Consider the following 45,611-nt stretch of genomic DNA (forward strand, 5'->3'; position numbering starts at 1 on the left):
GTCGGAGGATTCGTCTCCTTCTCCTCTTTGTCTGGAACCAAAAAATATGAGTTCGAATGGTTTTAGGGAGGAGACGCTGGATAGATTTTCTTTAATTCGTTCCATGGCTCGGTCGCTTTGGTCTCTACTCAGGGTATGTTTAGAAGAAGGTCACTATTCGAAAAACAAACGCATCCTGGAAAGGTTTTCCAAAATGGCTTTGTAAGCCCGATCCCTATCTTCCGGATCTCCGAAGGGTAATGATTTTACATGGTTGAAGTCATGGTAGGTAATCTCTATGGAGTTTGCCGCCATGTTCTTTTTAATGGAGGAGATATAGTCTAGATTAATGACCTCGGTATCCCCCAATTTCAACCACATTCTATCTTATCCCCGGGATATCTTCTCCCCGCCGGATAACATACTTTCCGGATCAAAATCGGTCAAGAAAATACACTTTTAAAAAGCTTTTATTCCCCGGCTTACGAATTCGTGGAATTCCTTTCCTAATTCAGCGGTGCTTAATCCCTTTTTGTTCTCCAGCTGGGTTTCAAATACGAATATGAAGGTCTCTTTTTGCCATTCCCAACGGACGTAACATTTTTCCGTTCCGGAACCTTTAAAGCAGCCTGAGAATACTGTGGCTCTGGAATTTTCCCCCATCGGGAAATATTGGAATTGTCTGGAATTGAATTTTGACTGGTCTGTTTCGGATACCAATTGTCTGAAATCGTTGGAATTATCCTCTGTATAAGAGGAGGCACGGAAACTTTCGAAGCTTGAATTTGTGTCGGATATTTTACATTCGTAGAATAAACCCCTGGCAAACAATCTTCCCGAATTCAGTAAAACGGAATGTCCGCCTGTATAATATACTACATCGTAATTGAGTCGAAGTGCCGACGGATTTTCAGCTACGACCGAGGTCGGATTTTCCTGGTGGCTTTTGCATTCTGAGAGGACAAGCGCGAATATGAGTACAATAGCAATTCTAAAAACCGATCTCATACAGATCTCCTTTATAATTCCGGAATACATAAGAAGAATTTTTGGTTTCTTCCAGATAGTTCGCAGGTAGGGGAACTTTTCCTCCTCCACCTGTCAGATCCACAACGTACAATGGCACACTTAGTCCGCTGATACTTCCTCGGATCTGTTTCATGAGTTCTACACCTTCTTCTATCGGGACCCTAAAATGAGAAGATCCGAATACCTCGTCGCATTGGTGCAAATAATAAGGTTTGATCCCGATTTTGGTCAGCCCGTAGAATAAATCTGTCAAAGCTCCTACGGAATTATTGATCCCTTTTAGCAGCACAGCCTGGTTCAAAACCGTTACCGCGCCTTCTTTCACTAACATTCCGATCCTTTCCTTCACTAGTTCCGTAAGTTCCTTGGAATGATTGAAATGTGTGACCAGATAGATCGGAAAATGTTTTTTGAGGACCTGGCAAAGTTCCGACGTAATCCTCATAGGAAGTGTAACTGGGTACCTTGTATGGATCCGCACCTGGTTGATATGTGGAATAGATTTTAATTCGCCCAGAAGAAAATCCAGTTTGGAATCTGAAAGATTCAAAGGGTCTCCTCCGGAAAGGATCACTTCTTTGATCTCGGTATGTTCTCTAAAATATGCTAACGCGTCTTTCCAGTCTTCCGCGCCTGGAGTTTCTGAAGATTGGGATACTTTTCTTTTTCGAGTGCAGAATCTACAATATACAGCGCATACATGAGATAAATACCAAAGCGCTCTGTCGGGGTAACGATGAGTCAGTCCTTTGACTGGCATATAGGATTCTTCTGCCAAAGGATCTCTTCTGTCCCAGGCTCTTGTATGCAATTCTTCTTTTCTTGGTAAAACTTGTAGTCGGATAGGACAGTTTGGATCTTCCGGATCCGCTAAGTTAAGATAATAAGGAGTAGCAGAGAAGCTGAACACTTCCGAGCAAGCGAGTAACGCTTCTTTTTCTTCCGAACTGATCCGGATATACTTTTCCAATTCGGATGTATCTTTGATCCGATTTTGGATTTGCCATTTCCAATCCAACCATTCGGGTTCGGATACAGCCTTTCTTTTTAAATGTGAGGAAACTAATTCCAAGAAGCCCTCTTACTGATGGATTCTCATGCCTACAATTCCAGTCAACCGAGTATCCGTATAAAAAAGAAGGAAACCAACATAGGTTTCCATTCGAGTCGTTTATTTATATAACCTCGAGGAGAATGCCCATCAGTTAAAGTTGGAGACTTAGGAGAAGGATGAGCAAGATTTCCCGTTTTCTGTTTTTGCCGAAGCGGAATTTTGCCCGAAACCGCATTCATGCTTTTTACGGGGAAAAAGTCCTCCCGAGGACTTACAGAATGAAAACCGGTCAGACCGGAGGGGGAAGGAAAAGATAACGATACGCTAGGGCGTGAAAATGAAAATTGCGACTTGAATCGTTTGGAATAAGACTACTATTTAATCCGGAAGCTATTTGGGAGAATTTAGCAAGAAACCCGACGACTGCGTCGTCTGCGCTTGCGGAGAATAAGGATGGGAGTCCTTGGTCATCACCATCTCTAAAGGATTGTGTTCTCGATTTTTTTTGGAAGGAGTAACTTTTAGCGGTACTATAATCTCTGGCCACGACCTCGCTGAATAGAGCGAGTACCATGAATAAGATCAGAGGTAAAAGCCAAAGCCGCTTCATATCTATCTAAACTTAGACGGAACAAAACGGCTTTCGCAACCTTTTTTCGGGGGGAAATCGGAATTTATGGTTTGATCGCTTCTACTTCCACAGTACTTAAAGTACTTCTTAAATAGCCGCTTTTTAGCACCATTGCTTGTCCTTCTTCCGAAGTGATATAAGTAATGAACTCATCAATTTTTTTACCTCTATCGGAGAGATAAAATAGGTACAATCCTCTAGAGAGTTTGTACTTTCTTTCGGAGACATTTTGGATGCTTGGCTCCACAAAAGGATCCTTTCCGGTTTTGGAATAAGGAACAGCTTTCACTTTTCCTTTGTTCTGGATCTGTGCACTTCCCATTCCCATAAACCCAACGGACGCTGTGTCCTTCTCGATCAGATCAGCCATCTCATCGTTATCTGCCACCACCTTGGAATCGTTAGTGAACTCTTTCTTTTTAGAAACTTGGTATTCTTTTTCTCCTAAGTCCCTTTGTCTTAAGATATGAGTCTCGAAATAAGAGGCAGTCCCACTCTTATCGTTTCGAAGGACAACATGGATCGGTCCGGGCTTTCCGCCAACTTGGGACCAATCTTTTATTTCTCCGGAGAATATTTTGGAGATCTGTTCCAAAGTAAGTTTAGAAACTGAGTTAGCGGGATTGACTACTACAGCAATTCCATCGTAACCGATCAGTACATTCTCGAATCTTCCTTTCCTTTCAAACTGGGTTTGTTCTTCCGGAGTCAGCGTTCTGGAAGAGGCAGCTATATCCGTTTTTCCTTCGAATAGTTTTTCAATCCCTTCAAAGGAACCTCCTCCTTGGACGGTCACTTCTACGTTCGGATTCTTCTTAGCGTATCCGGCCGCTACCACATTCAATAATGTATGCATGGTTTCGGAGCCTGTAATCAGTAAGGGTTCTTTTTTGCAATTGGCAACCGTTAGCACGGTAGACAGAAGGAGTAAGAGCGTTAATTTTTGTTTCATCGAGTCTTTGGTTCTCCGGAAATCTTTTCCAAAGGGGGATTCTCCTCTTGTAAGGGTAAAAGTCGAACGGATTTTGGCCCTGAAATATTACAATTAACGAAGGTAGCCGGAGTACATCGCTTGACACATGGCCTTCCCGCAAGGATATAGAAGTAGCGTAATCTTTATTTTAGGTCGTTTATGAACTTAGGTATCACTGAAGTTAGAAAAGGAATGGTTCTCAAGGTAGAAGGAGAACTTTATTCCGTTGTAAAAAGCGAATTCGTAAATCCGGGAAAAGGTTCTGCCTTTATCCGTACAAAATTAAAGAACCTGGTCCGTAACAGTTCCATCGAAAGGACCTTCAAGGCTGCGGAAAAATTAGAATCAGTCGAATTGGAAAAGAGACAGATGACCATCTGTTACTCCGAGGGTGACGATATCATCTTCATGGACACGAACGACTTCGAACAGATTCCCGTTTCTAAAGAATACTTAGAAGATATCCTTCCATTCTTAAAAGAAGAGACCGCTATGGAAGTTTCCTTCTACGAAGGTAAACCGATCGGAGTGACTCCTCCGAACTTTGCGATCCTGGAAGTTACTTATGCGGAAGAGGGTCTAAAAGGAGACACCTCCGGAACCGCTCTCAAAAGAGTGACTGTCGAGACCGGGGGAGAGATCAACGTACCTATTTTTATTAAACAAGGTGATTCTATCCGGATCGACTTGAGAGATCTTACCTACGTGGAGAGGGTCAATAAATAAGGTTTTATAAAGCGGCCTTCCAAACAAAAAGGGCCGCATCTACCGCTTGAGGGTGCGGAGCTAAAAAGGAACACCACCTAAAGGAGGGCGCAAATGGCGACTATTATCCAAAAACCGGGACTACCGGAAATCAAAGACAACACTGAAGTTAAATCTTTTCTGAATAAAAGAGGGATCGAGTACGATCATTGGCCGGTTCCTAGCGCCTCTAATTCTCTTACCGATAAATTGACTCTTGTGGATGATGAGAAGGAAGCTCTTCTTAAAAATTTGGACAATCGTTTTGAGACTTTAAAGGAAAAAGAAGGATATCAATCCAGAGACTTGATCGTTCTTCATCCACAAGTTCCCGGCTTGAACGAGATGTTAGCTAAATTCGATAAAGTGCATTATCATACCGATGACGAAGTTCGTTATATCGTGGACGGGTCGGGTATTTTCGGATTCTCTCTCTCCGGCGAAAAGTTTTTAGTGAAGGTGGAGAAGAACGACTTCATCTCCGTTCCTAAAAATACGAATCACTGGTTCACTCTAGACGAGAACAAAAGGATCAAAGCGGTCCGTTATTTTCAAGACATGAGCGGTTGGGTCCCTAATTACGTAGAAGAGACTACGGCTCTAGTCTAAAGAATGTCCCCAAAAAAGATCCTGACCCGCTTGGCGGAGTCGGGAGTTCTATATCATTCTAAAGGGTGGATGCCTGGAACTGCAGGTAATCTTTCCATCAAAGACGAAAAAGATCCTAACGTGTTCTGGGTCAGCGGAAGCGGTTTGGATAAGAACAAACTGACTCGAAAAGATTTTCTTCCTGTCGAGATCCAATCCGGAAAAGTATTAGAAGGTTGGAAAGGTAGAGAAGGTCTCAAACCTTCTGCGGAAACTTCTATTCACAGAGCGGTTTATAAAGCGTTTCCTGAAATGGGATGTTCTCTCCATGTTCACACTCCTGAATCCAATCTGATCGAGATAGGAGTTTCCAAAGAGGATCCTATCAAGGATCTTCCGCTTCTTCCTTTAGAGATCATCAAGGCATTCGGTATCTGGGATGAGAATCCGAATGTTTCCGTTCCGGTCCTATATAATTATCCAAAGGTCCAAGATATCTCAGATCATTTGGAACAACATCTGATCGAAACAAAACCCAGAGTCCCGTTTTGTATTATAGAAAAACATGGGATCACTGTTTGGGGAAAGGACCTGATCCAGGCGAATCGACATTTGGAAGCCGCGGATTTTTTACTAAAAGTGCGGGCGATGTCCAAATAAGAACATGGAACTGAAAAAAATCCTGGTAGTCGGGGCCGGATCCGGGATCGGCAGATCTTTATTAGAAAAACTGAATACGATTCCGGAATATTTCCCGATCGGCGTTTCCAGAAGAGGCAGGCCCTTGGAGGAAAGTTTCGAAAGAGGAAGGAATTACTACTGCGATCTGGGGGACCCGGAACAGATCCGTAAATTTTCCTCTTTTCTTTCGGAACGTTGGACCGAGATCCATGCAATCTACTTCGCTTCCGGAGACGGTCTATTCTTGAAAATAGAAGATCTAGAATGGGAAGATCTTCAAAAACATCTTACTCTCAACTTAAGCGCTCCCATTTTACTGACTTCTAAACTTCTGCCTTTTATGAAGAAGGGATCTCTTCTCTGTTATATTTCTTCCACAGCGGGCAGGCAGGGCTTTCCGGAATCTTCTCCTTATTGCGCATCTAAACATGGACTGGCCGGTTTTGCGAAGGCGATCCGAGAAGAAGTGAAGGGCCGCGGGATACGAGTGACTACTGTGTATGCAGGAGCGATCGACACTCCTATCTGGGACGGAAGAGAAGGTTTTAATAGAGAAGATATGATCCCGGCGTCGGACGCCGCGGTCTTTTTAGAAAGTTTATATTCTCTTCCTGCGAGCTTTAATCAGGACGAGATACTTTTTCTTCCGCCGAAAGGTGTGCTTTAAATTTCAGGTTTCCGCCCAACGTTCTCGGATCTCTAAAAGTTCAGGCATCAGATTTAAGAAGATAGGAACAAGCCCTGGATCAAAATGAGATCCGGCGCCCTTTCGGATATGGTTGACCGCGTCTTCTATACTCCAGGCTTTTTTATAAGGTCTTTCAGTAGTCAGAGCGTCGAATACGTCTGCAATCGTTACGATCCTTGCCTCGATAGGGATCGTATCTCCTTTGATCCCGTTCGGATAACCGCTCCCGTCCCATTTTTCGTGATGGTTCAATGCGATACTTTTCGCCATTTGTAACAGAGAAGAATCGTGATCTCCGATGATCTCCGCGCCTATGGTAGGATGTGTTTTCATGATCTCCCATTCTTCGGGGTCAAGTTTACCAGGTTTTTGTAATATACGATCCGGGATCCCTATTTTACCTATATCGTGCATGGGAGAAGCATGTAATATTTTTTCCGCAATTTCCTCCGAGTGACCCAAAGCTTTCGCCAAAGTTTGGGAATAATGGCTCATTCGGATAACGTGAAGGCCTGTTTCGTTATCCTTATATTCTGCTGCGAGTCCTAATCTTTGGATGATCTGGAGCCTTGTTTCTTTTAATTCGTCGTTCCTTACCAAGGAGAGATGAGTTTTTACTCTTGCTTTTACGATTGCAGGGCTTACCGGTTTTGTAATATAATCTACGGCTCCCGCTTCGAAACCGTCCGCTTCATCTTCTTCTTCCGCCATTGCGGTTACGAATATAACGGGTATTCTGGAAGTAGAGGGTTCACTTCTGAGCTTTTTACAAGTTTCATGTCCAGTTATTCCCGGCATCATTACATCCAAAAGGATAAGATTCGGTTTTTCAGAAATAGAGAGTTCTATTGCCTTGATCCCGTCCTTGGCGAAAAAGAGTCTATAATCTTCTTGTAATATTTCTTTGAGCACCTTTAAGTTGGCCGCTTCATCGTCTACGATTAATATTTTGGGTCTATAATCTAGGAGATGGCTCATTCTATTTTCCGAAGTCCGTTTATAATCCGAGTTGGATGATGAATTTTTTGAGAAGAGTATATGCCTCTTCGAATTCGAATTGTTCTATTTTAGAACGAAAAGATTTAAAATCGGAATTTTCCACTTTTGTTCGGATCAGATCCGAAAATTCTTCTAAGTATTCTTCTTCTATCGAGCCTCTTTGGAAAGAGTCGGATAGTTCTTTCGCTAGAACGGAAGCTTTTTCGGGATCCCATTCTACTTCTTTTTCGGAAGGATCAATTTCAGATATTGCGATCATCTCAGAATAACCTAATACTCTTGCGATCTCGGCTATCATTTGATCCAACTCCACAGGTTTGGATACAAATCCGTCCATCCCGGCAGCACTCGCCGCATTTTTATCCTCTTCAAAAACGCTGGCAGTCAACGCTAAAATAGGGGTCCTAGAAACATTCTCTTGGATCTCATGCATTCGGATAACCCTGGTTGCTTGGCGACCATCGAGTCCGGGCATTTGTATGTCCATTAGAACCAAATCGAAAGATCCGGTCGTGACTTTTTTTACTGCGTCTTCTCCATCGTATGACGATTCTACTTGGTGACCAAGATTTTGCAAAAGAAGGCTTACTAGTTCCGTATTTTTTTCCACATCATCCACTACTAGGATCTTTAAAGCCGGAAGCTTGATGCCTGTTTGTACTTTGTTTTCTTGTCTAGCTTTACCTTCTTCCAAAGGAAGAATTACATGGAATGTGCTTCCTTTTCCAAGAACACTCTCCGCCCAGATCTTTCCGCCCATCAACTCCGTTAATTGTTTGCATATAGTGGTTCCTAATCCTGTTCCACCAAAACGTCTTGTTGTGGAGATATCAGCTTGAGTGAATGGTTCGAAAATTTTATCCAATCGATCAGCATTTATACCGATCCCGGTATCTTGTACAGCGAAATGAAGTTTTCCTTCTTCCCTTATTACTTTTAAAATCACTTTTCCTTTATCGGTGAATTTAACCGCGTTACCGATCAGGTTCATTAAGATCTGTCTGATCCGTAAGGAATCTCCCTTATAAAATTCGGGAAGATCCGAATCTTGGATCACTTCGAATTCCAGATTTTTCTTTCTTGCACTGATCCCCAGAGTGGATTTTAATTCTGCGACCAATTTAAAAAGGGAGAAGTCGATTTCTTCCAATTCAACCGCACCTTTTTCCAACTTGGCGGTATTCAAAATATCATTCAAAAGTCTTAATAAGGATTTCGCGGAACTTTTGACGGTTTCCAGATGACTTCTATGATTTTTTTCCAATTCATCCGAAAGAAGAACTTCCGTAAATCCTAGGATAGCGTTCATCGGAGTTCGGATCTCGTGGCTCATATTCGCCAAAAAAGAAGTTTTAGTGATCGCTGCAAGTTCCGCCTTTTCTTTTTCCTTGCGTAATGCTTCTTCCATTCTTCTTCTTTCGGTGATATCTAAAATAACTCCGTCAATAAAGATCGCTTCTCCGTTTCCACCGTAAGCTCCGCGTCCATTTTCCCAAAGCCATTTGATCTCACCGTTTTGATGAACGATCCTATACTCTAAAGTGAACGCTCTTTTTCCGGCGACTGCAGCATCCACTTCGAATTCCACTCTTTCCAGATCTTCAGGATGGATGATGTCTTTGAAAGATCGGATCGAGTTCGCACTTACGAAATCTTGGATAGGATAACCGGTTATTAACTCGGAAGCGTCGCTCATAAATAACATCTTCCATTCGTTATTTGGAAGACATCTGTAAGTTATTCCCGGGATATTTTCGATCAAAGAACGCACTTGTTGCTCACTTTGTTTTAATGCGTTCTCTATCATTTTTCTTTCGCTGATATCCGTTACGAAACCGACGAATAGATCCTCTCCAGAAAGTTTTCCGTGGCCGATCGCCAAACGTACCGGAAAATCGGAGCCGTCCTTTCGAACTCCTATGACCTCTCTACTGCTACCTATAATTTTTGCGAAACCTGCGCTTAACATTGTCCCGGAATTTTTATCTTTAAGGGTATAGTAAGGATCAGGCATCAGTTCTCTTATATTTTTCCCGATTACTTCTTTGTTCTGATAACCGAAGATCAATTCCGCAGAACGATTGAATTCTCGAATGTTACCCTGAGCATCCATTGTGATCACACCGTCGACAGCAGTAGTGATGATCGTCCTAAGTCTGGATTCGCTGATCCTCAGATCGTTCACTAAGTCGCGATATCTTAAGAACCAGTTGACTGCAAATGCAAATAGAGTGAATAAGATCGTGATCAAGGAAACGGCAAGAGCTAAGAAGGTGGAATCCGCAGTTTGAGAAATCAGATTTTTATCTTCTTCTCCTATAAACCTTGCCGCAGCCATACCTGTATAATGCATCCCTGATATAGCGGATCCCATGGTAGCGGCAGAAATAAGGGAAGGCCAGAGAGTCCCTAATTTAAAATTTTCTAAACCGAATCTTACCCAAAGAGAGAGTATTGCGAGAACCACCGCTACTATGATGGACAATGCGAAAAACCAAGGATCATAACGTAAGTATGGACCTGTTTCTACTGCTGCCATGCCTGTATAATGCATAGCCCCGATTCCGGAACCTACAAGTATACCGCCTAACGCTAATTCTGCGCCTGAAATTTTCGGTTTTCTCACGAACGAGAGAGCGATTGTTGAAGCGAGGAGGCTTGGAAAAATGGATAAGATAGTCAGGCTCTTATCATACTGAACGGTAGTGCATAGTTGGAAAGAAAGCATCCCGATAAAATGCATGGACCAAACTCCACAACCCAACGCAATGCTTGCGGCGGAAGCAATTAAATATTTTGTAATGGGCGGAGAAGATTCCGGAACTTTCTGTCCAATGATCTGTAGAGCTATATAGGATGCGAATATCGCCATCATGACGGAAAGGATTACCAACCAGGGATTGTACGTGGCCGAAAGAAGTTTAGAAGAAGAATTATAAATGAAAAAATTATCTAGAAATGCGATCACAAAAACTCAGACCTCGAAAGGAAGCCCCACATAAAATATAGTATTTCCGGGAGAAGATTCGAACCATATCCTTCCCTGATGTTTTTCCACAATTCGCTTTGCTATATCCAATCCTAAGCCGGAACCTTCTCCCAAAGGTTTGGTGGTGAAGAATGCGTCAAATACTTGGTCTTTCGCTTCTGCAGGTATTCCTGGTCCCTTGTCCTGTATAGAAACCACTACCTCGTTTCCTTGTAACGATGCGCTGATCACGATCGAACCTTTATGAGACATCGCTTGGACGGAATTCATGATTAAATTCGTCCATAAATGCATTAAATCGTCCGGGAAGCCCAAAAAATCAGGAATTCCATCTAAGTTAGTCGAAACCTCTACCCCGTGCTTGAATAAATTCTGATACAGAGTTAAAACGGTATCTATATTCTCTTTTAAGGAAAACTTTCTTTTCTTGTGAGAAGATTCGAAATGTGCGAAACTTCTTAGTGCATATACAATTTTTGCGGAACGATCCACTGCGGTCTTGATAGTATCCACACATTGTTCCGGGCCCAAAAGATCCAAAAAGAAAGGGAGAAGTTCCCGTGTATTCTGATCTTTTAATATTCTTTCGAAATTTCTCCAAGAAGAAGCAAGCCCGAAGTCCACGAATAGTTCCGCTGTCTCTTCCGGAAAAAGAACGCCTACGGATTTCATTTCCGTTTTGACCTCTGCAAGTATTCTCCTTCTATCCAGTCCGATCAGGATTTCTTTGGAAGAAACTCCTAAAGATATCAGTTCTTTGTAGGAGTTCCAATCTTCATCGGATAAGGAAGAGAGAAGCGGAAGAATAGGACGTAATTCCGCTCTGATTTTCTCCAAGTAAGAAAGAATATTAAAACCTGCCGCTTGGATTGCCCCGATTGGATTATTGATCTCGTGCGCTATTCCTGCCGCTAATTGGCCTAGATCCGCTAACTTAGATGCTTGGATCAGTTTTGCCTGGGTCCTTTTCAGGTTTTGAAGCGCCTCTTCAAGATCGAATTTTTGGGATTCAATGATAGCTTTTTGTGCCAAAATTTCTTCATTCGCTCTTTGTAATGTTTCAATCCTGAATTCCGCTTCTTCTAAACCAGTGGCGTCGGTCCCGGTAGAGATTACATATTGTAAATGACCGTTTCGATCCCGAACTTCTTTATGCTCCCAGAGAGTTCTTCTGGACTTTCCTTCTTTAGTCCTCAGAAGTACGCTTGTATGTTTCGGAAATCTTTTTTTTGCGAAACGTTGTTCGAAAACTTTTGCGATAGTATGCTTTTCGTCCGCGAATAATTCCGTTTCCCAAAAAACTTTTCCTTCCAATTCCATGAGATCGAATCCCGTGGTTTGTAAGCAGGCTCTATTCAATAAAATTAATTTGCCTTCGCCATCCAAAACTAGAAATAGAATGCTAGTAGAGTCTAAAATGCTCTGAAGAACATCTCTTCTTTCCGAAAGTTTTCTTTCCGAAATCGCTCTTTGGGTCACATCTCTCAAAACTACGATTGCGAATTGAGAACCTTCCTCCCTTTCGGAGCGAACGGAAACGTCATAATACTTCCCGTTATTTGTTTTCCATTCCGTATTCGTTTTTCTGTGGGCATAACATTCTTCCACCAGAACATCCAGATCGGGAAGAAATTCGGAAAGTTTGGAATTATGCTTTAATCTAGCCGTTCCGAGTAGATTTAGAGCCGCAACATTGCAGTCCAAAAGGAATCCGGAAGAGTTCATTACAAAAACTGCATCTTGTATGTATTCAAAGACCTGGTTTCTCGCCAAAGGGATCAGATTTAAGATCCGGAAATAAAAAAGGCCGTACATCCAGACAATCAAAGCAAAACTTGAAGTTAAAGGAAAGATATCCAGTTTAGGATGGATGAAAGGAATAAAACCTCCCGCAGTCATTACCTGACTACCGAATGGAAGAGAGATCCCTACCATAAAAACCAGACATCTTATTCTGTGGAATGCTCTTTGGGACCAGGCTCCGTATATTAAAATAAGGATACATAGAGAGAATATCGCAATGGAATTGATCACATAGACTTGCATCCAAGGCCCATATTCGTAGATCAAAGCTAACCAAGGAGCTGAGTTGTCGAATCTGAAAGTAGGACGAATCCATTCTTCCTTTCCGAACCAAACCGCGAGTTCGGTGCAAATAGGAATGAGTGAGAAAAGAAGGATACTGATCGGATGAATGAATCTATTTAAATTAGCGACCCTTAAACAAAGGAAAAGGAGTGAAGTGATCATAAGATCCGGGCCTATAAATTGGAAATTATCCCAAAAGATAATGCTCTCAGGTCTTGTGCTGACTATCTCCCAAAAATACCCGAAGCTATAGAGGATAATCCCAAGGCATACTAAAATGAATTCAGGAGCTCCGGAGGTTTGTCTACTTTTGATCCCTAATCTAAGAGAGAGAACGGAAAGAAAGAGGCTGATTAAAGGAAGGATCGCGTAAGGAGTCCATTTGAACCAGGATAAAGATTGGACTTCCGTTCCCATGCAAACTAATATCGAACGCTACCCCTTCGGCTCAAGGAGAAAGTTTCTAAGCTTAAAATATAAGACGTATTAGTCGGCTCCCTCCAATCGCTGGAAGGTAAATTTATCTCTTAAGTAAAGAAATTATAGAGTTTAGAGTGGATTCAGTTATGCGAACCGACCGCGGTTCCGGCTTTTTCACCCAAGGTAAAGTAGAAGGAGGCGCCTTCTCCCGGTTTACCTTCTGCCCAAACCGAACCCTTGTATCGTGTCACGATCCTGTGCACGATTGCAAGGCCGACTCCTGTGCCGGAGAATTCGTCTTGTCTATGGAGTCTTTGGAAAACGCCGAAAAGTCGATTGTAATATTTCATATCAAAACCGGCGCCATTGTCTTTTACGAAGAACGTTTTTCCTTTTTCTGTATTCGTAACTCCTATCTCCACCTTAGGGTTTTCTTTTTTGGCGGAATATTTTACCGCGTTGGATATCAAATTTTGGAAAACGTAAGACATCATGTCTCTATCAGTCGTCACTTTTGAGAGGGGATGAACTATAATTTCAGCGTTATGTTCTGTTTGGTCTTTGATTTGACTTACTACGGTTTCGGCGACTTCCGTCAGGTCGAAAGTGGAGTCTTTCAGCTCTTTTTTCCCTACTTTAGAAAATTCTAATAAATTATCGATCAGAGTTTCCATTCTTTTCGTGGATTCGACGAGCACATTCAAGAATCGGATCCCTTCTGCATCCAGAACTGAACTATGATCTTCTATGATCATTTGAGTGTAACCTTGGATCGCCCGTAGTGGCGCTCTCAAATCATGCGAAACGGAATAGGAGAATGCTTCCAACTCCGCATTCGCGAATTCTAATTCGAAATTTTTTTGCTCTAATGTTTCTAAATACTTTTTTCTATCTTCTGCAATTGCAAGAAGGGACTTCATTCTTACGATCAATTCTTCCGGATGGAAGGGTTTGCATAAATATTCGTCCGCCTTCGCTTCCCAGCCTTTTAGCATTGCCTCTCTATGGGTTAACGCAGTGAGAAGTACCACGATCGTCTTGGAAATTTTAGGATCCGCTTTGATCTCTTTACAAAGTTGCACGCCGTCCATCTCTGGCATCATTACATCGGAAAGGACCAGGTCCGGCTCCCAAAAATATACTAATTTTAGTCCCTCTTTTCCGTTTTTAGCGGACTTGACTCGGTAGAATGGGGAGAGAAGTGAATATATATAACTAGCAAGGTCCTCATTATCTTCGCAGATCAAGACTTTTGGTTTGTCCGAAAGATCCGCATCTTCTTCATTAGATATTTCTAAACTAGAAAATTGGGGAGAATGAGAATGAATTTTAGGAATAGATTCCTTTTCCCCCGGATCCGCTTTTTGAGCCGGAATTTTGACGCTGAATTTGCTTCCTGTTCCCAGTTTGCTTGTAACTTCCACGGAACCGCCCAAAAGTTCAGAAAAATCTTTGACCATTGCAAGGCCAAGTCCTGTTCCTCCGTATCTTCTGGTGGAAGAACCTTCGGCTTGTTGGAACTTTTTGAAAATGATTCTTTGGTCCGAGTCGGAGATCCCAATCCCGGAATCCTGAACGGAAAGAAGAAGTTGGTCTCCGGAATAAGTTAGAATGACGGAAATATTCCCGTCTTTAGGAGTGAATTTTAAAGCATTGGAAAGAAGGTTGAAAAATATCCTTTCGAATAAATAACGATCGATCAGAACATTCAGGTCGGAGGAAGGGAGTTCCTTTTTGATTTGGATATTTTTTTCCAAAACGCTCGGCTCAAAATCTTTAAGAATTGCGCCGATTAGATTATTTATATTTGTGGATTCTAGTTCCACTTTCATCTTTCCGGCTTCAAATTTAGAAAAATCTAATAGACTATTCACCATTTGAAGAAGTCTGACCGAATTATTATGCACGGTTCCCAGCATCCGGATATTGCTGCTGGAAAGTCCGGACCCTTTGTCGGAGAGAATCGATTCTATTGGAGCGAGGATTAAACTAAGAGGAGTTCTAAGTTCGTGGGAAACATTTGCAAAAAATTCGTTTTTGATCCTTTCTGTTTCTCTTAAACTCTTATTTGCGGATTGTAATTCCTGAGAACGTCGTATGATCTCCGTTTCCATCTCTTCCGTTCTAGAACGAAGAGCTTCAGTCATCTCAATTTGTTGCTCTCCTCGTTGTTTTAAAAGAACAAACTCGGTGATATCTTCCGCTTTATGGATGATACACTCTACCTTTCCTTTTTTATTAAAAACGGGGGAGTTCATGGGGCTCCAATATTTAACTGTGAATCCTCCTCCTTCTTCTTTTGGGAGTTGGATATCGTACTTTTGGACCGCCATCGTGTCGGGAGCTTTGGTTTCCAAAACACGAAGAAGGGAACTGCGAAGATTACTTACACCTGTCGCTTCCGGATCATCGGGATTGTCCGGAAAGACTTCGAAAATCCCTCTACCTAAAATTTTATCTCTTTCGGTTCGAGTCGCTTTGAGATATCCATCACTGACTGCTATGATTTTAAGCTCCGGAGAAAGCACCAGATACAAGCCTGGAGCAGATTCGAAAAGAAGACGAAAATCAGGGATAGAAGAGGAAGAATGATCCATCTGGTTTGCCTAATATAGAAATGAAAGATCCGAAAATAAGAGAATTCATTTTAAAATTAAATAATGTGGAGAAATAAGAATATCTAATTTCCTAAAAAGTTCCATTAGAATCACACCGTTTTTAAAGCACCCTTCTAGTTTTGTCATTAAGGAATTGTCCTTTGAGTGATGGAGTTCCTTAAGTATACTTATAAAAAATCCCCTAAAAGAGATATAAGGCTTTTCCGGCGCAATGTTGGGCCTCCTGCAAAATATTTCCCTCCCTTAATCAATAAATTTGGCCTAAATAGGCGCATAACGGATAATTTTAGAGTAACATTCCTGGAATTTCGGAATTTGCTGGTAATAAGTCGAAACGCGAGTAAAAAAGGCAAAACTATACCGGAAACGTCAAATGAGGATCGACGATTTCTTTTCTATTCAATTTTTTTTGTTTCAGTGTGACTGAAGGGGCGGAGCTATAGTCTAAAATCTCAATAATTTACTATACAAATATTTAGTATTTTTTTATAGTCTCCTCATGCCCCAAAAGATCAAAATTTGGAAACATTGGGAGAATGGACACTGTTTCACTGCCATTTCGTTTTCTTACGATACCGAACTCGTTCAGAAATTTTTAAAAATGCCTCGGGCAGTTTGGAATCGCAAAGACAGGTTCTGGAAAATTCCTTATTCCGAATCTTTTCTCACTGAATTTGTCTCTACTCATCGAGAAAAGATAGAAGCGGATCCTGACATTCTTCTAATTCCGCTCAAAACGGAAGTATTAAGACGCAATTATAGTAAAAAAACCCTGAAGTCCTACTTTCTTTATAACAGAGCCTTCTTAAGATCGATCGAAAAAAGTCCGTATTCTGTGACCGAATCGGATCTAAAGATGTATTTGGACCAAATTTTATACGAAAAGAACCTTGCTGCTACTTCAATCAGATCAGCTCTGCAATCTTTTAGATTCTATTATAATATTGTAATAGGGCAAAAATTTTTAATCTCGTATTCACCTCCGAAAAGAGAGAACAAGATCCCTGAATCCTTATCTAGAAAAGAAGTTTCCAGGATCATTGAATCGAATTCCAATCCTAAGCATAGACTTCTATTAAAACTTTGTTATGGATCCGGATTAAGAGTAGGGGAACTCGTAAAACTAAAAGGCTACGACTTGGATTGGGACAAAAAATCTATTCGGATCCGACAAGGCAAGGGAAAGAAGGACCGTTTCAGTCTGCTCCCAAATAGCTGTATAAAAGATCTCTCCGAGTTACTACAGCGCCAAGGTAAAAGTTCCTGGATTTTCACAGGCCAAATCCCTGGCAAAAGCCTAAACGTTCGAACCGCAGAACAAATTTTCACTAACGCCAAGAATAAAGCCGGAGTCACAAAAGACGTTTCGATCCACGATCTCAGACACGCCTTCGCTATCCATTTGCTGGAGGCAGGCACTTCGATCAAAATGATCCAAAGATTGCTCGGCCATGTTTCAGTAAAAACCACGGAAATCTACGCTAGAATCGTTGACCCGATGGTTTCCAAGATCAAAAGTCCTCTGGACGACCTCTGACTTTACGAACATTCGCCCATGCGCCGTTTACAGGACATTTGGCTAAAGAGCGGAGACTCGGAGTTATGCGTAATTGTGGGCGATTAAATTATTACAAAAAATCTGCTAAGATCGTCTAAATTGTCAAATGACTACTCAGAATGAGGAAATATTAAGTTGGTTAAGATGTGCTGAGGAATATTTGGAAGCTTTTTTAACGCTACTTAAGTGCTCATTAGCAAATAATAGAGATAGATGCACGAGGCCTACTGTTCTTAATTTTGGATACTTTCTGGAGAATCTACTTAAAGCCGGAATAATAAGAAAGAATAACCTTGAGGAAAGTGAGATCTTTGGACATGTTTCTGCGAAATTACTAACTGAAGCTGGCTTAACTGATTTAACGAAGTCTGAAAGCGATATAATTGAGTTTCTTTCGGAAACGGTAAAATGGGGAAAATACCCCAAAAGAGGAAAAGGTGATAGTGGAGAAATGTTAAGATCTTCCTCAGACGATCATCTATTAGTTTTTGCAGATCAAACAGTTTTTTTTACAAATCTCAATAATCTAAAAGATTTACTAAAGTTTTCACTTCGGCTGTTTGAAAATATAAAATCAATCGTGACTAGTGATTTAGCAGAGAGCGATGAAATCTATTTTTCTGATACATTTGATAGACTATCGTTTTTATTGCTAACGAGTTTAAGAAGCTTGGAGCAAGGAAAATGATTCTCCGATATACGCTCACAACTACGCATAACTAACAGCTCTGGCGCAGCGCTTCGGGATTGCTTCGCAACCCTCGCTTGGCCTTCGGCACATTCCGCTTTGTCACTCGTCTTGCTTGGCAAGCCTCGTGCCAAGTCCTTTCGGACTCGCGGAACGTCGCCAAGCGTTGGACGTTATCTGCCATGCCGCGCCCCTTCATTTATAGCGCCTGCCGTCCGTGGCAGGCTTAAACCTAATCATCCTTTCAAAATTCGAATATTTAAAGCTGGTAAGTTATCTATGAAGATAGACATAAATAATGTTGCACCATTTTTTCAAGTTGTTGTATTTATAACTAACGCGAAAAAACCATTTCCAATCATACTATCAAAATTCGATTTACACATATCGGAAACGATTAAAAAAAACGGTCATATTATCGTACATAAAGAAATCGATTCAATAAGTGAAAATCTGCTTGTACGCACCTATGCTCATAAATGGCCTCCCACTTGGATGATAACAACTCCGCCATTGAGTGGTGGAGAAACCGCAAGGGAGCATGAAAATAAATTAAATGAAATTTTCATACTCTATAGAAAGAACGATTATATTTTCTTTCACACATCTAGTTCCTTTATTGAAAGTCATTTAAGAGATACGATCGAAAAGGGGATTGTTGATACAAGGCTACTTGATCTTGTAAAAATATATTCCTTCGCAAATAATGATTTTTTAGAATTTAGAACTCTCGGAATAAACAATATTTTTAATGCAGGAGGAACAGCTCCTGAAGCAAAGACCTTGTATGGAAGAAATGCTGAATACTCTTTAACATCATCATTTGACGCTGGTTTCGGCTTCAGCTATGGCTTAGGTGCAAGAAGAGAGAAAGGTAAAAAAGAAATCATCCCCTTTGGTTTGTCAGCAAAAAAGAGAAAACTCTGGGGAACATGGACTAAAAATATAGATGATTTTTGTAATATATGCGATAGGCTTTCCATTGAACTAAAAAAAGCTACTAAATCAAATAAGCTTCAGATTTTAGCCACTCCTCTGGAAATATCCAAAACAGAACAACTAAAACTATTACATTGTTATATTGATTATTCAATACCTAAGAAAGGACTTCTTCAGGTGAAGCTAAACAGTGGGGAATATATATTTAATTGGCATTCGCACCTTTCTGAAGGGAGCAAGCCCAAAATGATCATTTCTACTGATGATAGAAAAGAAAACTGTGAAATAGAATTAAGCAGATTAAAAAATGGTAAATGGGAATTCAATTACGCAAATTCATCTGATAAACTCCTATTTTTAATATCAGAAGAAGGGGCAGATATAGAAAAACGAAGAGGAACAGATGCTGTTCAATATCTTAATAAGCAAGAAGACTTTACGCTACTTTTTGCAAATGGAGTTGCATATCGCGATGGAATCTATTGGAAAGACAATAGATTCAGTAACATTTTTAAAAAAAGTGAAATCAGTATAACCTGGAGTAATGTCGATATAACTAAGGAGATTCGTGAGCCTGAGAACTCTCACAATATCTCTATTACAAAGCAAGTGAAGAAATATCTTGAATCCCTTAAAGGAAACGAAAAACCATTTTTCTTAATAGAAGATAATGGTGCAAATGAAGTCGGAGATATTGTAGCTTTTACTGACGAAAAATTCATTCTTACCCATATAAAATTTTCGACTGCTGCTATACCTGGTTTGAGAATCGAGGATCTTCATGTCGTATGCGCACAAGCTTTGAAGAATTTACGATTCTTTAACCCAACTTTTTTATTGGCCAGAATTGAAAGATTAAAGAAGAACGTCTTTTATCCTCAGAGGTCACTTGAAAATATAGAACAACAACTTATTAACAAAATTAATAATATTCAGGCACAAAAGGAATGCTGGATTGTTCAGCCAGGAATTTCAAAAAAACTGTTGGAAAAAGATAAAAAAAACAAAGCACACTCTCTATTGAATTACGTAGACGGGATTTGTAATAGCAACAATATTACTTTTCGATTTTTTTGTTCTCCATAATTCTTTTAACTAATTTGACTTAATGAAATTAAATATGCAAAATATATTAAATAGTAATCCGCCAGATGATTCAGGAGCCGATTCTTTTTCTAGATTTATATATCAAGCTGATATTGCCTTTCCGTATTGCATTAGATGCATAATAGACGAAAACATAGTATCCGTTACCATGGAACATTACGAGGATATCGTAATCCAAGAATCTGGTGATCGTTGGAGATTTATTCAAGTAAAAACAAGAAATCCTGAATTGGGTCCTTGGAAGTTGAGCGATGTACTGGGTGAAAGCGGTGCAATACATAGTCTCTACAGAACGTATAAGGAAATACAGAATTTCAATTTTTCATTAGAAATGATACTCGAGGGAGCTATCAAAAAAGATGATGACTTAAATTCTTTTAAGAATGGATCGTACAATAAGCTAATAGAAAAAAAAGTTCAAGATAAATTAGAGATCGATGAATCGGAGGTTAAAAAATTTCTCTCGAAAGTCACTCTGCTCCCATCTCCTTCAAGTCGAGATGACATTAAAGTTCGAAATCGTGATTTAGTTCATTCACAAAACCCAAGATTACAAAGAGATTCTATTCTTAGAATTGAAAATATTCTGTTAACCGAACTGTCAAAAGCAATGAGCTTGGATAGACTTAAAGAAGGATGGCCTAAGTATATTATTAATCCAGATTCAGAAATTGAAGAAAAGATCAAAGCAAAAACTCTGTCTCGCATTACCCTTTGCCAATTAATACCAGAATTGCAAGTTTCTCAATCTTTGAGCTATTTACTTACCCAGATTACTTCCGCTGATAAAAGCCCCTCGGTTGTTTCCACTTTGGAAAGGAAATTACGAAGAGGAGGAGGTACAGAAGAAATTATTTCAACAGCCAGAATGCTTCGAGCAAATACGCAAAAGTTCCTTATAGAAAAAAGGATTATTCAAGGTGCAATTAACGAGAGTATTTTAGATGATCTAGATATCAGGATCGAAACTCAGGCAAAATCTCGACTATCACTATATGTTAATGGAGATAACCCCGCTATCCACCTTTGGAATAAATTACTCGAAGACTTTACCTCTATCTCAGATAAAATCGACATGAATCAATTGCTTAATGCAGATCCAATGTTACTATTAGGCGAAGCCTGTCAAAGGGCTGAGGAATGCAAGATTAGTTTTGGTGGCGGATATGAAGATTGAGCTATTTCAACCATCAATTGAAAGCGAAGCTAGAATATTACTTATTATCGATATTTTTACCGGAACAAACAAATCCGTTGAAGGCAGAATGAAATTGGCGAAATTAGATTTCCTATTAAGGTACCCAGAGTATTTAGCTAGAATTTTATTAGAATATCGGAATATTAAATTTGAAGACCTTGCAAGTGAGATCATATTTGAGAGAACAATTGAAAGTCAAATGGTGAGGTATAAATACGGTCCCTGGGATCCTTCTCATTATGCAATTATAGGAAGATTAACTGGTAAAGGCCTTATTACCTTCTCAGAAAGTGGCTATCGCTCTACCTCGGAAGGACATAAAGTATCTGGTATGATTCAATCTGAAGAAATTTGGGAAGATACAGTTGTTATATTGAAGCTTTTAAAAAAACATTTGAATTTGAGTGGAAATAATCTTAAAGAATTAATTTACAAATATATTCCTGAAGTAACCCAGGCAAATTGGGGGGATAGCTTGTGAGATTAAGAATTACTGAATTAAACTTAATTGGAAGCAAGCGTATAATTTCATTTGAAAAAGGGCTGAATATTGTAGTTGGACCGATCGCGACTGGTAAAACAACACTTATAAAGCTTTTACGTGCCTGTCTTGGCGGATCATTAGAGAACCTTCCTCCTGAAGCGAAAGCTGTGACTGTCCTCGAAATGACTTTGACTATTGGCGAAACTCAATATTCGATTACTAGAAACGCAGTTTCCACTCCAACAAGTTTAGTAGATATTGCTGGCGGTAATGAATTTATAAGACTACCTTTTACCAAAAAGACTGATAGCGGTACAAAAAAAACTTATATAGAATGGCTTTTAGAAAAACTTGACCTTCCTAAACTCGAGGTCCCGTCAGCGCCGACAAAAATCGAAAGCGAAGCTTCCCCGGTAACAATTAACGATTATTTTCTATATTGTATCCTTCATCAAACTGAAATAGGATCAAGCATTTTTGGGCATCTTGATTATTTTAAAAATATAAAGAGGAAATATGTTTTCGAAATTTTATATGGGATTTACGATATAAAGATTGCCAATCTTCAAGAAAATTTGCGAGATATTAAAACAAAAATTAGAATATCAAGTAACCAGGATGAATTACTGAATGATATTCTTGCAAAGACTATATTAGAAAATAGAGATGAAATCGAGCATAAGCTCTTGGAAACAAAACAAAGGCTTGTCGAAATTGAGAAAGTTACTATCTCTACTGCAAATGACATTGATAAAGATTCGAAAGTTAGTGAGATAAAAAAAAGCATATTTGATTTACAAGACAAGATTCGCAGTATTGAAAAAAATATTGCTTTAGAAGAAGCATCAATTGAATCTTTAGATCTTTTATCTTCTCAATATCAGTCTCAATCAATCAAGATAGCTAAATCGATTTCGTCAAAAAAATACCTCGGTTCTATTGAGTTTATTTTATGCCCCAGATGTGGAAGCCATCTTGACAAAACACGAATTGATGAGTCTCATTGTTACCTTTGTCTTCAAGAGCCTGGCCAAGAGGTTACGAGAGAAGAATTGATTAAAGAACAAAGAAGGGTTGAGAGTGAATTTTCTGAAATTATCGCCTTAATTGAAGAACGAAAACGAAGGATATCAGATTTAAATAATGAATTGGTTTCGCTTCGAGAAAATGAAAAGGATTTAAATGAAGAGTTAAATTTTAGGACTTCAACATTCATTTCAGAAAAACTGGAAACCCTTTCTTCTGTCGGAGAAGAACGAGCGACCTTAAAGGAAAGAATTGAAAGATTGGAATCATATATTGTGATCTTTTCTAAAATTGATGATAATCGAAGCCAAATTGATAATCTTAAAGAAGTTGAGGCAGATTTGGAAGCTCAACTGGAAAGTCAAAAAACAATTTTAAATTTTTCTAGGCGTAATTTAAAAGATCTTTCCGAGACTTATAGCTCTATTTTAGAGAGTTATAACCCTCCAGCTTTTGGCGACTCGACATTAAGCAGCATTAATGAAGATACATATATACCTACTTTTAGAGGAAGAAAATTTGAAACTTTAAGTTCACCAGGTTTGGGTACATTAGTCAATGTTGCTCACGCCTTAGCCCATCAAATAGTCTCCATTGAAAAGCATTTAAGATTACCGAATATTCTGATTATTGATGGCTTAAGTGAGCATCTTGGACAGGAAGGTTTGGATCCGGAAAGACTTGAGGCAGTTTATAAATCTATTGTTAATATTTCAGAAAAGTATAAAGAAACGCTTCAAATTATTATTATGGATAATCATCATGTCCCTGATTTCGCTGAGAAGTATGTAAAATTACGATTAACTGAAGCAGAAAGACTAATTATATAATTCTCAATTATTATTTTTAACTGACCAACCCGAACGCTACGCGATCGGGATATCAAATCTACCTAACCCACTTCACTTCGATTGCCCTCGTTAAAACTGCTTTGCAGATTTTACTCGGGCTTAATCTGTTCAACAAGATCACTTTTGATAAAGGCTGAGTAGAAATAGATAGTTGGTTTTCCATAAAGCCTGTATAAAATCAAAAACTCATCCATAAATAGCCGCCTTTGCCCTAGCTCTATTTTAGAAATATGACTTCGACTTCGTTTTAACTTCTTAGCTACATCCGCTTGAGTAAGCCCAGCATCCTTTCGCGCGGATTTCAAAGCTTTGTAGAAGAATTCCTTATCCTTCTTTGAGACTTTCCATTGTGGAAGAACACTGGCAAACATTGTGACTTCGGAATTTGCTACCTTCTGGGCATCTGAAGGTCTTAGAATCGGTCTTTTTCTGCTTTTCGTATGAGGTGATGCCATAGAAACTAATTCTGCGCCCGTGTATCGGTAAATACATTAATACACCATAAGTGAATTAATGTCAACAAAAAATAAATTATTAGTGTATTTTTAATGACCTCAAAGAAAACTGAAAAACTAATTGGAAAGAAGGTACAAGCAGTTATAGAAGATCATGGTGAAAGCCAGAAAGAAGCAGCTCCTGAGCTAAATATTTCTCCAGCAGGATTGAACAATATTATCCAAGGTAGAGTAGAATCGCTCTCTCAAGCATTTCTTACTACTTTTAAGGAAAGATATAAGGTAAACCTCGACTGGCTTTTAGATGATTCCAAACCTATTAAACCTGTTCTGTATTCTTCTTCCGATGAAGGACAGGTTTTTCAGATGGATGAGGATAAAGTTTTATTCAGTAAAATCAAAAGCACAAAAGGTGTGAAAGAAATCGTAAAGACACTCTTACAAATTTCACCTGATCAGAGAAAGATCATTGCTGATGTAGCTTCTGAGTTTGCCAAAAAGAAGTGATCTTTCAAATCTTAAATAGCAATTCTATTGGCATTCCCTAACCGGCTACGCCTTCCGTGGCTTCGCTCGGTTAGAGATTGGGGGCACGGCACAGCAGATAACTAAAAATTGTCGCTGCGCTGCGGGGTCGTTTCACGACCCTTGCTTGGGCTTCGCCAAATTCCGCTTTGTCACTCGTCTTGCATACGCAAGCCTCGCGCCAAGTCCTTCGGACGCGCGGAACTTCGACAATCATGCGTCGTTAGTCGCCATAATCTAAATTATCTGCTTAATGAGAATGTTTGAAATCAAGAGGCCCTCATCGGATCCCTGGGAAAATCATCTTATTACATACTTTTTCACTAAGTTAGCCGAAAAGAATGAAATACCGGAGCATACCGAAATCTATAAGATTGATGAATCTGGTGGATTAACGCCTGATTTTTATTCTATTGGATATAATGGACTTATCGAGATAAAGAAAGTCACTGAGAATGAAGAAGATATGGCAAAAGTTTCTGCTTCGAGAAAGGCATTAGATATACTTAGTGAAGATTTAAATCAAAATAATCCATTAGCAGGCAGCAAGATTACTGCCCATATTCAAATAATTGATAACTTAGTTCTTAAATCACGAGGAAAAGAATATAATCTTTTACGCAAAGCATTAATAGATTCATTATTAAAGCGAGAGTCCTTTGGAAAGGCGCATCCTAATTATTTTAGAATTGAATATGTTGAATCAGAGGAATATTTATCGAGCTTGTGGTTCCGGCATGGTGGATCAATTCACCTTATCAATCCGTTTGACTTGAAAGTTCCGCTGCAAAAATCTATAACTAAAGCAAATGATCAACTCAAGTATAAGCAATTTTCTGAATCAGAAAGATATCAAAGAATTTTGTTGTTAGGTCATTACTATACTTTTACAAATGATCCAAATGATATTAAAAGATCAGTTGAATCATTGAAGGATGAAAATCCTGAAATTTTTAGTAACATTGATCGAATTTATATTCTATCTAGGGACTATTTTGAATCTATCGATATTAGATAGATTACGGCGACTAACTTTCGGTGCTTCCGCAGCGCTGCGGGATCGCTTTCGCGACCCTTGCTTGGGCTTCGCCACATTTTGCTTTGTCACTCGCCTTGCAGGGCAAGTCTCGTGCCAAGTCCTTCGGACGCGCAAAACGTCGGAGCACCTCGGTCGTTATGCGACATTAGAAATAATAGGAAGTAAAATGAAAAATTCACAAGCGCAAGGAGAGATTGATTCGGTTAGTTGGTTAGAGGCAATTAACCTTGGTATAGATCTTTGCGAAAAGGTAGCAAATCAGCATCAAGAAAAGGCTGAAGTGTTTCTTAAGGCAGCGGCTGGAGTCGCAATTGGCGTCGGCTTGCTTTTGTTTATGACTATACTTAGCAGCCTTACTCATATACAGCCTTCGTTTGATAAAGTGGCTGAATTGATACGCTCTTCAAATCCTGAATCTGTTAAGAATTATTTAAGTCTATTTAGGGCTCCAAATACTGAATATATTATTATACCTATATCTCTATTGCTTGTTACCTCTATAGGCATCATATTGGCTTTATATAGAATGCATGTGACAGAAATGAATAAATACCATTATTTTCGAATTGGTTTAATTAGGACTCGTATTGCGCTAGTTTATTCAACAAAGCAAGAATTGCCAATTGCCTATTTAATGCAAAATGCGTTCGAATATGAAAGAAAAGGCTATTCTAATAAAGCTCAATATGAAAGCGCTATCCCTGGAATGATTTCATCAGATTTGGTCGCTGGCTTGATGAATAATGCAGGCACATTTTTGGGTAAAGCAGTTAGGAAGACAAAATAAGCCTTTTCATGGCTTTGGAAGTTCTAACGTCGCATAACTTTCGGTGCCTCCGCTACGCTCGGAGATCGCTTCGCGACTCACTCGCTCGGGCTTCGCCACATTTCGCTTTGTCACTCGCCTTGCAGAGCAAGTCTCGCGCCAAGTGCTTACGCACGCGCGAAACGTCGGAGCACCTCGGTCGTTAGACGACATGACAAAGGAAAGCTGTAAATGATAACTTATCTTTTTGGAGCCGGTGCCTCTTATAATGCCTTGCCATTAGCAAATCAAATGCCATCGGATATTGCCAACCTTATAGAGAAGTTGCTAACTCAAGGTTATGCAAGTTCTGATGAAGAAAATCAAGGTTATCGTATTGCCGATGTATTCAAGGAATATGTGGCTAATACTCGGTCTATGCTTGATGAAATTCGAAGAAGTGAATACCAAACAATTGACGATTACGCGTATGATAAAGCTCAATCTGGATCAGATATTAATTATATTCGCGCTATAATATCAATTTATCTAATGATTAAGCAGATCGTCGAGCCTAGTACGTATGAGTTTCGCTATCGAAGGTTTTTGCAAAAATTGCTAACAAAAGAAGAGTACAATAAAGACATTCGATTAAATTTATTGACTTGGAATTATGACAGCCAAATTGAGCTTTCTTACAAAAAGATACATAGTTATTCTTGGATGCGTGATATTCACGAAAAACTAAACATTTTCCCGTTGATAAATCAATTTGGTCAAGAAATTGATAATTACTCTATTAAAGATTTAAATGTCTTTTATCTCAATGGGTTCTCTGGACTACATCAATCCAATTTCAGCGGAAAGCTTGAGTATATTTCAATAAAGGATTATTTAATTCCAGGGGATTTAAAAAGCGTATTTAGTAATTTAATGTATTTTTATGCACGTTATAAGGAAAAAATTTTGCTATCTCCTATCATAAGATTTGGATGGGAGGAAGAAGAATTTAATAGAAAAATGTTCAACCATATACTCGAAGCAGTAAAAGATACTCGGAAACTGATTTTCATTGGTTATTCATATCCAGATACAAATCGGAGAATAGACAGGTTGTTGATAGATAACATGAATAAGCTCGAACGAATTATTATTCAAGAACCTTCTCTCGATTCTTATAAATTGACTGAATTTAAGCTCAAGGAATTCTTTCCCGATCTAAGGATAGTGAATTTAAATCAGGTGAACGATTTCTATATTCCTGATGAATTATTAATTTAATAATTGTCACGTCGTCTAACTGTCGGTTCTGACGCTTCGCTTCGAGATCGCTACGCGACTCTCGCTTGGCCTTCGGCACATTCCGCTTTGTCACTCGTCTTGCTAAGCAAGCCTCGCGCCAAGTCCTTCGGACTCGCGGAACGTCGTCAAACCTTGGTCGTTAGCCGCCATTATTATTAATTTTTTTTATTTCTGAAAAAGTAAGATCAAAAGTAATTATATATGAGAAGTTGCAAATTTTGTAATCTAATCTTATTGGTAGCTATTTCGTTAATGTATAATTGTAATACAATCAACGCTTATACTAAAAATAGAGCGATTGATTTTTCTGATGTATTGGGAATAAGCATTGATAAATCTGCAGGAGCTTCTGTCGCTATAGGACCGTTAACAGTAGGGGCGATTGCGTCACAGAGTATCATCTTATTTAAGAATGGTAAGTCTTGCATTCAATCTGATTCTTTTGCTGCAATAATAGCACTTGGAGAAACTGGAAGTTTGCCACCTTGTACCTACGTAGAACTAACATTAGGCCCAGGAATTGTAACCGATATCTTACTTCACGGAGAAGCATTAACTGATAATTTTTACTCTCAAAGAGGTAAAGTGTATAGACCGAACAGGGAATTTCCATTGCATTTATATGGGAGATTGAAAGTTAGTGTGGGTTTTATTTTAGGGGCGACTGTTGAAGTTAATTGGATTGAATTTATTGATTTGTTATTAGGAATAGTAGGCTTCGATTTACTTAAAGATGATATTTGGGTTGTCGATGAAAAGGGCCAATTAAGGATCAAGGTCGATACAAAGAGCAATAATAACGGCGGCTAACTAACAGCTCTGGCGCAGCGCTTCGGGATTGCTTCGCAACCCTCGCTTGGCCTTCGGCACATTCCGCTTTGTCACTCGCCTTGCAGGGCAAGTCTCGCGCCAAGTCCTGCGGACTCGCGGAACGTCGCCAAGCGTTGGACGTTAGCCGCCATAGCGATGAAAAATTTATGATTATATTAGAAAAAATGAACAAAGGAGATGAAGTAATTATAACTTCTCTTTTAGGGCATATTTCCCAAAGATTCTTTTTCGGATACGTGTCTCCGACTTTGAGTAATCCGTTTCAAAGCTTTCAGGCAATTTTTGCTAAAAATCTTGAGGCATGCAATCGTTATGAAGATACTGATACATTTTGGAAAGCTTATGGAAATGAGGACTTTATTTATATAAATGATAATTTCGAATTTTTAGATATGCCAGGGCTTTCATACGTTCACTTGTACAAGAAGTGTATTGAGCGAAAAATAAATAGGAATTTCCGAATTCATAACCGCAATTTTAGCAAGATAAAAAAATGGGAAACGAAAGGGAGACTATTCGATACAAATTCTTCAAGAATTGACTTTGATCTAAAATTTAGTAGGTTAGCAGCTCAAGGGATTTCATTCTATTTAATTCGTTTACATATATATCTACTTCGACTTCGGTTGAAATGGTTCTTTAGTCCCTTTTTAGTAACTTATTACTTTATAGTTGATAATTTTATAATTGGTTTTTCTAAATTCAAAGATTATAGAACCAAACTACTTGATTATCAGGAAATCTTAAATGATAAAGAGTTGGCTAAATTAATTTCAGGTGGGAAAGATTACAAAGAGCAACTTGCCTCTGCGCATAAGGAGTTAGAAGTGGCACGAGATGCTTATATTGAAATGAATAAAGTAGTAATTGGTCTGCTAATTGCAGTGATAACTATTTTGATAAATCTACTCGTATCTAGCTCAGAGCATATTACCAAAGAAAGAGAACTTATTACGGCTAATGAAAAAATTAGGAAACTTGAACAAACCGAAATTAGCAAGTCATTGCAAATAAATAATTTACTGACGAAAATTGAAGTGCTGGAGATGAAGCTTTTTCTTAAAAGATAAAAAACTAAGAATCATCGTTACGGCGGCTAACTATCGGCTCTGACGCTTCGCTTCGAGATTGCTTACGCAACTCTTGCTCGGCCTCCGGCACATTGGCTCAGTCACTCGAATTGCAAAGGCAATTCTCGCGCCTGTCTTCACTTCGTTCAGCTCGCCAACGTCGTCAAGCCTTGGTCGTTAGGCGAAAGACCTCAAAGAATATTGTTTTGATAGGAAGAAATGGAACAACCGAAGACATTTATATCATATAGTTGGAGTTCGCCAGACCATGAAAATAGAGTATTGAATTTGGCAACCGAGCTTGTAAATTCTGGAGTGCAAGTCATTTTAGATAAATGGGATTTAAAAGAAGGAAATGATTCGATAGCATTTATGGAGTCGATGGTGACAGACCCTTCAATTCAAAAGGTTATTCTAGTATGTGACCGGGTGTATTCCGAGAAGGCAAATGAAAGAAAGGGAGGGGTTGGAACGGAAGCGCAAATAATTTCCGGTGAGATTTATCGAAAGGCAGATCAAGGGAAGTTTGTAGCAGTAGTTGTCGAAAAAGATCAAGACGGGAACGCATTTTTGCCTGCATACTATAAGAATAGAATCTACATCGATTTGTCTTACTCATCAGATTACACAAATGGGTTTACTCAGCTTCTTCGCTGGCTTTATAATAAACCACTTTATCAAAAACCAGAAATAGGAAAGCCTCCTAAATTTGTGTCAAATGAAACCTCTTTAATTAATAGTAGCCTCTTACATAACCATTTATGCAAAGCAATAAGAGAAAACAGCGATTCTCAGAAAGGATTGCTAAGAGAATATCTTGAATTAATAACTGATAATTTTGAAAAATTAAGAATTACTGAACCTGATTCAAATTCTTTTGATGATCAGGTTGTTTCCAGTATATCAGATTTTATTCCTTATAGAAATGAATTTCTTGAAATTGTTAATCTTCTTTCAAAATACGAAACAGACGCAGCTTCATTAAATCAATTTCATAAATTTTTCGAATCGCTAATACCATTTCAATATAATCAGAAAATACCCGGCTCATATAGAGATTGGGATTTTGATAATTTTAAGTTTATAATCCAGGAATTATTTTTATTATTAATTGCTACTTTGCTTAAGCATGAGCGATTTCAGACGGCCGCATATTTCCTATCGCAGAGATACTACTATTCTACAGATAGATCGGGAATTTCAATGCAGCATTTTTCAATATTCCGCCAACCTTTAGCTTCTTTGAAATTTCGAAATAGTAGGTTAAAGCTAGGTCGTCTCTCATTGCATGCTGATTTACTAAAAGAAAGAGCTCAAGAATCTATGATTGATTTTACTTCGATAATGCAAGCAGACTTTGTTTTATACTTTAAAGGAATACTTGATTCGATACGAAATGAAGAGCATAATTTTTGGTGGCCTGATACATTGCTTTACATGTCTCATTGGCCTAAGAAATTCGAAATATTTGCGCGCTGCGAATCGCTTTCTTACTTTGAAAAAGTGAAAATTCTTTTTGGCATCCAAATTAAAGGAGAATTTAGTCAAGTGTTTGATGAATTGGCTAAGGATAGGAGCCTCATCCCTAGGTGGGAAATTGAAAGTTTTGATCCAAGATTCATGCTAAATTTTGATAATTTATGCAAGTATAATTAACCGAAAGAATTTCGGTCCTTCGCCTAACTTTCGGTGCCTCCGCGCCGCTCGGGGATTGCTTTGCAACCCGCTCGCTTGGGCTTCGCCACATTCGCGTCCGTCACTTCGTTTGCATAAGCAAACTCGTGCAGTTGCGAACGTCGGAGCACCTCGGTCGTTAGGCGACATTTTTTGAATTGTACTGCTTATAAGAAAATGATATGAAAGTAAAAATAGAACCGCAAACGTTTACAGTTTCCCGTGATGGTGCAAACATTCAGTTAAACTTAATAATCGCAGATACTCCTGTTCTCGAAATACTAAATAGTGGAAAAAAGATTGCAGAAATTAAAAAAGCAAACTTGAAGGAAACTTTTGCGATTCATGGGAAAACATCCGACTTTAAGCTAACTGTTTGGTTTAGATTTCCTAATATTTCCTTTTTTTATTTTGCGGATCTATATGGCATTGGGATAGAGTTAGACGATTATCCTTTAAAAGGAACAATCGCCGATCCAGATAAATCGATTTTGAAAGGCCTATACGCATTATCATTTGTAACTTGTATATTTTTGATTAAAAGTGTTACGACTATCCGCTGGTATTATTATGAAGATTCACGTTCATTCCTTACCTCGATACTTTATTCTTTCGATTATATCGCTCCATTTCTAATGTTAAGTTTCGGAGCAGTTGCTATAGTTCTAAATAAATATGAGCGATCTGCCTTTATTATTGGTATTATATGGGCCTTATTAGAATTTTTAGATTACTCAGTTAGTCTTAAATCTGCTTTTGAAAAAGGAGTTTCATTCTCCTGGCTGACAACTGTTATTTGGATAACTATGAGAAGCAATTCAATGTATATGTTATGGAATGGCTTACAAAGTAGTATAAAAAAACGTCGCCTAACTATCGGTGCCTCCGCTACGTTCGTGGATCGCTAACGCGACCACTCACTCGGGCTTCGCCACATTCGCTTCCGTCACTTCGTTTGCAGAGCAAACTCGCGCCGTTGCGAACGTCGGAGCACCTTGGTCGTTAGGCGAAAGCTCTGCAGAAAATTATAGTAAACTGTTGCGGGCGTCCGTGCCCGCTTTTTAAGTGTTTGAACTTCGAGTATTGACAATATGTATCATTATACATATAAATATCTGTATTGACATAAATATCGTTTTCGGCTATCCTATGTATAAATGGAGTTTGAATGGGATCCTGCAAAGAATGAAGAAAATTTGCGGAAACATGGAATTGACTTCTACGAGGCTCAACGGGCTTTCTTGGATCCCAACCGTGTTATCACTCTGGATGTTGTTCATTCTTCAGATTCGGAAAAGAGATATTATTGTTTTGGCCTTATTGATTCACATGTATCAACCGTAAGATTTACCGTTAGAAATGGCAAGATTCGAATCATTGGGGCCGGTTATTGGAGGCAAGGTAAGAAAGTTTATGAAAAAGAAAACGAGATACACTGATGCACCGGCATCTATATCATCTTCAATTAAATCTTCTGTTGTAATTGATGATTTCCTTCCTCCTCCAAACAAGCTTGTTTTGAAAGAGGATAATTCCAAAATAACTATAGTCTTAAGTAAGAAGAGTATTTCATTCTTTAAAGAGCAATCTAAAAGATCTGGAGTTCCTTATCAGACTATGATTAAGAAAGTCCTGGATTTATATACTGAGCATTACGCTCATAAATGATTTAAAGCGCCATCCATGGCTTAATTCTATTGTATTAGCTCGCAGAGCCTTCGCCTAACTTTCGGTGCTTCCGCAGCGCTGCGGGATTGCTTCGCAACCCTTGCTTGGGCTACGCCACATTTCGCTTTGTCACTCGCCTTGCAGAGCAAGTCTCGCGCCAAGTGCTTCCGCACTCGCGAAACGTCGGAACACCTTGGTCGTTAGCCGCCATTACTAAAACGGTTCAAACATGAAATTTATTCTGTTAGCAAATGGAGGTATTCCACTATTATTTGAAAGTTGGTTGCTGGGAATAATTAATATCCCTTTGGCATTTATTGAATTTACTTCTCTCTTTCTTTTAATTAAGTTTCAAACAAATCAAACGGTTCCTGTTTATGCTTTCTTCTTTATATTTCTTGGGAATATATTGTCATCATTGCTATTTGTTCCGGTTGGAATGGTTGCTGGAACAGGAAATGTTGGGGAATATAGTTTCTTCTTTTTGTTATTGTTGTCACTAATAGCTTCCATAATTATTGAATTTCCATTTTATCATTTTTCTGTTTATAAATTAGGTGAGTTGGAGTTAAGCAAACTCATATTTTTTGGATATCTGGTTTGTATTCATTTAGTTTCTTATCTTATACTTGTTGGCTCTTTTTTCGCTTTTAGGTAGTTTGTTGGTTAAGTTAAATGCTTTGGGCAAGGAAGTAACGGCGGCTAACTGTCGGTTCTGACGCTGCGCTTCGAGATCGCTACGCGACTCTCGCTTGGGCTTACGCCACATTCCGCTTTGTCACTCGTCTTGCAGGGCAAGCCTCGCGCCAAGTCCTTACGGACTCGCGAAACGTCGTCAAACCTTGGTCGTTATACGCCATGACTATAGAAGATATCTATGAAGCCTAAAAAAATTCTTAAATTAATAACTCTATTTGCAGTGGGTTTCCTTGTAGTCCCATTAATACTTTATTTTTATCAGTTTAATATGGGCTTGGCTACAACTGATCAGGCCTGGGCAAATTTTGGATCCTATTTTGGCGGAGTAACCGCTGCGGTCTTTTCATTTGCAAGCTTCGTATCAGTCCTTTACGGATTGGTTCGTGCTGAAGACGTTCGAACATCTGAGAATGAAGAAAAGCATATCTTTGCACTCATTGATTTATTGGGTCGTCATAAGTCTTTTATGCATTGCTATGTTTTGCAAGAAGATCTGCATAGTTCGCAAGTTGTTGAAAGATATAATCAGGCTTTTTATAACTTTGCAATTCCCACGGTGGATGGGATAAATATCTCTTTTAGTCCTGTGCCATATTTTTCCTTAGAAAACTCTGTCAGTGTTTATTGCAATTTGATCATATATATTTTGGAATATATTGACACGACTTCGAATAAATTAAAATACACAGAGATATTTTTATCCCAACTTTCGGAAACTGATAGGCAATGTGTGGTTTCTCAAAATATAGATTTCTTTGAAAAGCATCCTGAAATCAGGCGAAAGCTAATCGTAGAAAATAAGTATGTTAGTATAAAGAATATAAAAAGTAAAGTTGATGAAGTAATTAAGGCTTGGGGCGGCACTTACAAATAGTCACGGCGTATAACTTACGGTGCCTCCGCGCCGCTTCGAGATTGCTTACGCAACTCTCGCTCGGGCTTCGCCACATTTACTTCCGTCACTGCGCTTGCTTACGCAAACTCGTGCCGTCGTAAACGTCGGAGCACCTTGGTCGTTATGCGAAAGACGGCAAAAATAAAATTGATATAGAACAATATGATTCAATGGCAACTATTTCCAAAGAATTTGGCTCCTCCCAATTTCATTACTGAGTTAATTCGAATATTTGAAGATCATCATTATTCAATTAATTCAGAGAATCATGAATTGCAGAGTAATGAAGTCTTAGCAATTCTTAGCCAAGAATTGTTAAAGCATAATTATCAAGTTGAAGTGGGAAAGAAGGCGGCTGAGAAAATAAATATCCCTGTATTGTACGGGAAAAATGGTAAAGTCGAAAAGTCTTTTGATGCGGACGCGTATCATTCTACCTATGAAATAGTGTTAGAAGTCGAAGCTGGTAGGGCGGTAGTAAATAATCAGTTTCTTAAAGATCTATTTCAAGCTTGTATGATGCAAAGTGTTTTATTTTTATCAATAGCTGTTAGAATTAAATATCGAGATTCTAAAGATTTCGAAAAGGTAACTACATTCTTTGAAACACTATTTGCAAGTGATAGGATTTCGCTTCCTTTAAAGGGAATTCTAATAATAGGCTATTGAAGTTAACTTCATGCCGTCCATCGCATAACTGTCGGTTCTGACGCTGCGCTTCGAGATCGCTCCGCGACTCTCGCTTGGGCTTACGCCACATTCCGCTTTGTCACTCGTCTTGCAGTGGCAAGCCTCGTGCCAAATCCTTCGGATGCGCGGAACGTCGTCAAACCTTGGTCGTTATACGCCATCGGGTGGCGAAAAAAGGAAAATTAATGAGTGAATTAGAAGAAGTAGCAAAAGCAGCGGCGGAAGCTTCAAAATTTGGGACCAAAGCTCTTGAAACCACAGAAAAGCTTCTTGGTTTCCTAAGTAGAGTGTTCGCTGAACCTTTGGAACAAGTGTCTGGTATTCTTGGCGATAGGTTGAAATTTCTTCGTTGGAGACGCCAAGTTCGCATAGTAGATGAGGTGAACGCTTTACTAAAACAGCGTGGGATTTTCGACCTTCGGCCTTTGCCAGTTAATCTTGCGCTGACTATATTAGAAAATGCGAGTATGGAGGAAAACGATGAAATCCAAGATATTTGGAACAAGTTACTCGCCAATGCAATGGATCCCAATTTCAAGAATGAAATCCGGACTGCCTATATTGATATTATTAAATCGCTCAGTCCCTTGGACGCACGCGTCCTATTAGCAGTTTTTAGAAATGTCAATTCGTTCCTCCCGCAGCAACCCTTGGAATTTATTGGTGTCACCCGTAAAGGGATTCAGGCACAGCTTCAAATCGGACAAGAGGAGGCACTACTAAGTATCCAAAATCTTTTCCGGGTTCAATGTCTTGCACTAGCTACTGATTATGCGAAATTCCCCGTTGATGAATTCTCACAAATATACGCCGGTGGCTTTGATGAGTTTTCCCTCACACTTTTCGGATATCGGTTCGTTGAAACTTGCTTGGGTTAATTGGCGAAACACCATCCGACGGCGTATAACTTACGGTGCTTCCGCTACGTTCGTGGCTCGCTGCGCGACCACTCACTCGGGCTTCGCCACATTTCGCTTTGTCACTCGCCTTGCAAAGCAAGCCTCGCGCCAAGTGCTTCGCACTCGCGAAACGTCGGAACACCTTGGTCGTTAAGCGCCATTAAGTAAAAAATATTTGTATGAAGATAGATTTTCTTTCTAAATCAGATGATAATCGCGAAAATCAAGTAATCTATGAGTTCGTCGAATTTATTGCTACTGACTTAGGAAAACTTGATATAATTAATATAGAAAGAATTCTCGAGACAGATGCTCGAACTCCTGATTTTTTGGTTAAAGACTTACTAAGCATTGTTGAAATTAAGAAAGTCACTGAAGATCCTTCAACGATGCAGAAAATAGGTTCCCTTCGAAATAATATACTATCTAAAATTGAAAGAGAAGTTAAGAGCAATTTAGGTAATTTAACAGATAATATTTTAGTATCGATAAATAATTCAACGGCCCTAAAGTCTAGAGGGAAGGAGTATAAGTCTCTAATACAAAATATATCTAAAGATATTTGCGACAAAAATGATTATGGATTTTCCGGAGATTATGGCTACCGGATTTACCGTAAAGAAGGTATTCCTAATTTAATGGTCATTTATGCAGGACATGAATATCCTACTCCCGAAAAACTTGCTGAACATTTAAAAGACAAAATGGCTATTGCAATAGATCAACTGAGCAAGTACCAGGAAACATATCGATTAAAAGACTATAAAAAGATTCTGATTTTCGATCATTTCTTTACGCATACGGAAGATCCTTCACTGACCGTGAATGCCATCGAGATTGCATATAATCTGTTATCTACTACGGGATTGGATTATATATTTCTTAGAATGAACAAAGCTATTATCAAGGTAAGATAGCTTTTTGATATTACTTAACGGCGCTTAACTGTCGGTGCTTCCGCTTCGCTTCGAGATCGCTAACGCGACTCTCGCTCGGGCTACGCCACATTTGCTTCTGTCACTTCGTTTGCATGTGCAAACTCGCGCCATCGCAAACGTCGGAACACCTTGGTCGTTAGACGCAATTGCTGCATTTAATTAAGCAGAAACAATTATATTGAAAGGTAATTACAATGAATAGTGATTTTTCAGAAGAAGAAAGATTTGCAAGGCTTCAAAATTTGAATCTATTTCTAGAAGAAAGACAAAAGAGCAGTTTGCTGGATCGAATTCGAAGACTATTTTTAATATTAACTTTTACATTGATGTTATTGACTTTATTTTTCTTTTTTTCGGATGAGGGTCGCAAAAATTTTATTAAAAAGTCTGAGCTGCACGATAGTATTACAAAATCGATTGCTAATGAAGGGGATTTACGCGCTATTCGGAATATTTATGAAAATAGAAAATTGCAGACTAAAAGTATCTATAAAGTTTTTAATCAAAATGATGAATATTATTCCGGAGATGTTTCTTTATCCAAAATACTAGAAGATATTAGAACATCTCTTTTTATTACTAAAGTTGATAATGTTTCCGTTAGTAAAATTGACAGATTGATCAGAGAACACAGCGAACGAAATCCCTTTGATGCATTAGAAGCAAATCAAAAAGACATTTTCGAAAATTTGCGAATGAAAAGTGCAAATAATTATTCCTATATCAAGACTGATGTTGACAAACTCGCCTCCGAAATTGAAACAAAAAACGCTTTGGTAAATAAATATTTAAATCTATCGAATAATAGTTTCTGGGTTTCGATATTTGCATTATTTATTTCCGTTGTAATTGGGATTTATCAAATTTATCAAAATAGATCCTCTCGATTAAAGTTATTCTTATCTACAGTATTGTCACAATGGTATGAGAATATTGATTCTAAGGCACTTAAGTCTGATAAAAAGTCATCATAATCCGTTAGCTTGAAATTGTTTTACATATTTCAAGCAACTGCGTCTAACTGTCGGCTCTGACGCATCGCTTCGAGATGCTTCGCACTCTCGCTCGGCCTTCGGCACATTTCGCTTTGTCACTCGCCTTGCAAAGCAAGTCTCGCGCCAAGTCCTAACGGACTCGCGAAACGTCGTCAAGCCTTGGTCGTTAGACGAAATGCTCAAGAAATCTGATGAAAGAAGAAATAAACGAAGAAGCTTATTGGAGCAGGGAGACTTTTGCACATTATGGTCTTGCTATGTACTTCGCTCAATCACTGGAGAAATCGTTAGGTATTTGGATTACTTTTACACTCACTAAAGATCGAGAAATTACGAAGTTTCAATTCGACTATGAATTAGAGGAGATGTTTAAGAACACATTTGGCGGATTAATTCTCATCATTAAAAATAAAGGAATCGGAATTGAATCGGGGTTAATGTCTAAGCTTGAAAAAGCCTTAATGGAGAGAAATCATCTCGCTCACCATTATTGGTGGGAACATTCGATTTCTTCTGCGAAAATGGAAGGGAAGCAGCTGATATTGGATGAATTGAAAGACTTACGGAATTTTTTTAATGAACTCGATGAAGAAATTACGAATCTGACAGATCAATTTGCTGAAACCAAAGGCGTAACAAAAGAGATAATTCAAGAACATTATGAGGCATTGCTTGCTGGCCCAATGATTTTGTTCGAGCAAAAGAGGCTTTTGAAAAAGAAAGAATTATTAATTGAAATTGGAAGACTTTATCCCGACCAAAATCGAAAAATGTATACGCCAATTTTTACCTTTGAAGACAATAGTAAATGGGCACTTGGCGATGCAGGATTTGCGTACGCTCCTGAAATAATTGAATCGAATTACCAAATAGAAGAAAACTATTTGCCTCTACTGCCAACGTTAATTGAAACTAAAGCCAAAAATTATGAGCCTTGGCAATATAATTTGAATTTAGATAATGGGTATGTTCTCTGCGTAAATAAAATTGATACTCTGTCTGGCATTTCATTTACTTATACAATTAAAAAGAAATAATTGAGCACTTCGTCTAACTATCGGTGCTTCCGCAGCGCTGCGGGATTGCTTCGCAACCCTTGCTTGGGCTACGCCACATTTCGCTTTGTCACTCGCCTTGCAGAGCAAGTCTCGCGCCAAGTGCTTGCGCACTCGCGAAACGTCGGAACACCTTGGTCGTTAGCCGCCATTACTAAAACGGTTCAAACATGAAATTTATTCTGTTAGCAAATGGAGGTATTCCACTATTATTTGAAAGTTGGTTGCTGGGAATAATTAATATCCCTTTGGCATTTATTGAATTTACTTCTCTCTTTCTTTTAATTAAGTTTCAAACAAATCAAACGGTTCCTGTTTATGCTTTCTTCTTTATATTTCTTGGGAATATATTGTCATCATTGCTATTTGTTCCGGTTGGAATGGTTGCTGGAACAGGAAATGTTGGGGAATATAGTTTCTTCTTTTTGTTATTGTTGTCACTAATAGCTTCCATAATTATTGAATTTCCATTTTATCATTTTTCTGTTTATAAATTAGGTGAGTTGGAGTTAAGCAAACTCATATTTTTTGGATATCTGGTTTGTATTCATTTAGTTTCTTATCTTATACTTGTTGGCTCTTTTTTCGCTTTTAGGTAGTTTGTTGGTTAAGTTAAATGCTTTGGGCAAGGAAGTAACGGCGGCTAACTGTCGGTTCTGACGCTGCGCTTCGAGATCGCTACGCGACTCTCGCTTGGGCTTACGCCACATTCCGCTTTGTCACTCGTCTTGCAGGGCAAGCCTCGCGCCAAGTCCTTACGGACTCGCGAAACGTCGTCAAACCTTGGTCGTTAGGCGGACATCCGATAAATTTTCTCTTTTTTATTTTAGGGTAAAATATTCTTTAGAAAGAGCCGTGCAAAATCTTTCGTATGTTAGCCCGCTCCTGAGATGCTCTGGTGCCGAAGATTTGAGTTTCATCCTGCTAATTAGATTGCATAGACATGTTTTAACTGATGCCGTATTCGGAGCGGAGATTTGGCATCTAAAAGCTGCATTTTACCGAGACGGCAATTTGCCGAATTAGAGAAGGCCAATATTTGGAATGCACCGTATTTGGATCGGACGTCGCCTAACTAACGGTTCTGACGCTTCGCTTCGAGATCGCTACGCGACTCTCGCTTGGCCTTCGGCACATTCCGCTTTGTCACTCGTCTTGCTTAGCAAGTCTCGCGCCAAGTCCTTCGGACTCGCGGAACGTCGTCAAACCTTGGTCGTTAAACGCAAGCCAGCAAAATTATGGATGAACAAGAAAAAACTTTCGATATGAGCGCTACTGATCAAAAGGTGAGAGGAGAGTATTTTCCCTTAGGATTTAAAGAGAGCTTTTACGAACCTTATCTTACCGCAGAAATTGCGCAGCTAATATTAAATAAAGCTACGAACCTAAATCATTCAATTTCGAAATGGAAAAAATTGGGGACCTTCCGTTTTGAGGGCAAAAAGCTAAATGGAGAATCAATTTCGGGTGAAACCAGTTTTGCAAAAATTGAACAAATTTTAAAAGGTAACCGAGAATATCTTTCTAATGGTACCGTAATTCCTGAATTGCCTATTACTTGGATGGATTCATCCATTGCCATTCAGTTGAATTTTTATGCACCAGAAAATGGCTCTGAAAAATCATTAACTATTGAATTAAATACAAAAGGATCACATAACTATCCAATTTTGCCTCGAATAGATAGAGAAGGCATGGCATTTTCGTCCACCTTGGATACTCTGGAGAAAATATTATATAATGTAAAAATTGATTTAGTTAAAAATTCAAACCTGATGCTTGTGGGAAGTAATAATTATTGGCTGGAAAAGCTAATTACTTATTTGAATACATCAGTATCTTTAATAGAGAATATGCTCATTATGCTTTACTATAAAGCCAAGCATGATCATAGCACTTTTGGGTGGCAGTTTGATGAACAAAAACTCGGACAAACATATTCACGTAGGCTAACAGATAAAATAAGTTGGGTTTACACTATTACCGGCAAACATCTTCCTGATCTTACTGAAGAATTAAAAGCTCTGAATGAGCTAAAAGCTGTAAGAAATCATTTAAATCACTTTGATCCACCTGTTTTTGCTTGCACTATTGAAGATGTAGCAGACTGGTTAAATAGAAGTTATTACATTGCTCGCTTAGCACTGAAAGTCCGCCAAACAGTAAATTCTTCTGTATCTGGAAATTTAATAAAATTACTACTCTCAAAACCTGTCTTATACTCTCCAAATGATCCCGGAAAAGTAAGATATAAACAAACTGCTACGGGATATAAAAGCTGCTTTGTTGGCGAATAAGCTGGCCAGCGTTTAACTATCGGTTCTGACGCTGCGCTTCGAGATCGCTAACGCGACTCACTCGCTCGGCCTCCGGCACATTTCGCTTTGTCACTCGTCTTGCATAGCAAGCCTCGCGCCAAGTGCTTCGCACTCGCGAAACGTCGTCAAGCCTTGGTCGTTAGACGAACAGTTTGGCTAAATTTTCTTTAAAAAGAAAATGGTTGACAACGTAACCCTATGGGTTACGGTATATGTATTGATTATCTCCTTTAGACACAAGGGCCTTGAACATTTTTTTGAAACTGGCAGTAAGAAAGGAATTCAGGCAGATCATTCTAACAAATTAGCTAGAATTCTAGATAGGTTAGATTCATCCCTATCTCCTAAAGATATGGACTTACCAGCATATCGCTTACATCCTCTTAAAGGTCGTGAAAAGGGTAGGTGGTCAGTCTGGGTAAATGGAAATTGGCGTGTTACCTTTGAATTTGAAGGTGAAAATGCAATAATAGTCGATTACGAAGATTATCACTAGAGGCAAGATTTTATGAATAAAAGAAAACCTACTCATCCTGGTGAAATTTTACTAGAAGATATAATAAAGCCCTTAGGATTAACTATCACTGAGGCTGCGAAAGACTTAGGAATATCTCGCAAGACGTTATCAGAAATAGTGAATTGCAAAAGTCCAGTTACTCCGGAAATGGCAGTAAGAATAGCAATTGCAACGAATACCTCAGCAGAGAGTTGGCTGAGCATGCAAACAAAATTAGATTTATGGACTGCGATGCAAGAAAGGCCTAAGAATATAATCAAGTTTCCAATTTCTGCGCAATAGAGCCAAACCGTCGTCTAACTAACAGCTCTGGCGCAGCGCTTCGGGATTGCTTACGCAACCCTCGCTTGGGCTTCGCCACATTCCGCTTTGTCACTCGTCTTGCAGGGCAAGACTCATGCCAAGTCCTTCGGACGCGCGGAACGTCGCCAAGCGTTGGTCGTTAGGCGAAATGTCACGGAAGCCGAACATCAATTGTATATGGAGATAATTAGTCTATGCCTATTCCTTACGAATTAGAAAAAGATGTCGTTAACGAGGTTAATAAACTCTTCAAAAAGAATGAAGCAAGTATGGTTATGGAAAAATTAAGAAATACGCAACTTTGGGCTGAGGATTCAGGACCGCCGGCTAGAATCCATCTTGCAATGGTTTGGAAATCGAAAGGAGATATAGAAATTTTTCTAAAGACACTGTATGATGGATTGGATTGGCGTGATTTATTAGTAGAGATGAAATTGGCGGATGAAAATTGGAAAGAAATACTTTATAAGAAAAATATATATGCTGACCAATGGATAAGAAAATAGGCTTCCTGTGACACTTCGCCTAACTATCGGTGCCTCCGCTCCGCTCAAGGCTGCTTCGCACCTTTCGCTCGGGCTACGCCACATTCGCGTCCGTCACTTCGTTTGCATGAGCAAACTCGTGCCGTTGCGAACGTCGGAGCACCTTGGTCGTTAGGCGTCATAAATTCAAATCAATTTTAATATAGGAAATAGAAATGGCAAAACCAACAGATAAAGAACGATTCTTTGCAAACTTACCAATTGATGGAAAACCAATTTCAAATAAAGCCCTAAAGGCTGTATTAGAATACGATGATGATAAATATCTAAGAATTCGGAAAGAGTTATTAGATGAAGGGCGAGTCTCCATTGGAAGAGGTTATGGGGGCTCAGTTTATAGAATAGCTGATATTGATATATCTAACTTTAAAGAGATAAAATCTAAAAAAGAAGACAAGTATAAAAGTGAGTTAACATTATACGATTCTTTTTTAAAAACTATAAAAGAAAAGCATACGGCATACTTTGAATACGATAAATATATAATTCAAAAAACGGCTCACTCAGGGTCAAGAAACACTGGAGGAGTGTGGACTAGGCCCGACATTACATTAATCACAGTGCAAACATTTCCATACATTCCGAATAAAATATTAGATATAATTACCTTTGAACTAAAGCATTATAAAGATTTTTCAATAGTCGGTGTTTTTGAATGCGCTGCACACACTCGGTTTAGTAATAAAAGCTATTTATCGATCTATTTTCCTGAAGATGAATTTCAAAATCTAAGTGATGATGATTTTGAAAGAATAAAAGGTGAATGCGAGCGATTTAAAATCGGCCTAGTTATTTTTAGTGATCCAGAAAATTATGATACTTTTCATTTTCATGTCGATCCTGAAAGAAACTCGCCTGACCCGTCTGAACAAAATGAATTTCTCTCACAGCAGATCAAAGAAGATAATAGAAAAATACTTTTAACTTATCTGAGATAGGTGAATTTACGACGCCTAACTGTCGGTGCTTCCGCTACGCTTCGGGATCGCTAACGCGACCCTCGCTCGGGCTTCGCCACATTTGCTTCTGGCACTCGTCTTGCAAAGCAAGCCTCGCGCCATCGCAAACGTCGGAACACCTTGGTCGTTAGGCGAACATCCGATAAATTCTTTCTTTTTTATTTTAGGGTAAAATATTCTTTAGAAAGAGCCGTGCAAAATCTTTCGTATGTTGGCCCGCTCCTGAGATGTTCTGGTGCAGAGCTATGGAGTTTCATCTTGTTGATTAGATTGCAGTTTGTGGACTTTAACTGGTCCCGTAATCGGAGCGGAGATCTGGCATCTGAAAGTAGTATTTTACCGAAACGGCAATTTACTGAAGTATAAAAATGCAACTATTTGGAATGCACCGTATTTGGATCGGACGTCGGCCTAACTTACGGTGCCTCCGCGTCGCTCGGGGCTTGCTTCGCAACCCGCTCGCTTGGGCTTTGCCACATTCGCGTCCGTCACTTCGTTTGCATGCGCAAACTCGTGCCGTTGCGAACGTCGGAGCACCTTGGTCGTTAGGCGTAATCGAGTAAAAAACAATTGTAAAATAGATTTTGCTAATTTGCTTTAATATATTCTATGTCGATAAAAGATTATTTCTCAGATAAGATTGCTGCAATTTCAACTCCAAGCGAATCTAATCTTCTTTCCATCTCTAATTTTACTCGATTTTCCGATAATTCTGCAGTTCTCTTTAAATTAGATTGCAAAGGGGATCATTTTCAAGTAAGTAGTTTCAGTTTTTTTGCTGATACTAATATCTTTAAGCGCTTTCTGCCGGACTTAAAAAAATCATACCAAAGTTTATCTGGAATTGCTAAGATTGAAACATCATATGAGGATGATGTTCTAAAAATCAAATTCAAAGACAATGGTCATATTGATATTCTGTGTAATGTATTTATTCATGATGAATATTCTCAGGTCGTAAATATTGGGTTTGAATTAGATCAATCGTATTTGCCATCATTTATTGAATCATTAGAAAAGATTTACGAGGAACTATTTCCATAAGTTCTCGACTACGCCTAACCTTCGGTGCTTCCGCAGCGCTTCGAGCTTGCTTCGCAACTCTCGCTTGGCCTTCGGCACATTTCGCTTTGTCACTCGCCTTGCAGAGCAAGTCTCGTGCCAAGTGCTTACGCACTCGCGAAACGTCGGAACACCTTGGTCGTTATACGCAAGACGCCCAAATATTGCATTTTATAGAAGAATTCATTTGACTTATATACAAAGATTGTATATACTAAAGAAATGAACCAGACTGTTAATATTTCCTTTGAAAAGGGGCTTTTAAAAGAAATAGATAAAATTGCCAAAAGAGAACATAGATCAAGGTCAGAATTGATTCGTGAAGCGGCGAGAGCCTATATAGAAAAGAAATTTAAATGGGAAAAAATTTTCGAAATTGGCTCAGCAATTTCTAAGACAGCAAATATTACTGAGGAATCCATTATAGATGAGATAAAACTAATTAGGAAGCAGAAGAAAACTCCCTGATGCTTAAAGTTCTTATAGATACCAATGTTTACATATCAGCAATTCTATTTGGTGGCAAACCTAAAGTTATTTTAGAAGAGCTAATATCGGGTAAGATAATTGGCTACATTTCTGATTCCATCTTAAAAGAAATTGAAGAGACATTAAAAAAGCCAAAATTTAAGTTAAGTGAAGAATTTATCTCAATAGTTTTATCTGAAATTGAATCACTCACAGAGAAAATAGTAAATATATCTCTAAAAGACTATGCGGGTCTTCGAGACAGAGATGATTATCACATACTTGAGAGTGCGATTTCAGCAAAGGTCGATTATTTAATTACTGGCGATCAAGATTTACTGGTTTTAAAGAATTTGAAATCTCTCAAGATTATTTCTCCTGAACAATATTTAAGTTTGGATAGTAGTGGGGCGTCCAGCGTATAACTAACAGCTCTGGCGCAGCGCTTCGGGATTGCTTTCGCAACCCTCGCTTGGGCTTCGCCACATTCCGCTTTGTCACTCGTCTTGCAGTGGCAAGCCTCGTGCCAAGTCCTTCGGACTCGCGGAACGTCGCCAAGCGTTGGTCGTTAGCTGCAATTGCCGTATAATGTTGTCGTGAACACATAAGAATGTATGTTCTTATTTG

At 39.0% G+C, this 45,611-nt stretch carries 47 protein-coding genes (1 of these 47 cut by a window edge); 36 read left to right on the top strand and 11 right to left on the bottom strand.

Annotated features, from left to right (window positions below; genetic code table 11):
• From LEP1GSC185_RS12325 to LEP1GSC185_RS12355, 6 genes are all read right to left on the bottom strand, one after another.
• On the bottom strand, window positions 1-105 hold the start of the coding sequence (locus LEP1GSC185_RS12325) for a hypothetical protein (protein WP_008588948.1). 651 nt of this gene lie to the left of the window's left edge; 105 of the gene's 756 nt are visible here — the first part of the coding sequence; the start codon lies at window positions 103-105; its stop codon lies beyond the left edge, outside the window.
• Window positions 106-153: 48 nt separating this feature from the next.
• Entirely contained in the window at window positions 154-360 is a 207-nt protein-coding gene (locus tag LEP1GSC185_RS12330; protein WP_008589214.1) for a hypothetical protein, read from the bottom strand.
• Between the two features lie 78 nt (window positions 361-438).
• A complete protein-coding gene (locus LEP1GSC185_RS12335; protein ID WP_008589249.1) occupies window positions 439-987 on the bottom strand; it encodes a hypothetical protein in 549 nt (182 codons plus the stop codon).
• On the bottom strand, window positions 971-2,080 hold the full coding sequence (locus LEP1GSC185_RS12340) for a KamA family radical SAM protein (protein WP_008588764.1): 1,110 nt from the start codon (window positions 2,078-2,080) through the stop codon (window positions 971-973). The genes LEP1GSC185_RS12335 and LEP1GSC185_RS12340 overlap by 17 nt, the downstream gene beginning before the upstream one ends.
• A gap of 271 nt (window positions 2,081-2,351) precedes the next feature.
• Window positions 2,352-2,672 (bottom strand): hypothetical protein, encoded by a 321-nt coding sequence (locus LEP1GSC185_RS12350; protein ID WP_008588972.1) that lies wholly within the window; start codon window positions 2,670-2,672, stop codon window positions 2,352-2,354.
• 64 nt (window positions 2,673-2,736) lie between these two features.
• Window positions 2,737-3,645, bottom strand: coding sequence for a phosphate ABC transporter substrate-binding protein (locus LEP1GSC185_RS12355; protein ID WP_008588768.1), 909 nt, complete (start codon window positions 3,643-3,645; stop codon window positions 2,737-2,739).
• Window positions 3,646-3,825: 180 nt separating this feature from the next.
• On the opposite strand from LEP1GSC185_RS12355, the gene efp reads away from it, so the two are divergent.
• From efp to LEP1GSC185_RS12375, 4 genes are all read left to right on the top strand, one after another.
• Window positions 3,826-4,392, top strand: coding sequence for an elongation factor P (gene efp / locus LEP1GSC185_RS12360; protein WP_008589168.1), 567 nt, complete (start codon window positions 3,826-3,828; stop codon window positions 4,390-4,392).
• A gap of 93 nt (window positions 4,393-4,485) precedes the next feature.
• Window positions 4,486-5,019 carry a 1,2-dihydroxy-3-keto-5-methylthiopentene dioxygenase gene (locus LEP1GSC185_RS12365; RefSeq protein WP_008589114.1) on the top strand — a complete coding sequence of 178 codons (534 nt, stop codon included), beginning with the start codon at window positions 4,486-4,488 and terminating at the stop codon, window positions 5,017-5,019.
• A 3-nt stretch (window positions 5,020-5,022) separates the two neighbouring features.
• Window positions 5,023-5,658, top strand: a complete 636-nt coding sequence (gene mtnB / locus LEP1GSC185_RS12370) for a methylthioribulose 1-phosphate dehydratase (RefSeq protein WP_008588958.1) — start codon at window positions 5,023-5,025, stop codon at window positions 5,656-5,658.
• Between the two features lie 4 nt (window positions 5,659-5,662).
• Window positions 5,663-6,346 (top strand): SDR family NAD(P)-dependent oxidoreductase, encoded by a 684-nt coding sequence (locus LEP1GSC185_RS12375; RefSeq protein ID WP_008588855.1) that lies wholly within the window; start codon window positions 5,663-5,665, stop codon window positions 6,344-6,346.
• Between the two features lie 3 nt (window positions 6,347-6,349).
• On the opposite strand, the gene LEP1GSC185_RS12380 is transcribed toward LEP1GSC185_RS12375, so the two are convergent.
• The 4 genes from LEP1GSC185_RS12380 to LEP1GSC185_RS12395 all read right to left on the bottom strand — a co-directional run bounded on the left by LEP1GSC185_RS12380 (window position 6,350) and on the right by LEP1GSC185_RS12395 (window position 15,460).
• Window positions 6,350-7,345 (bottom strand): HD domain-containing phosphohydrolase, encoded by a 996-nt coding sequence (locus LEP1GSC185_RS12380; RefSeq protein ID WP_008588696.1) that lies wholly within the window; start codon window positions 7,343-7,345, stop codon window positions 6,350-6,352.
• Between the two features lie 19 nt (window positions 7,346-7,364).
• On the bottom strand, window positions 7,365-10,334 hold the full coding sequence (locus LEP1GSC185_RS12385) for an MHYT domain-containing protein (RefSeq protein ID WP_008588893.1): 2,970 nt from the start codon (window positions 10,332-10,334) through the stop codon (window positions 7,365-7,367).
• A gap of 6 nt (window positions 10,335-10,340) precedes the next feature.
• Window positions 10,341-12,860 (bottom strand): histidine kinase N-terminal 7TM domain-containing protein, encoded by a 2,520-nt coding sequence (locus LEP1GSC185_RS12390; protein WP_008588924.1) that lies wholly within the window; start codon window positions 12,858-12,860, stop codon window positions 10,341-10,343.
• A 143-nt stretch (window positions 12,861-13,003) separates the two neighbouring features.
• The gene (locus tag LEP1GSC185_RS12395; protein WP_008589179.1) at window positions 13,004-15,460 is read right to left on the bottom strand and encodes an ATP-binding protein; all 2,457 of its coding nucleotides are present in this window, start codon (window positions 15,458-15,460) and stop codon (window positions 13,004-13,006) included.
• Between the two features lie 520 nt (window positions 15,461-15,980).
• Here LEP1GSC185_RS12395 and LEP1GSC185_RS12405 point away from each other — a divergent pair.
• The 6 genes from LEP1GSC185_RS12405 to LEP1GSC185_RS12430 all read left to right on the top strand — a co-directional run bounded on the left by LEP1GSC185_RS12405 (window position 15,981) and on the right by LEP1GSC185_RS12430 (window position 23,311).
• The gene (locus LEP1GSC185_RS12405) at window positions 15,981-17,018 is read left to right on the top strand and encodes a tyrosine-type recombinase/integrase (RefSeq protein ID WP_008588830.1); all 1,038 of its coding nucleotides are present in this window, start codon (window positions 15,981-15,983) and stop codon (window positions 17,016-17,018) included.
• 127 nt (window positions 17,019-17,145) lie between these two features.
• Window positions 17,146-17,727 (top strand): hypothetical protein, encoded by a 582-nt coding sequence (locus tag LEP1GSC185_RS12410; protein WP_008589187.1) that lies wholly within the window; start codon window positions 17,146-17,148, stop codon window positions 17,725-17,727.
• Between the two features lie 279 nt (window positions 17,728-18,006).
• On the top strand, window positions 18,007-19,752 hold the full coding sequence (locus LEP1GSC185_RS12415) for a hypothetical protein (protein ID WP_010514574.1): 1,746 nt from the start codon (window positions 18,007-18,009) through the stop codon (window positions 19,750-19,752).
• Window positions 19,753-19,786: 34 nt separating this feature from the next.
• Window positions 19,787-20,950 (top strand): dsDNA nuclease domain-containing protein, encoded by a 1,164-nt coding sequence (locus tag LEP1GSC185_RS12420; RefSeq protein WP_008588896.1) that lies wholly within the window; start codon window positions 19,787-19,789, stop codon window positions 20,948-20,950.
• Entirely contained in the window at window positions 20,940-21,452 is a 513-nt protein-coding gene (locus tag LEP1GSC185_RS12425) for a hypothetical protein (RefSeq protein ID WP_008588982.1), read from the top strand. Before LEP1GSC185_RS12420 ends, LEP1GSC185_RS12425 begins: the two co-directional genes overlap by 11 nt.
• Window positions 21,449-23,311: an AAA family ATPase gene (locus LEP1GSC185_RS12430; protein ID WP_008588783.1), complete on the top strand. Its 1,863-nt coding sequence runs from the start codon at window positions 21,449-21,451 to the stop codon at window positions 23,309-23,311. The genes LEP1GSC185_RS12425 and LEP1GSC185_RS12430 overlap by 4 nt, the downstream gene beginning before the upstream one ends.
• A 110-nt stretch (window positions 23,312-23,421) precedes the next feature.
• Here the strand turns inward: LEP1GSC185_RS12430 and LEP1GSC185_RS12435 are convergent, their stop codons facing one another.
• Entirely contained in the window at window positions 23,422-23,787 is a 366-nt protein-coding gene (locus tag LEP1GSC185_RS12435) for a helix-turn-helix transcriptional regulator (RefSeq protein ID WP_008596783.1), read from the bottom strand.
• Between the two features lie 93 nt (window positions 23,788-23,880).
• Here LEP1GSC185_RS12435 and LEP1GSC185_RS12440 point away from each other — a divergent pair, with 93 nt between their 5' ends.
• The 26 genes from LEP1GSC185_RS12440 (at window position 23,881) to LEP1GSC185_RS12565 (ending at window position 45,409) form a co-directional block, all read left to right on the top strand.
• Window positions 23,881-24,294, top strand: a complete 414-nt coding sequence (locus LEP1GSC185_RS12440) for a helix-turn-helix domain-containing protein (protein ID WP_008589235.1) — start codon at window positions 23,881-23,883, stop codon at window positions 24,292-24,294.
• Between the two features lie 277 nt (window positions 24,295-24,571).
• The gene (locus LEP1GSC185_RS12445; RefSeq protein WP_232298386.1) at window positions 24,572-25,330 is read left to right on the top strand and encodes a hypothetical protein; all 759 of its coding nucleotides are present in this window, start codon (window positions 24,572-24,574) and stop codon (window positions 25,328-25,330) included.
• Window positions 25,331-25,517: 187 nt separating this feature from the next.
• Window positions 25,518-26,138: a hypothetical protein gene (locus LEP1GSC185_RS12450; protein ID WP_010514581.1), complete on the top strand. Its 621-nt coding sequence runs from the start codon at window positions 25,518-25,520 to the stop codon at window positions 26,136-26,138.
• Between the two features lie 210 nt (window positions 26,139-26,348).
• The gene (locus tag LEP1GSC185_RS12455) at window positions 26,349-27,377 is read left to right on the top strand and encodes a hypothetical protein (RefSeq protein ID WP_008588742.1); all 1,029 of its coding nucleotides are present in this window, start codon (window positions 26,349-26,351) and stop codon (window positions 27,375-27,377) included.
• A 222-nt stretch (window positions 27,378-27,599) separates the two neighbouring features.
• Complete coding sequence (locus LEP1GSC185_RS12460) at window positions 27,600-28,208, top strand: hypothetical protein (protein ID WP_008588752.1); 609 nt, start codon at window positions 27,600-27,602, stop codon at window positions 28,206-28,208.
• A gap of 68 nt (window positions 28,209-28,276) precedes the next feature.
• Window positions 28,277-29,299 (top strand): hypothetical protein, encoded by a 1,023-nt coding sequence (locus LEP1GSC185_RS12465; protein WP_008588774.1) that lies wholly within the window; start codon window positions 28,277-28,279, stop codon window positions 29,297-29,299.
• Between the two features lie 219 nt (window positions 29,300-29,518).
• A complete protein-coding gene (locus LEP1GSC185_RS12470) occupies window positions 29,519-30,955 on the top strand; it encodes an SEFIR domain-containing protein (protein WP_008589215.1) in 1,437 nt (478 codons plus the stop codon).
• A gap of 200 nt (window positions 30,956-31,155) precedes the next feature.
• Window positions 31,156-31,881: a hypothetical protein gene (locus tag LEP1GSC185_RS12475; protein WP_008589076.1), complete on the top strand. Its 726-nt coding sequence runs from the start codon at window positions 31,156-31,158 to the stop codon at window positions 31,879-31,881.
• 249 nt (window positions 31,882-32,130) lie between these two features.
• Window positions 32,131-32,412, top strand: a complete 282-nt coding sequence (locus tag LEP1GSC185_RS12480) for a BrnT family toxin (RefSeq protein WP_010514588.1) — start codon at window positions 32,131-32,133, stop codon at window positions 32,410-32,412.
• The gene (locus LEP1GSC185_RS20200; protein ID WP_167319275.1) at window positions 32,333-32,641 is read left to right on the top strand and encodes a CopG family transcriptional regulator; all 309 of its coding nucleotides are present in this window, start codon (window positions 32,333-32,335) and stop codon (window positions 32,639-32,641) included. Before LEP1GSC185_RS12480 ends, LEP1GSC185_RS20200 begins: the two co-directional genes overlap by 80 nt.
• Before the next feature lie 229 nt (window positions 32,642-32,870).
• Window positions 32,871-33,299 (top strand): hypothetical protein, encoded by a 429-nt coding sequence (locus tag LEP1GSC185_RS12490; RefSeq protein WP_008596773.1) that lies wholly within the window; start codon window positions 32,871-32,873, stop codon window positions 33,297-33,299.
• A gap of 219 nt (window positions 33,300-33,518) precedes the next feature.
• On the top strand, window positions 33,519-34,214 hold the full coding sequence (locus LEP1GSC185_RS12495) for a hypothetical protein (RefSeq protein WP_008588961.1): 696 nt from the start codon (window positions 33,519-33,521) through the stop codon (window positions 34,212-34,214).
• A 183-nt stretch (window positions 34,215-34,397) separates the two neighbouring features.
• Window positions 34,398-34,904 carry a hypothetical protein gene (locus LEP1GSC185_RS12500; protein ID WP_010514648.1) on the top strand — a complete coding sequence of 169 codons (507 nt, stop codon included), beginning with the start codon at window positions 34,398-34,400 and terminating at the stop codon, window positions 34,902-34,904.
• Between the two features lie 206 nt (window positions 34,905-35,110).
• Entirely contained in the window at window positions 35,111-35,803 is a 693-nt protein-coding gene (locus LEP1GSC185_RS12505) for an Abi-alpha family protein (RefSeq protein ID WP_008589069.1), read from the top strand.
• Between the two features lie 200 nt (window positions 35,804-36,003).
• Window positions 36,004-36,741: a hypothetical protein gene (locus LEP1GSC185_RS12510; protein ID WP_008588940.1), complete on the top strand. Its 738-nt coding sequence runs from the start codon at window positions 36,004-36,006 to the stop codon at window positions 36,739-36,741.
• A gap of 215 nt (window positions 36,742-36,956) precedes the next feature.
• Window positions 36,957-37,736: a hypothetical protein gene (locus LEP1GSC185_RS12515; protein ID WP_008589196.1), complete on the top strand. Its 780-nt coding sequence runs from the start codon at window positions 36,957-36,959 to the stop codon at window positions 37,734-37,736.
• 212 nt (window positions 37,737-37,948) lie between these two features.
• Complete coding sequence (locus LEP1GSC185_RS12520) at window positions 37,949-38,794, top strand: hypothetical protein (protein ID WP_008589041.1); 846 nt, start codon at window positions 37,949-37,951, stop codon at window positions 38,792-38,794.
• 188 nt (window positions 38,795-38,982) lie between these two features.
• The gene (locus LEP1GSC185_RS12525) at window positions 38,983-39,411 is read left to right on the top strand and encodes a hypothetical protein (RefSeq protein ID WP_008596773.1); all 429 of its coding nucleotides are present in this window, start codon (window positions 38,983-38,985) and stop codon (window positions 39,409-39,411) included.
• Window positions 39,412-40,050: 639 nt separating this feature from the next.
• The gene (locus tag LEP1GSC185_RS12530) at window positions 40,051-41,109 is read left to right on the top strand and encodes a hypothetical protein (RefSeq protein ID WP_008596741.1); all 1,059 of its coding nucleotides are present in this window, start codon (window positions 40,051-40,053) and stop codon (window positions 41,107-41,109) included.
• A gap of 199 nt (window positions 41,110-41,308) precedes the next feature.
• Window positions 41,309-41,626, top strand: a complete 318-nt coding sequence (locus tag LEP1GSC185_RS12535; RefSeq protein WP_232298385.1) for a type II toxin-antitoxin system RelE/ParE family toxin — start codon at window positions 41,309-41,311, stop codon at window positions 41,624-41,626.
• A 12-nt stretch (window positions 41,627-41,638) separates the two neighbouring features.
• Window positions 41,639-41,929, top strand: a complete 291-nt coding sequence (locus LEP1GSC185_RS12540) for a HigA family addiction module antitoxin (protein ID WP_008596843.1) — start codon at window positions 41,639-41,641, stop codon at window positions 41,927-41,929.
• Between the two features lie 215 nt (window positions 41,930-42,144).
• Window positions 42,145-42,456, top strand: coding sequence for a hypothetical protein (locus tag LEP1GSC185_RS12545; protein ID WP_008596799.1), 312 nt, complete (start codon window positions 42,145-42,147; stop codon window positions 42,454-42,456).
• Window positions 42,457-42,650: 194 nt separating this feature from the next.
• Entirely contained in the window at window positions 42,651-43,433 is a 783-nt protein-coding gene (locus tag LEP1GSC185_RS12550) for a hypothetical protein (protein ID WP_008596815.1), read from the top strand.
• A gap of 630 nt (window positions 43,434-44,063) precedes the next feature.
• On the top strand, window positions 44,064-44,498 hold the full coding sequence (locus LEP1GSC185_RS12555; protein ID WP_008596739.1) for a WapI family immunity protein: 435 nt from the start codon (window positions 44,064-44,066) through the stop codon (window positions 44,496-44,498).
• 240 nt (window positions 44,499-44,738) lie between these two features.
• A complete protein-coding gene (locus tag LEP1GSC185_RS12560) occupies window positions 44,739-44,984 on the top strand; it encodes a CopG family ribbon-helix-helix protein (protein WP_008588701.1) in 246 nt (81 codons plus the stop codon).
• Window positions 44,984-45,409, top strand: a complete 426-nt coding sequence (locus LEP1GSC185_RS12565; RefSeq protein ID WP_008589133.1) for a putative toxin-antitoxin system toxin component, PIN family — start codon at window positions 44,984-44,986, stop codon at window positions 45,407-45,409. The genes LEP1GSC185_RS12560 and LEP1GSC185_RS12565 overlap by 1 nt, the downstream gene beginning before the upstream one ends.
• Window positions 45,410-45,611 lie beyond the last annotated feature (202 nt).

The organism is Leptospira licerasiae serovar Varillal str. VAR 010 (assembly GCF_000244755.1).
Classification (GTDB): Bacteria; Spirochaetota; Leptospiria; order Leptospirales; family Leptospiraceae; genus Leptospira_B; species Leptospira_B licerasiae.

Bases quoted from the DNA above. Each gene is read 5' to 3' on its own strand.
- LEP1GSC185_RS12330 (WP_008589214.1), bottom strand. From the start codon at position 360: ATGTGGTTGAAATTGGGGGATACCGAGGTCATTAATCTAGACTATATC.
- LEP1GSC185_RS12335 (WP_008589249.1), bottom strand. From the start codon at position 987: ATGAGATCGGTTTTTAGAATTGCTATTGTACTCATATTCGCGCTTGTC.
- LEP1GSC185_RS12350 (WP_008588972.1), bottom strand. From the start codon at position 2,672: ATGAAGCGGCTTTGGCTTTTACCTCTGATCTTATTCATGGTACTCGCT.
- LEP1GSC185_RS12355 (WP_008588768.1), bottom strand. From the start codon at position 3,645: ATGAAACAAAAATTAACGCTCTTACTCCTTCTGTCTACCGTGCTAACG.
- efp (WP_008589168.1), top strand. From the start codon at position 3,826: ATGAACTTAGGTATCACTGAAGTTAGAAAAGGAATGGTTCTCAAGGTA.
- LEP1GSC185_RS12365 (WP_008589114.1), top strand. From the start codon at position 4,486: ATGGCGACTATTATCCAAAAACCGGGACTACCGGAAATCAAAGACAAC.
- mtnB (WP_008588958.1), top strand. From the start codon at position 5,023: ATGTCCCCAAAAAAGATCCTGACCCGCTTGGCGGAGTCGGGAGTTCTA.
- LEP1GSC185_RS12375 (WP_008588855.1), top strand. From the start codon at position 5,663: ATGGAACTGAAAAAAATCCTGGTAGTCGGGGCCGGATCCGGGATCGGC.
- LEP1GSC185_RS12380 (WP_008588696.1), bottom strand. From the start codon at position 7,345: ATGAGCCATCTCCTAGATTATAGACCCAAAATATTAATCGTAGACGAT.
- LEP1GSC185_RS12390 (WP_008588924.1), bottom strand. From the start codon at position 12,860: ATGGGAACGGAAGTCCAATCTTTATCCTGGTTCAAATGGACTCCTTAC.
- LEP1GSC185_RS12395 (WP_008589179.1), bottom strand. From the start codon at position 15,460: ATGGATCATTCTTCCTCTTCTATCCCTGATTTTCGTCTTCTTTTCGAA.
- LEP1GSC185_RS12405 (WP_008588830.1), top strand. From the start codon at position 15,981: ATGCCCCAAAAGATCAAAATTTGGAAACATTGGGAGAATGGACACTGT.
- LEP1GSC185_RS12410 (WP_008589187.1), top strand. From the start codon at position 17,146: ATGACTACTCAGAATGAGGAAATATTAAGTTGGTTAAGATGTGCTGAG.
- LEP1GSC185_RS12415 (WP_010514574.1), top strand. From the start codon at position 18,007: ATGAAGATAGACATAAATAATGTTGCACCATTTTTTCAAGTTGTTGTA.
- LEP1GSC185_RS12420 (WP_008588896.1), top strand. From the start codon at position 19,787: ATGCAAAATATATTAAATAGTAATCCGCCAGATGATTCAGGAGCCGAT.
- LEP1GSC185_RS12425 (WP_008588982.1), top strand. From the start codon at position 20,940: ATGAAGATTGAGCTATTTCAACCATCAATTGAAAGCGAAGCTAGAATA.
- LEP1GSC185_RS12435 (WP_008596783.1), bottom strand. From the start codon at position 23,787: ATGGCATCACCTCATACGAAAAGCAGAAAAAGACCGATTCTAAGACCT.
- LEP1GSC185_RS12440 (WP_008589235.1), top strand. From the start codon at position 23,881: ATGACCTCAAAGAAAACTGAAAAACTAATTGGAAAGAAGGTACAAGCA.
- LEP1GSC185_RS12445 (WP_232298386.1), top strand. From the start codon at position 24,572: ATGTTTGAAATCAAGAGGCCCTCATCGGATCCCTGGGAAAATCATCTT.
- LEP1GSC185_RS12450 (WP_010514581.1), top strand. From the start codon at position 25,518: ATGAAAAATTCACAAGCGCAAGGAGAGATTGATTCGGTTAGTTGGTTA.
- LEP1GSC185_RS12455 (WP_008588742.1), top strand. From the start codon at position 26,349: ATGATAACTTATCTTTTTGGAGCCGGTGCCTCTTATAATGCCTTGCCA.
- LEP1GSC185_RS12460 (WP_008588752.1), top strand. From the start codon at position 27,600: ATGAGAAGTTGCAAATTTTGTAATCTAATCTTATTGGTAGCTATTTCG.
- LEP1GSC185_RS12470 (WP_008589215.1), top strand. From the start codon at position 29,519: ATGGAACAACCGAAGACATTTATATCATATAGTTGGAGTTCGCCAGAC.
- LEP1GSC185_RS12475 (WP_008589076.1), top strand. From the start codon at position 31,156: ATGAAAGTAAAAATAGAACCGCAAACGTTTACAGTTTCCCGTGATGGT.
- LEP1GSC185_RS12480 (WP_010514588.1), top strand. From the start codon at position 32,131: ATGGAGTTTGAATGGGATCCTGCAAAGAATGAAGAAAATTTGCGGAAA.
- LEP1GSC185_RS20200 (WP_167319275.1), top strand. From the start codon at position 32,333: ATGGCAAGATTCGAATCATTGGGGCCGGTTATTGGAGGCAAGGTAAGA.
- LEP1GSC185_RS12490 (WP_008596773.1), top strand. From the start codon at position 32,871: ATGAAATTTATTCTGTTAGCAAATGGAGGTATTCCACTATTATTTGAA.
- LEP1GSC185_RS12495 (WP_008588961.1), top strand. From the start codon at position 33,519: ATGAAGCCTAAAAAAATTCTTAAATTAATAACTCTATTTGCAGTGGGT.
- LEP1GSC185_RS12500 (WP_010514648.1), top strand. From the start codon at position 34,398: ATGATTCAATGGCAACTATTTCCAAAGAATTTGGCTCCTCCCAATTTC.
- LEP1GSC185_RS12505 (WP_008589069.1), top strand. From the start codon at position 35,111: ATGAGTGAATTAGAAGAAGTAGCAAAAGCAGCGGCGGAAGCTTCAAAA.
- LEP1GSC185_RS12510 (WP_008588940.1), top strand. From the start codon at position 36,004: ATGAAGATAGATTTTCTTTCTAAATCAGATGATAATCGCGAAAATCAA.
- LEP1GSC185_RS12515 (WP_008589196.1), top strand. From the start codon at position 36,957: ATGAATAGTGATTTTTCAGAAGAAGAAAGATTTGCAAGGCTTCAAAAT.
- LEP1GSC185_RS12520 (WP_008589041.1), top strand. From the start codon at position 37,949: ATGAAAGAAGAAATAAACGAAGAAGCTTATTGGAGCAGGGAGACTTTT.
- LEP1GSC185_RS12525 (WP_008596773.1), top strand. From the start codon at position 38,983: ATGAAATTTATTCTGTTAGCAAATGGAGGTATTCCACTATTATTTGAA.
- LEP1GSC185_RS12530 (WP_008596741.1), top strand. From the start codon at position 40,051: ATGGATGAACAAGAAAAAACTTTCGATATGAGCGCTACTGATCAAAAG.
- LEP1GSC185_RS12535 (WP_232298385.1), top strand. From the start codon at position 41,309: ATGGTTGACAACGTAACCCTATGGGTTACGGTATATGTATTGATTATC.
- LEP1GSC185_RS12540 (WP_008596843.1), top strand. From the start codon at position 41,639: ATGAATAAAAGAAAACCTACTCATCCTGGTGAAATTTTACTAGAAGAT.
- LEP1GSC185_RS12545 (WP_008596799.1), top strand. From the start codon at position 42,145: ATGCCTATTCCTTACGAATTAGAAAAAGATGTCGTTAACGAGGTTAAT.
- LEP1GSC185_RS12550 (WP_008596815.1), top strand. From the start codon at position 42,651: ATGGCAAAACCAACAGATAAAGAACGATTCTTTGCAAACTTACCAATT.
- LEP1GSC185_RS12555 (WP_008596739.1), top strand. From the start codon at position 44,064: ATGTCGATAAAAGATTATTTCTCAGATAAGATTGCTGCAATTTCAACT.
- LEP1GSC185_RS12560 (WP_008588701.1), top strand. From the start codon at position 44,739: ATGAACCAGACTGTTAATATTTCCTTTGAAAAGGGGCTTTTAAAAGAA.
- LEP1GSC185_RS12565 (WP_008589133.1), top strand. From the start codon at position 44,984: ATGCTTAAAGTTCTTATAGATACCAATGTTTACATATCAGCAATTCTA.